This is a genomic window from Pseudomonas sp. NPDC087346, assembly GCF_044744235.1.
Classification (GTDB): Bacteria; Pseudomonadota; Gammaproteobacteria; order Pseudomonadales; family Pseudomonadaceae; genus Aquipseudomonas.
The window spans coordinates 1-56,495 of the sequence record NZ_JBIUXX010000032.1; the positions used below are offsets into that span (position 1 = coordinate 1).

Sequence of the window (56,495 nt, forward strand, 5' to 3'; positions counted from 1 at the left end):
CTCGCGAGGTTTGAAAAAAACCCCTCTCAAAGAGGGGTATTTTAGTAGCGACAAACCGCATGAAAAAACTATGTTTTCCCTTTGGGGGGAATAACTGCGGGCCCCTTATGCATCCAGCTCATCAGGCTGCCGTTACATGCGCTTCAACGAACAGCTTGGAGAGTCCAGCCCCCGTAACTGCTTTCGATACCAGGAGGGTGCCCTTGATCTGCTGGTCAGCGTAGTCAGAAGACAGGAGCTGACGCTGGGCTGCAGGTGATAGAGAGACTTTGTGGTAAACAACTTTCACCGGAGCGTCGTCAGCAGCAATGTTCTTCCCGTCGAAAGTGATGCGAACGTTCACGCCGCTGTTCGTGAAGCCTTCAATCCTTCGGACAGCAGCTTTCTCATAAACCACATCGACCACATCACCGTCCTGGATTGCCGACGTTTTTGGAAAGTAGAGCGAACCATTGGAGATAACGTAGTCCTGGCCCTCGATCAGAGGCTCAGCATCTCCCTTGATGGTTACGCTGGTCAGCAAGGAGATGATACCTGGGACGATAACATTGGACTCCTTGAACGCCGTGATTGAAGCGGTGGCACCCGGCACCGCAACATCCTTGTGGACATCGCCGTACAGAACGAGAGCTAGCACGTCTGGGTTGAACGACTTGAGGGTAATGTCCAGGTCAGCAGTGTTTTTGATAACTTTTGACTGAGCGACACCAAGCGTTCCATAAACCAAGTCCAGCATCTCTACTTTATCAGAGCTTAAAGCAAGACTCGCTGATGATGCCTGTCCAACAAATAATGCGCCACTGACCGGCTGGTCGCTGGAGTCAAGTCGCTCGATCATGACTCCGCCGTTACCGATCCAGCCAATCGTGTTGTCTGGAGAGTTAAATCCGTAAGACATATATGTACCTATTCTTATTATTATGGGTTTTTATTTTGAGCTCAAACGAGCACGATTCGTTGCGACCAGATAACTGACCAGGCGCTAAAGTCTGACTTGCCGTCAGTAACACCGTTGAATGCTTCTTTGATTAATTGTAACACGGGGATCTTTGTATTTGTTTTAGGGTCGCCACGGAAGTTCTCAATCATCTTGGCAATCTCTACAGCGGTGTCAGCAGCTATAGATGACATTCCGTGGGTTGTTGGATCTATCTTGCCGATGACCCAAGCTCCAAACATTGCGTCTAACTCTAGTTTCACTCTGGAGTTTCTGTCAGGGACGTTGCCGCCGCCGCAGGAGAGAAGGATGTACGGGCGTTTACCATCAAGTTTGAGATTCTTCAGGTCGTCTACTTCGAGTTCGCCAGAGAAGAATTTGATGGTTGGTTTTGACGGCAAAGCTTCGAGCTGGGTTTTAATTAGTTCTAGGTGGTCGGAGATGTTCATGCGAGTGCCTTTTCGACATTTCTTATTAGTATTTTCACGTACTCATTTTTCCACTTGTCCGGCAGTCCACGCTCCTTGCTTGGAAGGAACATGCGCTGCTTAACCCTAATGCCGTTCTGATGGGCATCTGCATATTCAAGGGGTGATCCGAGGACTATGCTGAGTCCACGAACCTCACTACTGATGCTGTTGCGGAGCATCCCCGTGTCGATCAGGGGCTGACCTTTGCGGTGGGTGATGTCTGGCCACTTGTCACCGTACGGGTTGATCGAGCGACGGAAATTGGCTTTGATCCGGTTTTCCCAAAGTGCCGCGACTTCCTGCAAACCTGCGCGGATGTGAGGGTTGTTCGGGCCAAGCTTCTTCACCTTCGCTGCCAGGGCTTGAAGCTGCTTCGTGTTCGCTACGAGCTCGACTGACCTGTCGCCGGATGACGATGCTGCCAGAGCTCTGGCTATGACCGGGATCATGATCAGGCTCGGAAAAGACGGATATTAGTGAGCTTTGAGCCCGTGGTGGTTTGGCCCTGCGAGACAAGGTGGATCTTGCCCGTGGCGATGCCCTCCAGGAAAGCGATGGCGTCTTCGTAGCGCTTTCGAAGATTTTCGCTGTCAGCGTCGGGCCAAGCATTGTAGCGGGCTATATCCAAGACGGGCCCACGGACGTCTGCGATAGCTACTGGGTCGACCAGGGGCACGGAGATGCCATTTGAGCGGATGTATGTGTCAGCCAGTCGTGATGCGCGGTCGATGGCCCTGACTACCCTTGTTTCAGGGTCATCGGGGAGATCATCGTCACCGAACTCATTTCTAAAGTCTTCGTAGCTTGCGTAAGTCATGAAGCGTTTCTCTTAGCCAAAGTTGCTGTGTTGTCTCCGCCCCTTGGCGGTTGTTGATCCACCCCATCTACCTGTCGCTTTCTTTTCTTTCTCTTAAATAAAGAGGTGGTAGTGGGGGTAGCTGTGAGCGGGTGGTACGAGTCATTCTTGATTAAGAAAAACTTCTTTTGATCTCAGTTGATCGAGGGGGATCACATGATGAGTATCGAGATCGACAAAGCTGTCCAAGGGCTGGCCGGACTTCCAAAGCCTGAACCTAGCCGGGCCCAGAATCGACTCCTGCTCTGCAGTGCTCTGCTTCCCAAGCCAGTCTTCGTATCCGTCTTTGAATGCCGGTTCATCATCACTGACGGCGATCATTACCGTCCTGCACCCTGGATGAAATGGAGGCACCTTGCGGCCCTTGTCCGAAGTCTTATAGATCTTGCCGTCGAGGGCACGGCACACCGGAGTCGTCCTGGAATCGAGCACTGCACTTAACTGATACGACCCGAACCCAACCCGCTCAAAAGTCTTGAGCGAAGCCTGGGACGTCACATGCGCTGAGGCTGTACGAACCATGATCTCGGCATTGCGCTTCGCACCGACAAAAGGGTTGCCTGGATCAGCGTATAAACCGGCAGTGATCTGAGATGTCGTCAGCCCATTCAGCACGCCAAGCCGGATCGTCTGCTTCACTTTGATCTGTGTCGCAAGCTTCTGCTCGTCGAGCCACTCCCCGAGAATTTTGCCGTCAAAAGGGTCACTACTCACGATGCTCTCGACAAGCTTTTCTGTGACCAGGCTGTTGCTGAAATCGAACCCCAGCAGCTTGCTTGTGAACTCGGACTCGTAAACAAACAGGTCGCCGAGCTCGCGCTTGAGCGTGTCTGACATCAATTCGTACTCGTCAACAATGAGCTTGTCGATTGTCACGAACGTCTTTCGCAGTCGCGCTACAGCAGTCCATTTACGCGCCGTCATTGCCTCATCCAACTCGGCCTTCACTGCCCCTTTGAGAGTCTGCAGATGCAGCGCAGCTTGCTTTGCGATGCGTGTGAACTGCCCCCTGAGAGCGATCTGATGCTTGATTGTCTTGTCTGCCAGGCTTGCCATCACTTCACCACCTGGACGACCTGACGGATGTATTCCTTTAGCCCAGCGAGCTGAGCCTCAGTAACGATTATTTGCTCTCTGAGACGTAGATAATCCTGTCCAGCAACGGCTGTAAGCGCTGGTTCTGCTCCATCATCCACGCTGGTGGTTCCGGCAACGGTTGGCAGCTGCTTTGGACAATTGGCGCGGACGAGCAGCCGCTTAGTGCCAGCAGAGAGCTGAGCGCGAAGGCCTTCATTTTCGTTTTTTGCATTGGTCATCTCTTCGTATTGTTTTTTGTCCAAGGCATCACGAGCTTGAAGTGCCAAGGCGGCAGACGTAGCATCGGATTCCAGCTGCGCCACGCGAGCGTTCGACGCCTCTAGGCTGCCAATAAGCCCATCACGCTCATGCTTCAGAACGAGGCAACTGACAAGCGCCGCCATGGCGAACAGAGCGATCAGCAGGTACTTGTTCATAGCCCGATCTCACACAGCGCACGTTCTTCAGCGCGCCTAGTAACAAGCCCTTTGAGCTTCACACCCCCGGCGTACACCCACTTCGACAGCTCAGCGCAGGCACCACGGACGTCGCCACCATTCAGCTTCTTCAGCAGAGTTGAGCTCCCAAACTTCGTACCACCCACGTTGTATACAAAAGAAACAAGCGCGGCACGACGTTCAACACTCATGTCAACTTTCACCCGGCTCTCAACATCCTGGATTGCGATTAGCAGATCTTTACTAAGCTGTTCTGTACATTCGGCTGGTGTTTTGCTGTCGCCTATCTTTGCCGTAGCTGTGTGTCCGTAACAGATAGTGGGAATTCCGATTGGATCTAGATAGGCTGTAGTTCGAAGTCCTTCAAAGCTGGCAACAACAGCAGTGGCAATACTAATAGTCGCCGCGAGGGTATATCCAGCAATACGCTTATTCGGCATCGCCGACTACCTTCTTTGCCTCGCTCTCTTTAGCTTCGCGCCTATTCTTCAGTACAGAGAATGTAATTTGGCAAACAAGATATAAAACCGTCAGGGCTTTAATCCAGTCGTCGACTGACATTCCGCTTATTGAAGCCGTAATTACTGCGACTGGCGGCGAAAGCTTGGTAGCCTCAACCGTGACATATTGGGAAATTGACATTAGACTTTCTTCTATTTATTATGTGAGTCTATTATTTATTGTATCACTTTAATCGGATAAGTGTTTATGAGCGTAAAGTCCGCAGTTGCACAAGCACTTGAAAACTTTGACCCTGCGAACCCATTCCACGTCGCGTTAAAGAAGCACGGTGAGTACAACTACGTTCGAGTGATTGAACGCGCTACTGAATATCAGCGTGAGGCGATTGATAACGGACAACCAATTACTGAGTTCGCTGATGCAGTTAAGAAAAAAGCCCTGGAGATATTCGCAGACGAGCGCCTCATGCGCGGTATGAAACTTGAAGAAGACTTAGGAATCTGAGCCCTCGACAACCTTTTTGACCCGCACTTTCCTGGCAGGCTTCTCAACAGGAGCCTCAGGTTGATCAGGCGCAACAGATCCAGGCTCGCAATACCACAGCCCTCGCCAATATCCCTCAGCAGCACTACCAGCATCCACCAGCACTCGATCCCCATCAAGCTCCAGCCACACACTATTTTTACTCATCGTTTGTCTCCAAAGTTGGCCAGTTGACGGCAAATGGGTCTTGCAGAGTTACGTCGCGCAATGCCTGCCTGTAGATAGCCAGTCGCTGCCTACCCAGCGTGTCGATAGTGCCCGCGATGTCTTCGCTGTCGAGCAGTCTCACGCGAAACAGATCAGAATCAGCCATCAACTCATCACGAGCCCTCAGGACTTCCTTCATCTTTTCTTCGCGTGAGACCTCGATCACCAGCTCACCATCGACGATGCGCAGGGACTTCCGGCCCGAGAACGCCTGGAGGGCCTCTTCAAAATTCTCGACTTCAACGAACTGGGTGCTCGGCAGGTCGCCGTACCCGTAAACGTATCCTGAGTTGTCGTAATGCAACTTATTTTTTGACATAGAACCTGTACCCCTCGGACGCCCCTGCCACGAGAGGCAGTTTGAAATAGTTATTATCGAGCAGAGTGAGCTGATGGATTTCCACGTTGCCGGTTGACCCGTCAGCAGAGCCCACGGTGCCGCTATCACCGAAATAGATGGCTTTGTGAGCAACAGGATCAATCAGCATTCCAGCCAGTTTCGTGTTGTACGCAGGCAGCTTGGTGAAAGTATTTCCGTAGTCGAATGACACGTACCCGAAGTTATTCGCTGTAGCCCGTAAACCGTTTACAAATAGGAAATTGTTGTGACAAGAGATGCTGTGAGTGACAGCAGTTGCGTTGACAAAATACGGCGAAGTGACTGAGGTAACTCGATCCGTCCGAGCATTGAGCTTGTATTGAATACCAGCGACGCCGAAATAGACGAAGTCACCCGCACATTTGATCGTGTCAGGCGCAGGGTAAATCGACTGAACAAGCTTGGCAGATGTGACGGTCGGAACCGCAGTATCCAGGAACATCTCATACAGGCCAGGGGCTGAAGCTCCATACGTACCAACGAAGAAAATGCGACCGCTTTCTGTCTTCACTATGGTGCTTCCCTGGTCGAGCCCGCCAATAGAGAAAACGCCAGAAAGGTTTCGCTTTGTGTTTGTTTTAGGGTTGTACAGGCGACGTAGGGAGATCCAGCAAAACAGGTCTTCATCGGCGGAAACACTGACAGCGCTGAATCCACCATTTGTAGATTGCGAAGATTCACCAGCATATGCAGCAGTGACTGTAGAACCGTTCACCTGGACGCAGTAAATGTTGTAGCTGCTATTTAGAAAGTAAAGAGCGCTGTCCGTAACCACCAGGCGTTTGTGACCTAATGCCGATGCGTTGGAATAAACCAGATTGAAACTCGAATCATAAGCCGTAATGAATGGAGTAACGCTATTAAGAGTAAACAGAAGCCCCTTGAAATAGACGGCATCCAATACTTCGCCGGTTGTCATCGATTTACGGGAAATACTACTCGACAGGATGCTTTGATACTTCGGTGCACCACCATTGATGATGCCAGCAAGCACTGAAGCTAGAGAACTCTCCTTGATGCTTCCATCACACTCAAAGTAATCAGTGTAGGAACCTTCAGGGAGCATTACAATTGTGCCAGTTTCAATGCCTGACACAGGTGTTTCTTCTCCCGGCTCAGGTGTAGGAATAGCAGCGACTACTGCATCCACAATCTGGCGAGCAGAAGCCTTTTGAGAGTTACCTGGTCGATGAATATGAATAACTGCATCGAGATTCCCGTCCCAGGCAGTTGCAATGTCACTTGGACGCTTTTTATTAGTTGTCATTCGAAATCCTGTTTGCTTTGAATGCAAATCTTATTATGTTGATATTATATCACTCTTCGATGAGTTGATATTCAAGCATGTCGAAGTCTCTAAAGTTTCTCGTAACCAACAAGGATGAGTCTTCGATGTCGAGCCATTTCAGACTTGAATCGCCCTCGACAGGGAATACTTTTGAGAATGTCTTACCGGCATCGTAGGTAACAGTTAGCGACACATCGCCGTTGACGAAGATCGCGAAATCTCCTCGTGAATAGCCTTGGGACAAAGCGCTACCCAGAGTCGCGGTCTGGACGCTGCCTGTCGACAAGTTGACTACTCGAAGGTCTGAACCGCTCATGATGTGCATGTTGGTGTCACCGGCAACGATCTTTCCACCGTTCTCGCTGACCAAGCTGTGAGTGGTTTCAGTGAATTCGAAGATGGCAGAGCTCTGATTGCTTGTGCGCTTGGCACTCGCGAATACACGCCCATTCGACGATGCCACCTCAGCACCCGAGCCCTCAATCTGCAGGGTTACGTCGCTGAAAACTGGGCCGGGCCTGACAGCGAGGGTCAATGGATTGATCAGGTAAGAGATGGTGAAGTCTGTATTTACCAGCCAGTCTTCGTCGCCAAGGCTAGACATCGCAGGGAGCTTCAGATCGCCGTAGGAGCCTGCGATATCGAGAGCAATTGGGGTGTCTGAGCCGTCAAGTCTAGTGAGCCTGTCGAGGCCATTGTCGCTGCGCAGGTAGTAAGCCGTGTGCTCCGTTTTGAACACGTCGCAAGCCCGGTCTGAGATGTAGTTCTTCTCGACAATCCTGGCGGTTCCCTGCGTCAGTTCGTTCTCACTGTCGAATATCACGTACTGCCCATCAAATGCAGCGATGTACGTCTCACCTGACTTCAGGATTCTTTTCGGCAAGCCATGAACACCGCCGAAGCTGATCGATCTATTAGCTGTAGTGTTGATTCCGGTGATTCGCTTGAGCTGCTCGACGAACTGCTCCCACGAGATATAGCTGCCATCATCAGCGACCTCAGTGAACTCCAGGCCAGCAATGTCAGCATAGATTGCGTCCGGCGCAGATACCGATCCAGCCATGGGATCTGGCTTGGCGTCCACAGTCACATCACCTGGCTTGGTTGCAGGATCTTGCGCACCTGGTGACACGACAGACCAGTCACCGCTTTCGTCTGCAGTTCCGGTGCCCGTAGTGCCGTCAGGGAAAGTGACAGTGACCTGGTCACCAGGATTCGCGCCACCACCACCGACGGTCACTGAGCCGTCCGGATTTGGCGTTATGTCATCCGCGACCGGCTCACCCGGCTTGGGATTCGTGATGACACCGACGTCGCCTGGATCGAGATCTGGATCATGCGGCACGTCCGGAAACTCAACCTCCCAGTCACCGCCAGGCCCAGCCTCACCAGAACCTGTCTCACCACCTGGCAGCGTGACTTCAACGTCATCACCCGGATTCGCACCACCGCCACCCACTACAGTACCGCCACCCCCACCAGGCTTAACTTCGCCAGGCTCTGGGGTAGTAGGTTTATCAGGTGTAGGAACCTGGTCAACAATCAGATCCGGTGCACCCGGCACAGGTTTCACAGCACCCGGAGACGTCACAGTCCATCCACCGCCGTTGCCAACAACACCAGTACCCACGCTGCCATCAGGAAACGTGATTACGATAGTTTGCCCAGGAGTGCCACCGCTACCACCGACCGCGACGGTGCCATCCGGATTCACGACGATGTCATCGATAACCGGCGAGCCGATCACCAGGCGCACGACCCGGCGTAGGTGATAAACCGTGAGGGATAGCAGGTTCCGACCCAGAATATTCATCAGCGAACCTCGTGAACCCAGACGGTTGCTGGATCTTCACCAGCCATTAGCCGCACGCTCACCTGCCGACCCCTGTTTGCATTCAAATACACGCCGCCGCGAGCATCGATAGGCGCGTCGGATTCAGTGACGGAGGTGCCTTCGGCGAGATGGATTAGGGATTTGCAGAAGACGTAGATGGCTTGGCCTTGGATCACTTGGGTAGTGAATGTAGCGCCTTGGGTAAGGCTTGATTTACCCCTGGAAATGCCGGGAGTAACGATTGGCAGGACTGCGCCATTGCGTTCGATTGTTGCTGTAACTTGACTCATGCTGAGCTCCTGAAAGATGAAAGCCCCCGCAGCTGGTGCGCAGCAAACGAGGGCTTTGATGTTGCGGTTAGGCTCTGGCGAGCCCGGTGTATCAGTGACTGCCGACGCGGATTGCACGTTCTGGAGCTACTGCCTTGCATCCGAACAGGATTTCCAGCTTCCAGTGGGTCGACTCCGTAGCGAAGTTGTACGAGCTGAGCAGACGCATGGTTACGCCAGTTGCGGGGTCTGTCATCGATCCCATGGTTACGCCAGGAGCGTTAGCAGGAGTTTCAAGCTGACGGAATGCGATGACAAACGCTGACTTCGAGAACGCGATGTTGAAGCCGTGGTCTTTCGCTACAGCGACAGCAGCACCTGCAGGAATATCCGTTTTAATAACTTCGTGGATCGTGACGATTGCTGAGCCAGTGCCATCTGCAGCAACGTCTTTAGCAACAGAGAAAGGACTATCGACACCAGCTACCTTGATGACGTCACCCCTAACGAAGGTCGCAGCAGGATCGAGGCCCTTGATCACAAGTACACTCGTACCAACGGAGGCGGCGGTCGAGATGGTGGCGGACTGGCTTTCAGAAGCTGTGCCTGCAAAGTGGAACGGTGCCTGGATATCGCTGTAGCAATTGAGGCCGAACCTACGCCCGATTACGCCTTCTTTCTCAGCCACTTGGTCGCTGCCAGTTGTGAACACACCCAGCAATTCAGCCTCACCGTCGGAGGTCAGGACGAATGTCTTCTCTCCCAGCACTTTGGCGTTGTGGAGTGTTTTGCGCGCATTGATCACGTCTTTTTTATCTAGTGGGTTGATCGACCCAAGAACGCCAGAGTGATACGGAACTTCTTTTACGAGATCGAAGATAGCTTCGTTGATGGTTCTGGCCAGGACGTCCACTGCGGCACCGAGAGCATCAGGAATAACACCAGGCTGCATGCCCGTGAATTCTCGGTCGGACATCTTGAATTCTTTATAGATATGTCGATCCAGCTTCAGGTCGACCTTCTCGACTTCGAGATCTGTAGCAACAGATCCACCAACCCCATGTTCGTCTGCTTCATCGAACTCAACAGGCTTGTTGATCCGAATCGACTCACCGACCTTTTTCGACTCGTCCGCCGTGTTTACGGTAATCAATCCGGGCATAGTCAACTGACCACGAAGGCGTGACATAGCGACAGGAAGGATAGTTTCATTGATTAGTGCTTCGAAATCGTTCCCATAAGCTGGAAGAACAACGAGTGCATTACTTTGCGTCATTTGCATACCTATTTATTATTGTTGTATTGGTATTTTTGAGGTATCTGTTGCTCACAGAGCAAAACAGTCGCTGGCCCGACCAGCTTGGGAACTGGAGCTCAGGGTGAGCCCCAGGTACTACCTTGGTGAATGCAGAAGAAGTTAAACCTCCTATACATCCGTATTCCTTAGCTCACTACGATTTCGCCCTTCGATCTTTTGGCGAACAGATCTGATTGTTCTTGGGCTGTGCCCAGCATCAATTTCTGCTGCCATTCCTGGCGAGTCATAGTTTGTGCATTACCACCAGACCCTTGCTTGGCACCACTACCTTTTAATTCAGGGAAGTAGTGAGGGTATTCTTCTTCAAGGCTAGAAATCCATTCCTTGGGGGTCAGTGCGCGTCCTGTTTTTCCGAGTATCACATTACCGTGCTGATCTCTTGCAACTAGCTCTCCGGAGTCTGCCAGATCCCAGATATCTGGAGCCAGCTTCAGTACATCTTTCACAGCGGTTGGTGCTAGAAACTGGTTCTGAAGTGCAGCATTCCCGACGAGTTGCTTAATTTGAAATTGCTTCAACTTGCCTTTCTCGACATCAATCGCTTTCCTAAGCTCATCCTTTTCGGACTGCTCAGCCTGAAGGCGTTCTTGCCAAGTTTGGTTATTGGCATGCATACGCTTATCCATCAGCGCCTGCCAGTCCATCTTGCCGGATTTTAGTGCTTCTTGATCCTCCAGCTCTTGCGCTTGAGCAACGAAGGCATCAGCTTGCGCCTTGAACTTATCTCGCTCGGACTTGAGCTCAGAATTCTTTGACTTCAAACCACCAGTTTCGGCAGCGAGTGCCTTGGCTAGTTCGGCTTTGAGAGTTTCCTGGAATTCTGGAGTGGAAGTGATTGGTACTGGTTGAGCCCCTGGCTCTTGTGTTCCGCCATCTTCTTCGCCATACGCCTTGAAAACAACGAAACTATTGTGCTGCTTCAACATTCTTAATCCCCCAAGGATCATTTATTGTTTTTATATGTTGTGAACACATAATATCATAAAAAATGGCTTGGGGGATTTAGCGCAAAATAATCCTTGACTATCTTAAACAGCTTTCAGAATCGCATATTTCGTATCTTGATCGAGACTCTGAACTCTTTCGACGAACTCGCTGAGAATGTCGAAGCTACCAGCTTTAGCATCTTTGAGAATGTCGGGAATCAATCCAAGGTCGAGAATCGTGAGAAACAGTTCATCTGAGCCACGACCACCATAAACCGAAGATTCCCAGAGCTCGTACAACTCCCTGGCATTGGGCTTAACGATTCCATTGGCGAGCAGGAAGAGTGTTGCGCTCAAGCCTTCAGTATTCCTTCCGGCCTTGAAGGCCTCATGCGCTTTCATGTACATGTCGAACTGTTCTACAAATTTGGTCATCGTCGTTCTCCTCTTATTATTATTCTTCGATGATCTGCGCCAAGACTTCCCAGACCAGGTATTCCAAACTCTTTGGCTCAGAAAAACTTTGTACGTTGAAAACATACCTGACACCATCAAACACGAGATCATCTGCCCGAACCAGCTCGCCGATAATAAAGTTCTCAATAGTCCTGAGAGAAAGTGCACACCCGACTTCAGCGTAGTCTGCAATCAACTCAAGCTGTCGTTTGTTCTCAAACCTGAGCATGTCGAGGGCTGGATAGTGATTTCTTTCGGAGTCGAAACCGCCGATAAGGCGAATTGCACAGATATCTTCGGTTTGCGGGGTCAGTGCTTTGATGCGGATTGTCTGCATTTTAATACCTGAGAGCTTGGGCTCTTCTTCTAATATTTGTATTGTATTGATGGAGCAGTGCAATAATCAAATTATTTTTATCGAGGCTATTGAACGTACTGATGCTCACTGCCAAACTACAAGCAGATCAACAAATAACAATAACAAGGACAGCCCCGTGATCGAAAAAACAGCGTTTGAGCACTATGATCCATCATTTTTCCCGAATCTCTTTTACGACTTTATAAAGAGCGACTCCACTGCCTGGACTGTGCGTGGAGAAGCAGACGGATCAATCGACAGAATTGAAATGTTCGATGTTATGGGTTGGAGGTCTATTTCGGAGGTTACCCTGAGTGTGCGGCTTGACACTCCGCGATTCGAGGCGAAATTGAAGAAGCATTACCGCGCAGTCCGCGACCAAAGAAAAACGGATCTCAACTAAATGAACCCTTTAGTTTTTTCCGGTCAAAAGTTATTTGAGCTAAAGGCCACTCATGGAATGCCTCTTGGGCCCGCAATTGACCGAATCATCAATATAGAAGGACTGGCAATTACCTGGGCTGATTTCCTGGCTTCCGCTAGGAGTAACGGTTGGTACGACTTTCAGACAATGGAGGCTGTAGAGGCAGGCCTGGGAGATGCTGGTGTCGATAGAGCGATGCGGGATGAGATAATCCAGCGATTCAAAGCCCTGATCATGCGGAACCCAAGTCAGCACTGACCTTCAAGCCATAGCTCAACCTTCTGAAGTCTGGCCATCTCCCGAAGCCGACCCTTGGCAGCGCCAATGAGGTCAAGGAACCGCTGTCGATCCTCGTCATCAGGAAACCAGTCCTCTATCTCAACGTTGCAGTGCTGAGAGTCGCTGAGAGCCCACCTGACAACCATATCTGCTGCAGCCCTGAAGTGATCCGCCATCCACGTCGTCCGTCCCGCAGACTCCCACCCACGGTCAGCCAGCACCTGGGTGGCATCCACTATCCCAGCGTCACCGAAGAAGCTCGTGGTGTCGGGGAAATGGACGCCGGCGAGCGACACTTTGCAGACCCCGGAATCCTGACTCCAGTAGGACATGAAGTGCCACCCACCCGTCGTAACACCAGGAAATGGGAAATTGATCGCGGCTTTACCGGTGATGTAGTGCTCACGAGTAACACGCGAAAGGTCGAGGTCGAACAGTGGCTGATCCATCCCGGCAACCTATCACCGAGCCCACGCCCAGGCAACGCGGTTTGACTCCAAACCGGGCCGCAGACAAGATGCCTTCAGGACAAGGAGCGAAGATGGACATCAAACGTGGCAATCACTACATCTGGGCGCATTACCTTCGTGGTTGGTCACATAACCAGAGGGATGTCTTTCATCGAACAAAGAAGGGCAACATCCAAGCCGTGAGCACCAAAGGGCTTGGTCGTGAATATGAGTTCTACAAGCTGACCCCGCTAGACAATATCGATGTCGAGTTTCTTGAATATTGGATAAGCCAATGTACTCCTGCAACACGGCCACTCCATTATGGTTTTCTAAAGAGGATGATCGTCTATTCATGCCTTCTTGGCGTGCTTGATCCAATCAAGGATAAAGCAAAGCGCGATGAGATCACCTTCAACACAATCGAAGAACTACACACGACGATTGAAAATGACGTTAGGCCGACGCTCGACGAATTACGAGCTGGTAATTTTTCAGCTTTGCATGAAGAAAACGCGTTGAACAACTTGATCAGCTATATGGGCCACCAGTTCTCGCGAACAAAAGTTTTCCGTAACATTGTTGACTCATCGGCTCGCTCAGATAATCAGGTGATCAACGACCTGATCAAAAAAAACAACTGGTTTATGGCTATCCTCGTAGGAGTCAACATGGGCTACAGCACCGCCATGTACTACGAGACAAAAAACGTGGTTTGGCTCATCAACAACACGGATACCCGGTTCATTACGAGTGACAACCCGGTGATCAACGTTCATCCCTCTGTGCTCAATCGTAAACCTAATGGCATACCACCCTTACATACCGACCTATATTTCCCCATTTCCCCAACCCTTGCCTACATGGTAAATGACTCAGACAACTGGGGTAATGGCAAAGTAGAAGCTACTAACGAGATAGTCGTGGCGCTCAACAGACAGATACTCATCAGGTGTGATGAAACCGTGTATGGGGACAGCATGGAAATCATAAAGCAGACAAAGCTTCCGAAAGCATGAGGCCCTCCAGGGCCTTTTTCTTTGCCCAAGGTTTGTTAGCAAACGAAGTGCGGAAATTATTTTAAGAGTATGCCGCTGATATACGCACTTGGGTTTTCAATGGCTTCAGAGTTATAAGTCGACAAATCTAATTACTGATTGAATATCCATATATACACCGCGCAATCTCATTTTGCATAATACAAGCATCAAGACTCATAGAGATGCTTCATGGATATCGTTGACAGTTATGCCAGTAGTTACATTGATCTTGTTCGGATAGGTTGGAATAGTGCCATCTCTATCTTTAAGGCTCTGGAACAATTCGACACTGAAGACCGCAAGGAAATTGCAAGCCGACTACACGAGATCATTGAGTTCAACTTTGAGCAACCGTCTGTGCAGGACTTAGTCAGAAAAAACCTCAAGTCGATTAGTCCAGACGCCGACCTGTCGTGGATTCCGGACTGGAGAAAGGATTATGAAACTCTTCACACGTCGACCGAAAACAAGAACTGAGATCGAAGAAGAGCAGTTCATCTTAGCCGCAAACGCCCTCAAAACCCTCCAAGTCCCGCTTGGAGGCTGCATGAGCATCGACCCGGAAGAACTTCGCGATCAGATCATTGAGAGCAGAGAGCGATACAAAGACCTGGTGCGCCGGGATGGGCATTGAGGGTTTGACAACAAGATATAGCGCCAGGTAGCTATCAAGAGCAGCCTGCTATCATCAAAACTTGCGCCCCTATTTTTGGTACAATTTCAATCCCTCAAAGTATTCGATAAAGTTGGGCCTGCAAAGATGGTTGACTTTGATTTTCTCCAGCTGAGAATCGATCCAATATCTCATTGTGTGAATATACTGCATTTTCTGCTCATGATTTTCTTTGGATGCAAGTCGCATGAACGTAGGAAGTTCGCCTCCATCAAATTCTTCGTACCGATTGGCCCAAAACAAACCTGCCATTGATGACGCCCTTGTCGAAAGATATGTAATTTGGTAGCCACCATCTTTTCGATCACTTATAAAGCCGTTTTTTACTAAAGTATCTAAAACCAGATTTGTTAAATAGCCCTGAACATATTCACCACGAACAATTGGATTAGGATGCTTGATTTCAGGTATTTCGAAGTTCTCTGGGTAGGATTGGAAGAAGCGGTGAAACATTATCTCCTGCGCACACATGAGAAGGTATATTCCAGGCACATGGAATAGCTTGTTCTTCACCATGTAAGAGATTGTCAAGTCAACCCCCTCTAGGTCTGCAAGAATTTCACGAGCCTGAGATTTCAGAAAGTAATTTTCATCTGTCGCTTTCGAGTGGAAGTCGACGGACTCTTGCATCTCGCTCACACAAACAATTTCATCTCCAGGCTTTATTATCTTTAGCAAAAAGTGTCGTTGCAGGAGATGACCTACTTCATGAAAATAAAGCCATACAACCATCAGTTCGAACATCATGAATCTCGAGCCAAGCATATCATCGGTCAGTTTTTCATGCCGCCGCTCATCGTAAGCAGGTTTCATTAAATCAAATAGCTTGGTTTGTTGATTCGCATTAATCGGAGGAACACCAGAGCCGAATGTTAAGCAAACACTTTGGAAAACTTCATTTAAATCTTTAATAGTAGAAGTTTTTTCACTGAAAATATCAGACATCAAGGGAAATACAAATGCATCCCGATATATTTCTCGTAGCATTCCGAGATTCATTTCAATTATAGGATGCGTTGGATCTAGAACATCGGTTGTCGCGGTAGCATTAACTCGCTCATCAAGTGGTATTTTATAGGTCAACTCACCATTTAATGGGTTGTAAAACTTTCTGTTCACCCAAGATGTGAGGTCATCAAGTATCGGCTTTGCAAGTTTCTCTATGTACTCAATGGACAGGTGCCGGTTTTCCTCGACAATCCTGTTCCACTTCTCCTTTGAATTCCTTTGCTGACTCATAATTTCCTCTCCCTTGGGATCAATAGCACTCGCTACCAATGTTGAAAGAGCCCTGCAGGGCCCGTTTGCACTCAAACCAATATCATACTGCCAGCACTGCGGGGTTGGCCAGCTGGGGTGGATTTATAATATCCTCAGCTAGCCAATAGATTCCTCCGCAAGGTCATCCGATGCCTGGTGATGCACTGGTATATAGTAATATTTGTTGGTCGTTGCGTACTGATTCTCCAAAATACTCCTCGGACTCTGAAGATCAAATCTCATACGATTCATTAGTCCATCTCCTAGGTATCCTTGAATTCCTTGGTCGCTCATAGACATTGCCATGGCTTTCCCGTCAACACGCATCGCTCCTATATCAGCGTTTTGGGGAGGTCGCGCCAAGGTAATCATGCTCGGATAAAGTCTTCGTGATAATTCAAAAAAGCCCCTTGTGTTGAGACATCCCATCACAATGATCTTCCCGTTTATTATCTCCTCAATAAATTCTGTCGGCATATTGAGGGATGGTAAAGGCCTAGCGAGCGCATCAAAGAAACTATCTGTCAGGTTGTATATTGGGTTGCTGCACTTCAACATGCTCATCCAGGAGCTAAACCCAACATATGCGAACTCCGGCTCTTTGTACATGCCAACGTAAAGACATGAATCAATGACGCTTATTGCATATGTGCCATTCTCTTCCAGTCTCTTTCGGCAATCCAAGAGTTCGTCATTGTAGTATTTTATATCGCACTTGGTTTCCGTAATCTTTACTTTTCTGCCAGTTAATTGATCGTACCCCTCATTCGTCTTCAGTGTTGATGACAGGTTCTTCGCTCGATCAGCCTGATTTTTAGTTCGCTTGTACTGCTGCTTTTCAGATCTACTAAAATCCTTGGTGAGGATTGTTTCTGCCAATTTGCAGCCAAGTTCTTCTGAGTGCTCCATGACATCAAGCAATACCTTGCTTTTGCTGCCGCTTTTAACCTCGACGAACGATGTTCCTTGACTATTTCTAAGTGCGATGTCTCCATGATGAACGAATGTAGTAAGATCCGCCATGATGGCTATGGTCATAGGGCATTCGTTATATTGGTCTATGACCTCTTGGATATCTTCAATATTTTTTATAGAGAGATTATCTCCATGCTTGTTCATGGGCAATCGCCTAATTGTTGATTGCTCATCAAAAAGCATATGCCAAACAATAGAGTCGACAAACCTGCGAAGCATATTGTTTTCAAGGCTTAGCTTTTTTATCTTCTCAATGGTTTTAGATTTCTCGACTGAGTTCTTTCTTATGTGGAAGTCACTTTTCTGCGCTTCGAGCGATGATATCTCGGACAGATTTTTACAGACTTCAATTACTATGAGCTTCTGTGCTAGCTTCCATCCATCATGCACTGCGGAGATGAATTCTTGATAGTTCTCACGGTTTTCGCGTGACGGAATCATTTTGTAGATCCCATTTCCGCGAATTAAGTGCAGAAGCCTAACCATCAGCGTCTTGGTGTCACTCTCTATTAGCATCCCTAGCCGGAGGAAACGGTCAAATCCAGGCGGGGCCTTTATTTTCTCACTATCTTCTGTTTCCTTCATGATCTGTCAGTCTCACTGAGTAAGGGATTTCAAATCGGCGGACATAGATTCAGGTGCTACATAGCAAAAAGGCCCCGCAGGGCCCTAATTGTTTGTACTCAAATCGTGGCGCCATTGCCACCAGGTGGTTCGTAACCAGAAACCTCCTCAAGCGTGGCAGCATAGAGATCGTCGATCCGGTCGACAGCTTCATTCATCAAGGCCAAATAGCTTTCCTTGGACTGATGGTCAGGTATCCAAGATAAATCTGTCGGATCGCGCTGAAAGTCTTCCACTAACCCTTTAACCTTCCGATAGACAGCCAATCGACTTAGGATTTTCCCAGGTGGGAATTGACTCCCGAGCTCCGCAGCGAGGCAATAGCCCATTAGGAACGTAGCTAGGTCGACCCCAGCCTGAGCCGCCTGATCCCTTAGATCGGCTAGTTCATACGCAGAATCGAAAAGCTCAGGTCGGCCTGCGAGCGCCCAAAGACCGGAGAATTGTTCAGCATCTTGTGCGTCGCTCATATGGACTCCATGTCAAAGGGCCCGTGGGCCCCTGTTTTTGTACTCAAACAGTCTTACTGAGTGCGCCAAGATTCAACTACATCAGCGCCGAACTCGTTTTTCCATTCTTTCAGCTGACGGTGGTTGCCACCCTTGGTCTCGATCAGCTCACCGGAATTCGGGTTCTTGTAGATCTTGACGTCACGTGCCTTGCGCACAGCCTTTGGAGCGGCTGCGGCAGGAGCGCGTGTGGATGCTTGGGGATCGAGGATAGCGATCACGTTGCGCAAGCTGTAACTGTACTCGGCAAGCAAGGCGCGGAGCTTGGTTTCGAACTCTACTTCTTTCTTCAGGCCCTCGTCGCCTTTCATGGCCTCAAGAGCTGCCAATTGTTCGGCGAGGTGTTTTTCGAGCTGGCGGAATTCTGCAAGGCGGGACATTTGGAGCTCCTGTTGGATGAAGGGGCATTATCCAGTTGTGGTCAGTGCCTAGTCTAGCAATCGGCGTACTAATAAAGGATGGATGCCAGAGCCCTCTAGAACAGGCTCCTTAGGGGGATGACTGCATCGAGAAATCACTATACGATGCCCGCCGCAAAGCTGTCCATTCGCCATCATCTAAGAAATATAGGGAAATTAGCTTGAAGAGTTTTAAAGTATTCGTTGCAGCCGCTCTATCGGTAGCACTGCTGACTGGCTGTGCCGGTGTGCATAAAGTCGCTGACAAACTGGACATGAAAACCGGCACCTATGTTGCTCCTGAAAAGATGGCGACCTTCGTCAAAGGCAAGACCCGCCAGGATGACGTAATCGCCTCCATCGGTTACCCGCCAGTTCGCAACGAAATCAGCGGCAAAGAGATCTGGACTTACCAGTACACCCTGATCACCGCGATTCCTTTCGTGGGAGAGAACAAATCGGAATCCACCGTGTTTGAGTGGAATAAATCCGGCGTGCTGCTCAATGCTTACAAAGCTAACGGCACCGCTGGTGGTAGCGGTAATCCGCTTTTGAACGCCGCAGGAATGTAACAGCAAATTTGATCGAAACTAAAGGCTGTCAGTGATGGCCTTTTTTCTATCTGGGTAATATCAGGCTAGCTCAACTGAGAGCCGATCCTCGTTGTCAGCCAAGTTGAATTCGTTGCCAAGGACGCTCCTGCGCTTCATTTCCTGTAGGTAGTCTTCCCGTGAGATGTCGCCCATTGTTCGCATCGTGGTGAGAGTCGAGAGCTCCTGAGCATCACTTGTAACGCCGTAGTCAGTATTGATATCGACATGAAATTCGGCGTCAGGGAGTCTGTTGAAATACGCGAGCCAACCGAAGCCCTGAGAGAGAGCACTGCTGAGATTGATGGTAGTCATTGCGACCCGGTTGTTCGTCTCGCCAGCCCTGAGTGTTCGCCCTTGAGCCGTCTCAGCTACACCAGTGTTCTCAAGCATATCCAGGCCGTAGGATTGCATCTGCATCTCAAGATCGCGTATCGAATCACGACCGGCACCAATCGCGGCACCTGAGTGTTCGACGTACTTTAGATCAGCCCCAATGTCGCCCTTAATCGCGTACTCGGCACCAATGGCAATAGAGGCGTCATCAGCTACGCCCGAGGCGAAAAGCACGGGAATCCTGGCAACCCGGAGAATATTTAGCTGATCAGATTTCTCTTGCCAGTGCTGCACGTTCCCGTAAGCAAGGTCGATCAGCGGAGGCGCTGCCATCAACTCGCCACTTGCGACGACGGGCGAAGAATGCACCGCGACGACAGGGATCTCTTTGAGAGCAAATGGCTGCTCAAGAGCGATAGGAGATCCATCTTCACCATCGTAGAGAGACCATGTCACGACTTCTCCGTCCCTCTTGAAAACGCGAACTCGGGTGACCTCTTTTTCGCCCCATTCGCCGTCAGCAACCACAGCAGACTCTTTGATTCTGATTTCCGTGAGTTTGTCGTCTTCGTCCATCCTAAACCCGAGCACACGGTCTCCAGGAAGATGATACAGGTAGGGTCTGCCGCCGTTTACAGCCTTGTCAGCACAGAGGAAGCTCGTACCCATCCTGATTGCATCTTCAAGAATGGTCGAGCCGAGCGCAGTAACCCCTGTTCCTTTGCCATCAACGTTGACGGAATATTCATCAGCGAACTCTTGGTGAGTTTCACTCTTAACCCCAACAGGACGGGTAAATGGTTTTGCAGCGAGATTCTTCACAATCCTATCGAAGAAATTAACCAGATATGACCGATCTAGTCTTCGCTTGTACGAAGGCGGAGATTCCCCTGGCTCCATTGGCAGGTATTTAGTTCTTAGGGCTCGCATTGCCTTAGTGCCACCGAGCAAGTCACGGATAATCTCGCGATCATCATGGTATTTCTGGCAGCGCAAAGTGCGTTGACTAACTGACATATATAGCGCCTATTCTTATTATTGTTTGGCTACAATTATTGTACTTTGTTTGACGGCAAACTTCTGAGACTAGCGAATCCCTTGTTGAATTGAAGTTACTGGACGCTTCCAGGTTAAGCGGTAAGCCAGGGCATCCCAAGCATGGTCATCACCACACTTACTAACGCTATCCAGTTGATCCTCATCCCTCTGAAGTTCCGGAATCGACGAATTCAGGAACCGGCAGTTAGTGAAGAAGTAGATGTGCGGTTTGCCCGGATCTTGCTCAATGGTTGCTTGCAAACGACCGAACATGAGCTGCGCACTGGTCACCCTAGAGCCCGGCGACTTGTCAGAGTTAACGAACGTCATGCCTTCTGCAGCCAGATCCTTAGCGACTGTAGGGGCGCTACCCTGATCAACCTTGCTGCCGTTATAAATTTGATTGTCAGCAGGGCCTGGAGTGACCTTGGCGTGGTTCTTCAGGATGGTTTCCTGAAGCTTGAGTTCACGCTTCTTGAGCCGCTTGCCGATGTTGCCAGCACTGAGGAACAGACCCAGGTCGCGCTTCTGTTGAGTGCCATCTGGGTTTAGCGGAGTGCCGTAATCTTCACCCACCACTATGATCGAGCCCTTCGGTGGACAGAATGGACGTCCGTTCACCATGACTGATTCGCCGTTCGCTTCGGCAGTCCAGATGCAACAGAAAGGTGTCGATTGGCCGTAGTCGAATGACCTCTCGACTTTCCAGTGAACCGGGATCGTGAATGGCTGCATGAGCAACACATCTTTCTTCCAGAGCGCAGCGAACATCGCAGTGTCATCGACAGCTTCCCAGTCCCCGAGCAACCATGACGCACGCTTCGCCGGGTCACTGATCGTCCGGAGCCAATGCTTGTACTCGTCATTCAAATGCGGGTTTTCGAACACCGTACCGAAGATTGCGCACTTGTCCCTCTGGCCGTTTTTGTACTCAATCTGACCGCTGATTTTGCCGTCAATAAATCGGGCTTTAACCCATCGCTTACCCACACCCCAGGGGTTCGTGGTCGACCTGACCTGCAGGGGTGGCATGAGCGGCTGGGCTTTCGCGGGCTGATAAGACGTTCGCAGCGTCGACATCATCGACTCATAGATCTCGTCAGTAGCCCAGGTGGTCAGCTCGTCCCACCCAATAAACGAATACTCCTGACCGTGGAATTTCGCTTCGTACTGCTCCTTTTTCTCGATGTAATCGAAGATCAGGACTTCACCAGTCGGGAACGTCCATTCGCGCATCGATTTGTTGTAAGTCGCGCCAGGGAACAGCTTCGGGAAAAGCCGGTGACTCTTGACGATCAAGTCCTTCAGGGACGAGAACTGACGACGCAGGATCACTCCGCGCCAGTAGCTGCCCCAACCTTGGCCAACATGTTGACCGAAAGCCATCAACAGACATTCCGACTTCCCGTTACCCCGAGACCCATGGAACAGAACCTCTTTGACCAGGTTCCGAGGTTGGCCGGTGATGAGGAGCATGCCTTGAGAGCTGAGCCCACCACCTGCGCCGGGGATGGGTTCCCATAGGACGCGCCTAGTCGCCTTAGCGATCTGCGTAAGGTTCCCGAAAGAGCTCATAAGCGCACCTTTCCGGCCTTAGTGTCCCGTATACGGATCACAAAGCACCTTCCCGTACCGCATGCAGTACAAAGGAAGAGCCTTGTTTGCGCACAAGCGCCTGGCGTTGTTTGATCACAAACCATCCGCGTCAATGCTGCACATCTAGAAGGAAAATTGCGTCTACTACATACACGTAGTCGCTGAAGACTGGATTTTCAGGCGCTCTAGTAGATGGATCGAACAGTTTCTGCCCATCGAAGTATATGAAGTGCAACATTCCAGACTTCGTTTTTACTTGATAGATAGCGCGCCGACCTTGGACACTCATGATGTTTTTATGAGCGGCATCGAATGTCAAAGTACAGGCATCATGTATGCCAGACTCTAAATTAAACCCAATAAGTGGCACATAGATCGGGATGGAGTTAAATTTGCCTAGGATTGCGGCGCACATCTCCTGCATGGTTAAACCAGTGTCACGACCATTCAAGCGTTTGAGGGTGTTTTCATATGTATCACACATGGCGTTGGCCAATACTGCAACACCGCAATCGCCCCAGCTTTTTTGCTTAATCATCCGAGTACCTTTCTTCTTATTGTTATGAGAGTTCGTTTGTTTTTGTTTTTGCGAGCAAATGAGCGTCGGATTGCTGTTGCTGGAGTAGCTGATCCAGGTCTTGGCCGGCACCAAGTGTAGTAACCAGGGCAATCCCAGTGCCTGTTTGCAGGCCTTCTTTGCGAATCACAACTTCGCGTCTGGCCGGTGGTGAAAATTGCTCAGGGAACATGCGCTGCAAAATATCAATTGCTACTCGTGGGTCATTCATCGCCCCCTTGATCGCCGCATCACTTATTTTTTGGCCTAATTTGGCTCTGGAAACCTCTATGGAGTCCAAAAACTCTAATAACAGTTCGTCACTAGGGCTGAGGTTGTCGCGATCTGGGTTACTGTCAGATATCTCCTGAGCAAGGGATTTCCAGTGGTAATAAGTCGATTTAGGAAGCCCGATTGCACCCACAGCCACCTCAACTACCGGTGTCTTTGTGAGTGCAGTAGAGAGACGCTTGATCAGGTCTTTATTGAGTGCTCTAGTGCCCATGCTTACTCCAGAAACCTGACGCCGTACTTCGCGATCATCAGGCTGTCGGAGATCCCGTCGCAGGTCTTTCTTTTGATCTCGCCCTTACGCTTATAGGGCTTTCCGTAAATCTGCGATTCCCCGAAAACCTCGTAAGCGATCTCGGCGATTTGCTCCTTGGATAGACCTGAGAGGCTCTGGTGACCTCGCCACTCCTGCGGTCGCGAATACCGAACCTCTGAGCACAGGCACTCAGCAACAGCCCTGACGGCACCAAAGGCATCGCCGAAATTGAACATGCTGACGACACCCTGACCTGGCCTAGCACCTACCAACTCCACAACCGCCAGTTCAGGTTTGTGGAGACTGATGAAGTCAAAAACCGGACGCGGATCAACCCGACGCTTATTGCCGTCAAGTGTGATGGTTGGCATTGGAATACAAGCAATTAAGTTGAATCGCTCGTCGATGATGGATAGTCCACCGGAGAGACCTGGATCGATCCCCAAGATCTTACGCATGTCGTGCTCTTATTATTATTCTTATGCAGATATTGTAACACTAATATAAAGGCTTTATTTGTGCGCAAAATTTAAGCAAAAAAAAGAGCCATCGTGGCCCTTGTGTTCTGTACGTCATGTTTGATATTTCAGGATTACTTTCCGAAGGTTGCTACGAGCTTCTTGTACTTGTCGGTTGCTCTAAACGACTCTTCTTCGCCTTGGTAACAGTATTCAAAACCCTCCTTTGAAATCCATTCCTCTTGGGTCATCCTGGTGCCATCTTTGCGGGGTCTTGACCAAGGGCAGATAATCCCTTTCTCTTGAAGGATGAAGATAATGTGCACGCCGTTCTGTTCCGCAACTGCTCTGTACTTCTTCGCATCTACCAATGTAGGAATGACACCTTTGATTTCGAACACGATCTTCGGGTTGTTCGGATCAACAGAGTCAGGTTGGTATGTGTGCTCAACAACGTACCTGAGCTTTTGTTCCTTCGGCTCGTATTCGCACTCCTGCAGACCGCCAAAAATCATAATGAATGCTTCGGGCCAACTCCGATAAGGCTTCGGGACTGGCGGGAGGTCAGGAAGGAAAATTACATCTTCGACTGTCACGACACGTCCATTGTAATGCTGGGCGTTGTAATCGTTCCAAGGCACCTTGTGGAGCGCATGCAGGCATGTCTGGGCGATGCTAAACAAAAGACCTCGGTCGAGCTCCCTAAACCCCCATGGTTTCAACAGGCAAGCCCTTACCTCGTCAACTTCCCCCATATCAATTTGATGTTGCGAGATATCAATAAAAGCGGTCATATAGCCTTTTCCTTTTTATTCTTGCTATACCTTCCATAATAAATATGAGCATTTGGCCGTTCAATAGCGTTTAGCAAGTTTGTCAAAATATTTATATTGGGTATATTGCAGCGCCTTCCTTGGCGCTTGATACATCAGATGTATCGTGTCATTTGAGCCAGTGATTTCGGGCTAATGATGTAGAAGAACCGCTTGTTCGTTGTCTCGTGCTTTTTGACGACAAGTCCGAACTGACTGAAGATCTTCGTGATATCCGCCTTCTTGGCTTGATCGCTTTTTGCAGAGCTCATCCTGATTCCGGCTTTGAGGACGTCAGTGCGGATGGCGTTCAGGCTGTCGAACAGCTCGACACTGTGATCACCAGTCCAGCCGTTGCCCGATGTCATTGCGGTCAGTGCTGGCTTCAGCAGGGCCATTACCTTTTTCGAGCTGCGCTCATCTGTTGCGTCAAGGGCTTCAGCGGTGCCGATCAGCTCGCGGAACTTTATGATCTTTGATTCACCGTCGCCAGAGCCCCAGACCATCGCGTCGTCCAAGTTGAAATCAGAGACTTTCATGACTGCGATTGCCCTAGCGCGTGATGCCTCCAAGTGCTCATGCTCGTTGACTGAGCCGTACTCCTTTACACGCTGGGTAGTTGCTTCATCGGCCTTAGCAGCGCTGTTGAGGCCTTTGGCGATCTGGCGCTTTACTGCCTTGCGAGCCTGGCTATCCGCTTTGAATCCGGAGAGAGAAAGGTCATCGTCATGCTCCAGGACTTCGACTTCAAAACCACGTGCGAGCAGGCTTGCTGGGAGTGCCGCCTGGATGTTGTCTCGCAGCCATGCCTCGCTTTTGCGATGCCCGTACTCCAGAAAGCGGAAGTTAATTGCCGCAACCTCAGCGCTAACCAATCTCTGAAGCTTGGCGCCTTGAGCAGCATCAAACATCTTCTTGGCATCAGCCTGGGCTTGATTGATCGCTACATCATTTTCTTCATCTGACTTATCAGGGTCGCGCATAAAAACTGGCGGGACGTATGCATCAGCTTTCAGGTGTGGGACGAGATCATCAAGAGCAATAGGACTGCACTTGTAGGTCGCTTCAACAGCTTCAGACTTGCTGTACGTCGGCTGCTTGATGCCGACTACGAAGCTCTTGGCAGTGCGATCACGACGAAGCATCTGAATCGCATCACTAGGCACCACTTGGCCTTGGAACACTCCGAAATGCGCCTTGAAGTGGCCTGACGTGATAGACAGCGCAGAGGTGATCACTGGGCTGTAGATAACCACCTGGTGTGTAGTGGAGTTCGGGTCAGCGATGAAAGCAGCTTGCTCTGGCCACAGAGCATTGTCAGCAGTGATTACGAGCGCGGCTGGCCCGCCTTGCTTCTCAATAGATTTAGCCAGTGCCAGAGCTTCTTTCACAGCATCGCAAGCGATCAAGGTGTTCATCTCGCACGCCGATTTGATGGCCAGTGCTCTGACGTGGTTGATGTCACCTGTATGTACAGTGATACCAGCATGAGCTGCAGGCTTCTTGAACAGCTTGTAGCCCGTGCCGATCATCTCAGCACAACGAGCATCAATGTCGGCATCGCTCATGATGACGCTTGCTGTGTGTTTGACGACAAAATCCAGGGTTTCCCACACAGCCTGGCGGTTCTTTACTTCGCCGCCGAGGACGTGGGAGAGCACCTGAGAGGCCTCATCAATGACCACAAGGTCGACCTCCTGGATGAAGCGTTTGAATTTCAGTGCAGTGAGCGAGTTGACGACAATCTTCAGGCCTTTTGCGTTTTGCAGGTCGCTGGGATCGTTGCACTCGTCGTAGCTGACGATGCCCGGCAGGTTTGCCAGGGTTTTGTTGATTGAGCGACGGTGGGAGATCACAAGTACCTTCCTGCCGGTATCCAAGTAGTGTTGGATGACAGGCTCGTTGATGATCGTTGATTTGCCCTCGCCGGTCGGCAGGCTGATAAGGTATTTGCCGCCGTCTGCCAGGATGATGTCGCGAATGGCTTCTGGAGTCTCGGTGGGGATGCCCGTGTCGGTCAGTGCGTTGGTTTTGGAGTTCATCCGGGCGGTCAGGAATTGAAGCTTGCCGTTGATGGCCGTGACGCAAGATTCTTGAGTGCGTCCAGTTGCTTCAGCGAGTGCCTGTGCTTTCTCTTGGGTTTTTCCAGAAACGAAGACATCACGAGCGATTTCAAATGCTGCTGTGTCGAATGCTTTGTCGCTGCTGTCAGCTTTCACGATCATCAGGGCGATAGCGATTTTCGACATGCTGTAGATCGACTTTGTGATTTGCCCGTCGTTTGCACTGTGCAGGCCAGAAGCTGTTTTATAAGCCACTGAGACAGCGTCCAGCACGTTTCCGTCGATAGACATGAGTCGAGTAGTGCTTGCGTATTCTCTGAGCTCAAGAGCAGTTGCAAGGGCCTCTTGGTTGTTTTCGATAACTACTATGTTTGATGCGTTGTTCATACAGCGTTCCTTTTCTTATTTGAGACTCTCTCGCCTCTATGTAGCTAGTATCGAAAATGAGCAAAAGGCGTTGCAATACCTCGACTGAAGATTAGGTAAAATAATTAAATCGGGTATACATGTATTTCTTCGACCGCATTTCAAAAAGTCTCTCTTAACCAAAGGTTTTACACAGCCCCAGCAACCCCATCTACCACCTCTTTATTTAAGAAAGAAAACAGAATAAGGGTGGTAGATGGGGTGATCGGGCGACGTCACATCTTTGGCTAAGAAAAACTTGACGGTCAATGCCTCGACGAAAATAAACACCAATGAACCAGCAATGAACACCTAAAGGCCCATCAAAGACCCAGTCAAAATATTTTATTGAGAAAAGGTATTGCGTGACCCATTGCTCCATTTGTTTAATGGATACAGATGAGCGAAAGACTCATAAAAAAGGAAAGGTCAAATGATTAACTACTCAACGCAATCATGGGCATCAACGAACACCCTAACATCATCTAAAGTCAGCAACCTGCATGAGCTTTTTGAGAAAAGCTTCGCAAGTCCGCTTGTACTTGCAGATAAGGAGCGCGCCCAAACTTTCGTACCAGCCAACTTTCGTGTTCCGGTACGCCACGCCGAAAACGTGATCAATTCCACGCTGGTGGTCTTCGATGTCGATCAGAAGCTCGGCGCAGGATATGACGACGACATGATCCAGCTCGAAGAAGTTGAAGATGCTCTTATCGACCTGTGCCTTGAGCACATCGTGTACACAAGCCACTCTCATACCCAGGAAGCCCCACGCTTTCGGATCGTCATCACTCCGTCCCGTCCAGTCTTCCCTGAGGAGCACGACACGATCTACGCCGCCATCTTGGAGCAGATCGATGACTTCCTTGGTGGTCGCATGCTGAGGGCCCTAGATCCATGCTGGAAGAGCCTGTCGCACTGCTTCTATGTGTACACAGCGCATCCCGAGCGCAAGCAGTTCGCTATCAGCTTCTATAACCCCGGCAATACTGCTGACGTCAACGAATACAAACTGCACATGTCCAGCTACGGCCTCGATGTCGAGTACAAGCCCGGTGCTGCACGCAAGGCTTCAGGTGGGACAGGCGCAAGAGGAAGGTCATATCAGCTCAACCGCATTGTTGGCGGCATGATCACATCTTCGACAGAAGAAGAGATCGCCCAGCGCCTGTTTGAGTACGACAACACCGAGCACGCTGGGAATGAATACTTCCGTGACCGCATATACAGTCGTAACCGACTTCTCCCAGGGGAAAGCCAAGACGCAGCAGCATGGCGATCTTGTAAGACTTTCGCGAAGTCACACATCAACTCTCTAAAGCGCAAATTCCGCAAACAAGACGACATCAAGATCGTCGATGCAAAGGCGCAATCCCGAGAGCCAATGCCAACCCATGACGCTATGATTAAGTTCAGGTCTGTCAAAAACCAACCAACAAAAAAAGGAGGACAATCAGCGCTAGTTGAAATGCAGGTAATGTCAGGTGAGCACGCCGGACGCCACTTTTGGCACCGCTTCTACGGCGACGGCAACCACCCGACAGCGATCAAAATCAGTAAGTCTATCCAAGATAAAATCGCCAAGGCCACCAAAACGGATATGCAACAGCTGATGGACTTAATCAAAGCAGAAGGCCATATAGTTCTCGCGAGAATTAAACAAAATCCCGGAACTAACGGATTCCCCGCACAGAACGAAATCGGTGATTTACATTTGACAACAAACCACACAAACTAAAAGAATGTGGTATCATTAGTCATGCCTTGAAGTTTAATTCCTTTTCCTTCTGGGTTTGCCTACTAGCCCCGTACGGTCTCTCTCCCGACGGGGCTTTTTTATGCTCGTAGGATTAACAATAAGACGATCAAAGTATACTTTCTACATACTCTGAGTTAACGGTATGCGCTGCGTAGACTGTTTAAAAGATGCTCTCTGCGCCTTGACGGAATCTGGAAAAACATATTCCATATATTGACAAACCCAAGGTACGACACCTGGATTTCAGAGAGAGATGGGGGCACTGACGGTCATGACGGCGGGTGCTTTCGAGATAGTGAAATGCAAAAAGGAATCGCGCAGGAAATGGGCTTTCTGACCGAAGATGACGTAGCCCACCTGTTTAACGTGAGCAAATCGACGCTCGAAAATTGGAGAAGGAATAGCACCGGCCCGGCATACGCATATGCGGGAAATAGCTTCTTTTACCCGGTGAGGGGTATTAGTGCCTTCCTGATGGCCAGGGTCAAAGGGTTTGGCTTTGGACAGGGAGAGTGCGCATGAACAATGAAATGAATGTAGATCATGCCGCCAAACGAAATACTCTGGCAAATGAGCTGGGCTTCATGACCGAAGATCAGGTTGCATTGCTTGCGATGGTGAAACCAGCAACGGTAGAAGATTGGCGGAAGCGAGGAAATGGCCCCAGCTACACTCGCTTCGGATCAGCATATTTCTACGACATCGACGACGTAAAGGAGCATCTGAAGTCGCTGACCAAGCAAAAGAGCAGAGAGGCCATCCTTAGGTCAATTTAAGCCGTTGCTAAGGTCTTGGCAGCCTGGGCCCCCAGAAGGTCATTGAAAGCCTTCTGCACATCCTTGGCTTTGATATGCGTATATCTCCGGAGCATTGCCCAGTCGCGATGACCGGAGATCAACGCCACTTGTTCTATCCGAAGCCCAATAGTAAACAGCTTCCCGATGGCCCCGTGTCGAAGATCGTGGAAATGAAGGTCTTCAATTCCGCACTTCTGGCAAATTCTGGTAAACGAAGAGCTCACCGACCTCTGATTGAATGGGAAAACGCGCCCTTTCTTTCTATCACCCACGTGCGTCATGGCAATATCCCAAGCCGCAGGAAGTAACGGCACCGTCTGGTCGTTCCCCAGTTTTTCTTGTGGATGCTTCCTATTCCTGATCACCACGGTTTTGTCTTCGTAGTTAATGTCTTCGATCAGAATCGAGCACACTTCTTCCTGTCGCATTGCTGATGCCAGCGCAAAAGCTATCAGGTGAGGCATAGGAATCTTTTGCCTAGAGCCTTTTGCTTCATATGCCGCAAATATCTTCTCAAGCTCAGCTTCAGTGGCCTCCCGCTCACGTCTTTTACTTCTTGTATTGATTCCCCTTCGCGCAAGGCTCCCCCGAATCTCGTTCGCAATTCCTGCATTAACATCGTAATGCTTAACGTCACGAGCCCAGTGCAAGATCGTGGAAATATACGAGAGATCAACAGCGATAGTGACGCCTGAAACAGTCGTACCGGCCTGGGTCTTTTTTCTCACTCGCCTATCGACGAACTCACGTAGGTGAAGAATTGAGAAATCCGACATGAGCACACCCTTGAACTCAGACTTTAACCTCTTGAGGGTTGCCTTCTTATTTTTACCATGTGGCTTTACTGGATCTGTCTCTTCGACATACTTGTCAACGAAGTCCGCGAACGTTGACCCCTTGGGGGTTTGAGCTGTTCCGATGGCTTTGATGCTCTCTAGCTTGCTCTCCATCTCAGCCGCCCAGCGCTTGGCATCAGCATGCTTCTTGAAGGTCTCTCCCTTGCGCACGCCATTTCTCATCACCTGAGCGCGCCAGCTGCCGCTTGGAAGCCTTACAATACTCGCCATCGTGTGCAATCCGTGTTCAGTCCTAGACACCTGAATAATACACTGCACACACACCTCATGCACACCGCGTGTGCAACGAAGCTACACACGAAGGCCTTTTAGTGAATTTACAAGACAAGAAAAACGTTATAAATCAAGGCATTACCAATAGAAGATTTAGCGTCGCCCCCATGATGGACTGGACAGACCGTCACTGCCGTTTCTTCCTGCGCCTCCTGTCGAAGAACGCCCTGCTCTACACCGAAATGGTCACCACCGGCGCGCTGCTCAACGGCGATCATGAACGCTTCCTCCGCCACAACGAAGCCGAGCACCCGCTGGCGTTGCAGCTCGGCGGTAGCGTTCCACTCGATCTGGCCGCCTGCGCGCGTATGGCTCAGGAGCACGGTTACGACGAGGTGAACCTCAACGTCGGCTGCCCGAGTGATCGGGTGCAGAACAATATGATCGGCGCGTGCCTGATGGGGCATCCGCAGTTGGTGGCGGATTGCGTGAAGGCGATGCGTGATGCGGTGTCGATTCCGGTGACGGTGAAGCATCGGATCGGGATTAACGGGCGGGACAGTTACGAGCAATTGTGTGATTTCGTCGGCACGGTGCGTGATGCCGGGTGCACGAGTTTTACCGTGCATGCGCGGATTGCGATTCTGGAGGGGTTGTCGCCGAAGGAGAACCGGGACATTCCGCCACTGCGTTATGACGTGGCGGCGCGGTTGAAGGTGGATTTTCCGGAGTTGGAGTTCGTGCTTAACGGCGGGATCAAGACGATGGAGGCCTGCCATGAGCATTTGCAGACTTTTGACGGTGTGATGCTGGGTCGTGAGGCGTATCACAATCCGTATTTGCTGGCGGAAGTGGATCAGCAGCTGTTCGGCAGTTCGGCGCCGGTGATCAGCCGTGCCGAGGCGCTGGCGCAATTGCGTCCTTATATCGCCGAGCATCTGCTCGCTGGCGGCTCGATGCACCACATCACGCGCCATGTGCTGGGCCTGGGCACCGGGTTCCCGGGGGCGCGTAAATTCCGCCAGTTGTTGTCGGTGGATATTCACAAGGCCAAAGATCCGCTGGCGTTGCTGGATCAGGCAGCGGAGTTGCTTGAAGGTCGTTGATTGAAGGTTTGAATGTGCGGGCAACGGCATGCTGCAAGCTGCGTATTTCACCTCAGCGTTGCAGCGCTACCGTCAGGACTCGCCGGACGCGGAACTCAGCGACCTCGCCGTCGCCGCGCTAATCAGCAGTCAGTAATCAGCTCGCCGCCGCAGCCGTCCAGTTCACCCAACCAAACATCCACGTAGCCAGGATCAGCAAGCCAAACGCGATCCGATACCAGGCGAACGCGGCGTAGCTATGGTTGGCAATGAACTTCAGCAGACCGCGCACGGCGATCATCGCGAAAATAAACGCGATCACGAAGCCCAGGGCGAAGACCGGCAGGTCGCTGCTCTGGAACAGGTCGTGATACTTGTAGCCGGAATACACGGCGGCACCGACCATGGTCGGCATGGCCAGAAAGAACGAGAACTCGGTGGCGGCCTTGCGTGACAGGCCAAATAGCAGGCCGCCAATGATGGTCGATCCGGAACGGGATGTGCCGGGAATCATTGCCAGACATTGTACGAAACCAATCTTCAACGCGTCAGACCAGCGCATGTCATCGACATGATCGACGCTCACGACATGGCGGCGTTGTTCGGCCCATAACATGACGATACCGCCGACAACCAATGCAACGGCTACGGTGATCGGGTTAAACAGGTATTGATGGATTTTGTCAGCGAACAACACACCCAGAACCACAGCCGGAAGAAATGCAATCAACAAATTGAGGGTGAAACGTTGAGCATTGCGCTCGGTCGGCAGGCCTTTGACTATCTCGAAGATCTTCGGTCGAAACTCCCAGACGACGGCAAGAATGGCACCCAGTTGAATAATGATGTTGAACGCCATGGCGCGTTCACCGCCGAAGCCCAACAAATCAGCAACGATAATCTGGTGGCCCGTACTGGAAATGGGCAAGAACTCGGTCAGACCTTCTACCGCACCTAAAATCAACACCTGGCAAAACGTCCAGAAATCCATTAATCCTCCGTCAGAGCGCTCTTGCGAGCGACCGGTTGATAACACTCAGGGGTTGAGTATCAGAAATAAAACAATCGGTGTGCATGAAGATCAAAAGATCGCAGCCTTCGGCAGCTCCTACAGTGGTTACACATTTAAAATGTAGGGGCTGCCGAAGGCTGCGATCTTTTGTTGTTTAAGAATATGACTTATCAAAAGACACACTCAAGGCATGTTAATAAACGTCCGCTTACGAACTGCTCTGTAAATATTTAGGCACTTGGTAGTAAAAAGTTCATCAACGCAATAAAGTGTGACCTGCTTCACACTATGGTAAATGGCCAAACAGTGGCAATAGGACATGAACAAACCAATGGCCATCGTTTCAAAATAGTGGCACAATTCCATATTGCCACTATCTAACGACTAGTTCACAACCCCGAGAAAATCAACTAAAAGCTTGAAAAGCTTAATTATTGTTAGAAAACTCGCGGGCCACGTCTAAAATCCGCCTAAATGTTACCAATTGTCAGTCACAGATGAGAACCGGTGCTTTAACATCCCGATGTCAGCACCTATTTGAGTCAATGCATGATGCTTACAGCGAACTTAGCGACTAGAAGCCCGCGCCCGACAAATGACGAACCCGGCGTTCTCACTCTGGGCCGTACCCGTGGCGTGGCTGAACATTTTAGAGCGCTACTCGCCAGGCACGTGCGGACCGATATGGCGCTTGAAGTCAATTCGTACACTAGTTCATATAACAGCAATGAACAAACCGGTACGTATCGCGCCATCTTCATCGTTATCGACAGCCCTCAAGCCCTCGAAGACAGTCTCGCGCTGGTTGAAAGCCTGCGCACCGATAATTTGAAGCCCATCATTTGTGCGGTGATCACCGGGCGTGGTACCTACAACAAGATAAAATACTATCTTGCCGGCGCCGACTTTTGTATCAAGCTCAATACGCTCACCGACGAAGGCTCCGAGTTGCTGGCGGAGTTCTTCAACAGTGAAGAATGGCAGCGCGATATCAGCCTGGTGCTCGACCCTACCCGTATCAGCCTGCTGGGCAACAGCAAGAAACTCGATATCTCATTTGCCGAAATGAAGATCCTCGAAGCGTTTGCGCAAACCAGCAATCACATCCTGAGCCATGATGAAATCGCCAATATCATGGGGCTCAACACCAATTTCTACGACCCTCGAGCGCTGGAAAAATCGATCAGCCGCTTGCGTGGAAAAATCAAGGACATGTATGGTACCAACGCGATTCAGAGTATCCGCGGCTATGGCTATCGCCTGATGCGGGGTCTGATATCGACTGCCTGACTCCGGGCAGCCAACCATTTTTGCACATACGAAGGAACGTCTGATGCAACTATCAAGCACTATCTGCACTGCAAGTACATTTATAAATAGAAACATGAATGAGCGCGGCAACACCGAACCATAATAATAAACTTAATAACATAGCAGCAGATTGAGTGGAACCTATCGAGGACCAACTTTGGGCCCAGACCCTGCCTTTCGATTACTTCCAAGGAAGTCATTACTCGACTGCCGATTATCTTTTAGCCAAATTTGGTGTGTACTTCAGGAGAGATACATGGAAACTAGTACAACCCTCCCAAAAAAATATTTTGTTGTCGTGACGAACAGCACAACGGCGCAACGTGAACTTGAAAGCATCTTGTCCAGTGAGCGTTTCAATTCGTTTGGCACGTCTCAGGCACAAATGTTTATTGAAGGTTCTGCTTCGCCCTCTTCCGCCCCCGTACTGATGGAGTTCACTTACCCACGCGGTACCCGAAAACACGTCGCGCACAGCATCGAACATGATACGCAGCGAATATTGGCCACCCTCGAATCCGAATGGCTGGCTGCTCAATCGGCAAAGCAGTTCAATAGCGTTCCGACATTGGCAGAGCAAGCCAGCGATATGTTCCGTGCCGCTGAGGGCGACGCTCCTTGTACTGCAACCTGGCATCTCGACGACGTCCATAACGCCTTGATCAAAGAAGGCATCGAAATCAGTCTGACCGGGCTGGAAACTGCACTGGTCAAGAAGATGCTGCACCATGAAGAGCGCGTTGTCAGTCGAGAAGAGCTGATCCTCAGCATCGGCAGAGAGCCAGAGCAATATCGCGGACTGGAAATGTGCCTGAGTCGCCTGCAGGACAAATTCAAAAGCGCCAGTCACGGTGAACGATTGTTCCGTGCCGTCAGAAATCGCGGTTATTGCCTGATCCAGGAAGTCGTCGCGTAAACACCTGCTTTGCGCGCCTGACAGCGCGTACAAAACAAACAGAAACAGTGCGATAACAAAAACAACAAGAGCACTCTGTTTGGCTTTATCCCTCCCTGGTTAAATTTCGCTTCCCTCCGCTACCTCCTACAATAGCAAAATCAATATTGATTATTCACCCTTCCCTGCTCGACCATTTCTAACGTCCTCTTATTTAATTATTAAAAAGTTGGCACATGGCCATCTTGTTAGAACTCGTCAGACAGCATCTCCGACAATAACTTAGTCTATTGATTGACGACAGTTCGGCACATCGGCGCTGTTACCTCAGAACATTCGCTATAACAAAAACAATAAGCCTACTTAACAGCTCGGACTTCAACTGTCGAAATCTGAATGGACGTCTTTTGGGGATATCGTATGGAACTTACTCTTAGTATCGATCGAAACACCGGCCTCAAGGGACTTACCTTTTGGGGCCAATGGGCACTGGCGCAAGCCTTTGTCGTTGCACTGCTGTTCATCCTTGCCGAGCGGCACACGGGAACGGTCGAGTTCTATTACCGCATGTGCGCGACACTGGCGGTTCTGGCCTCGGTTCCGGCTTATACCTTCAGCGGCGTTTATCGCAAGCGAGACAACTATCTGGCGGGTCTCGGACGGCTGTTCATGGGCTGGTCGATGACCATGGTTGCGCTGGCGTGCATCGCGTTTGTCTGCAAGGCCGATGAGGTGTTTTCGCGCGAGGTGACGCTGAGCTGGGCGGTCTACGGCTTCCTCGGTCAGGCATTGCTGTATGCGCCGCTGCATGCATTCTCGAAGTTCTATCAGCGGTCGCGTGAGCGTGAGCACAAAACCCTGATCGTCGGCACTGGTGAGCTGGCGTTGGGTTTGGCGAACAAGCTCAATCAAATGGAAAACCTGCCGCTGGTGGGCCTGGTCAGCAACGGTACCCTGCCCTCTCTGGATTCGAATGCTCCACGCATTGTCGGCGCCCAGGAAGATTTGCTGGAGCTGATCAAGGCGCATGACATTCGTCGCTTGTACATCACGCTGCCGTTGTCTGAAGCGGCGCAGATCGAAGCGATGTACGTCGATTTGCTCGGTGCCAACGTTGATGTGGTCTGGGTGCCGGACTTGAACAGTCTGACGCTGCTCAATCACTCGGTGAAGGTCGTGGACGGTATGCCGGCGATCTATCTGAACGAGAGCCCGCTGACCAGCCGCCCTACCGCGGCCCTGAGCAAAAGCCTGTTCGAGAAAGGCGTGGCGCTGCTGGCGGTGATTCTGCTGAGCCCGGTGTTGCTGGGCATTGCCCTGGCGGTGAAACTGACCTCGCAGGGCCCGGTGTTGTTCAAGCAGGACCGCCATGGCTGGAATGGCAAGGTGATTCAGGTCTGGAAATTCCGCTCGATGCGCGTCCACGATGACCATGAGGTTAAACAGGCCAGCCGCAACGACTCGCGTATCACCGCAGTCGGTCGCTTCATCCGTCGCACTTCGCTGGACGAACTGCCGCAATTGTTCAACGTGCTGCAAGGGCATATGGCACTGGTCGGCCCGCGTCCGCATGCTGTCGCACACAACAATTTCTACTCGGGGAAAATCCTCGCTTACATGGCTCGCCACCGGATTAAACCGGGGATCACCGGGCTGGCGCAAATCAGCGGCTGCCGGGGTGAGACGGACACCATCGACAAGATGCAGAAGCGTGTCGAGATCGACCTTCAGTACATCAACAACTGGTCGTTGTGGCTGGATTTGAAGATCCTGGTGAAGACGCCGTTTACGTTGCTGTCGAAGGATATTTATTGATGGGCTGGTGATCACCGCGCAGCACCGCAAGGGGACGAAAGTCCCCTTTTTTGTGGCTGGGATTTGGAGGTGGAGTGTCAGGCTGAGGCGATGCTGCCCATGCCGACGCCTTCGCTGGCAAGCCAGCTCCCACAGGGATTTGGGGTGTACTCAGGCTTTCGGCACAACCACAGAACCTGTGGGAGCGTGGCTTGCCCGCGAAAGCGGTGTGTCAGTCACCGAGGATGTTGGCTGGGCTGACGCCATCGCTGGCAAGCCAGCTCCCACAGGGATTTGGGGTGTACTCAGGCTTATGGGCACATCCCGCGAAACTTGTGGGAGTGAGCCTGCTCGCGAAAGCGGTGTATCAGTCACCAAGGATGTTGGCTGGGCTGACGCCATCGCTGGCAAGCCAGCTCCCACAGGGATTAGAGGTGTGTGCTGGATTTCGGCACAACCACAGAATCTGTAGGAGTGAGCCTGCTCGCGATAGCGGTGTGTCAGTCACCAGAGATGTTGGCTGGGCCGACGCCATCGCGAGCAGGCTCGCTCCTACAGGGATTTGGGGTGTGCTCAGGCTTTATGAACAGCCAACGAATCTGTAGGAGTGAGCCTGCTCGCGATGGCGCTGTGTCAGTCACCAGAGATGTTGGCTGGGCTGACGCCTTCGCGAGCAGGCTCGCTCCTACAGGGATTTGGGGTGTACTCAGGTTCTATGGACAGCCACAGAATCTGTAGGAGTGAGCCTGCTCGCGATGGCGCTGTGTCAGTCACCAGAGATGTTGGCTGGACTGACGCCATCGCGAGCAGGCTCGCTCCTACAGGGATTTGGGGTGTACTCAGGATTTCGGCACAGCCACAGAATCTGTAGGAGTGAGCCTGCTCGCGATGGCGGTGTGTCAGTCACCAAGGATGTTGGCTGGGCTGACGCCATCGCGAGCAGGCTCACTCCCGCAGGTTGCGACCTTTACTCGGTGATCTTGCCGAAGTTGCGGTAGAACATGTCGCTGTCACGGCTATCCGTCATCGAATGCAGTTGATACCCACGATTAAGCCTCGCACCACCATCACGCGTCAGCGGTGCCCACACCAGGTTGGCGCGGCGCATGGTCGACATGCTCATCAGTTCGTCGAACGGAATCGACAGGTAGATGCCTTTGTCGAAACTACCCTCGCCATACTCGGTACTGCCCGCCGTGGTGATCGTCGCCCACGCACCAAATCGCACACCGTTGGAAAACTCTCGCGAGATATCCAGCGTGCCACCCCAGTCCCCGGCCAGATACCGCCCGACACTGACCGCGGCCAGCGTTTCGTAGGGCAAATCCGTGTACCCGGTGATATGCCCGGTCACTACCGAATAATCCCTCAGGCCAAAACCCTGATCGAATTCACGCTGCCGCACATAGTTGAGATCCGCCCCCACCGACCAGCGCTCGCCGGTCGGACGGAACAGCACCTCGCCCCCGACCCCGGCGAACATCGACTCCAGATAACCACCGTAGACCATCCCGAACAGATCTTTGTCCAACTGCTCGGTGTGGCTGAGTTGGAACAACGGCATGGTGACTTCAGATGTGGTCAGGTACTGACGCAAATCCGTGCGCACACGCGGCAAACCACTGGGTGCGTCGTAGGTGAATTTGTCGAAGTTGTTCGCCAGGTTGGTGCTGAGCAAACCGCTCCACCAGGTGCTGCGGTTGAAGCGGTACTCGGCGTCCACATCAGCGCTGAACTGATAGAGCAAGCCATCCGGGCCGCCGACGTTCTGCTTGAAGCCCAAACCAACGCCATAACTGAAGTGCTGTGGCGCTTCGGTATAGAGGACTTTCTCGTTATGCGGCATCGCCGGGTTGATCTCGGTGGTGCGGTGCAGCGACTCCAGCGGCTCCTCGTTATTGATCACTTCGCGGAAGGTCTGGCGCGGCACGCTGGTCTCTTCGAGCGGCAGGTCGTAACGCTTGTTGACCACGGTAAACCAGTCGATATCGTCGTTGACGCTGTTGTCGAGAATCCGGCTCGCACGACCGACCGCTTTAGCCGAATGGAAGTAACGCCCCTGCTCGCCATACACGATCAACTCGGAATCACGCTGGCTGATGCGCTCGACCTTGTAGCCAGCGTTCTGCTGCAAGCGCTGCGACACCTCGGCCCAGTTGACCTGATCCGGCGCGGTAGTCGGCGCCTTTGCCGGCAACGGTTCGGCCGGTGGATCGAAGGTTTTGGCCGGAGCCTTGCGACTGGCGAAATTGGTGTGAAAAGTCAGGCCGAACATCGCCGTGTTGCCCCGCTCCCAGGCCGCGCTGACGTCGAGCGAATCAGTCACTTTGAACATCGCGCCAAAGTTGATCGGCGAGTCCTGCTTGATCACGTTGTCCTTGGGCTCGTGCTTGTAATCGTTGCCTTCGTATTCGAGTTTCAGGCTGAGCCGATCCCATGGCGTCTGATAGCTCACACCACCGAAAAATGAAGGCTTGCCACGAAAGTACGACCCGGCGTTGACGTCACCAGTGCCTTTTACAGCTGGTCGAGTCTTGAAGCGATCATCGAGATAGCCCAGCGGGTTGTCGATGTCACCCCGATTGCCGATGTAGCCCCAGGCAAGGCCGGCGCTGAAATCGAAGTTGTCATAACGCTTGTTGGCGACGAAAAACTCACTGGAGAACAGACCCGTACCACCAATGTCTCGAAAGCCCAAGGCCACGTCGGGCGCCCAATGGGTTTCCTCCCACAAGCGGACTTTGGCATCGACCGCCTTATCCTTATAGCTTTGGGAGCCACTCAGGGCCTCGGAGCCGTACGGACGGTTGGTGATGGCGGTGTAACGAAACGAACCTTCGAGCCAGTCCAGCGGCTGCAGCGAAACGCTGTAGCGGCTGTAAGGCTCGGTGCGGTTGGCGTTGATGCTCAACTCACCGGCCGGCGCCATGCGCGCCGTCGGCGTCTGCAACAAACCGGTACCGCCGAAATCACCTTGAGTAATGCGCGGCTCCGCATGAGCCAGACCACAGGGCAATAACAACACAGCTGCAAAACGTAAATTCAACGAACCACCTCGGCCAGCTGCGTGGCAATAAATTCGGCCAACTGCTGATTCAGTTCAGGGAGAGGCGGATCTAGATCATCATTTTTTACCGGGACCAGAATCTTGCTGCCGGCGACGGGAATGTGCCCGCTCTCGCGATTCCAATGCGCGATGCCGACTCGTCGCGAGACACCGTTGGGCTGGATCAGCCACAGATAATCGGCCTCGGCATCGACCAGCAGCGAGCAGCCTTGCAGGTATTCGCGAGCTTCCTGCAACGGCTGATATGGCAAATGGCACGGCTCGGCAATGGCGCCCAGCACTTCAACTTCATCGACCCGGGTCGGGTAGATCAGGCGGTCACCATCGTCCAGACGAATGTTGCGGGCGAAGCCGACTTCCAGCGCCACCGGGTCCAGATCTGCGACCTGACGCCCCGTGACCGGCATCTGTTGGACTTGCTCGGCCAGCCGCAGCGCCAGCGCGGCGCGACTCGGTCGATCAAAGAGCAACGCCATGCGCTGCAACACATCCAGATCAAACAACACGCCGGCCTTGAGCCGCTCCTGTTGTTCAAGCAAGGACTGACGCAGCAACACACCCGCCAGCCAATAACCTTCGGCATTCGGTTGCGCCACGCTGACGACATCCAGCAAACGCCCGCCCTTCGGCAGCTCGACCGGGCCCGGGTTGGCCACGTCGCCGCTGACGGTGACCGCTGCCTGACTGACGCCGCTGATCAACAGCAGGCATGCCGATAAAACCCTGAGCCGCTTCAAGGAACATGCCTGCGATCAGGGGTCAGTTGCACGATCCTGATGCGCAATTGTGCGGTCAGTTGCTGCTCACTCTGCACAATGAAACCGTCCACCGGATCGACCCAATAACGATTGGTCGCACTCAGGCCGATGGCCGGTGCGTCAATCTGCTCATCGACACGTAGCACGCTGTATTCCTTGTTGAGGATTTCCACGGTGGTCATGGATTTGCGCAAGAACCGACTGCTGACCATCACCCCGACTTCCTGACCTTTGTAGAGATCGATCCAGCGCTGGCTGGTGTAGCCATCGGCAACCTGATGCAGGCCTTTTTTGAAGGGCGCGGCGTCGGACAGACGCGTCCCGTCGAGATCGCCTTCCAGACCCAGGCCAATGCTGCGCACCGCCAGGCCATCACGCAGCAATAGAACCTGCTTGCCGGAAGCGACCCAGAACTGCAAATCATCGCGCTCACGCACCAGCGCCAGCACCCCGGAGCCGGACGGCGTGGTCAGCTTGATTTGCGGATAATTGACCTCGGCCACCTGCTCCGCCGATACGTCCAGGTCATCCGGGCCGACCATCGCCGACTTGAGGTTGCGCAAGGACGCGTTCATCAGCGGGTTACAGCCACACAACATCAGGGCCGCCATCAGGCAGACGCCAACTTTCAACGTTTTCACAGTCGGCGGGCCTTATTTGGCGTTGTTGTTACTGAATTCGCTCCAGTTCTTCGCTGCCGAAGCGCCGGTACCGACAATCGACGCCGACGGCACCAACTGACTGATAAAGCGGTTCCAGCGAGTCACGTTGGCCGGCCCGACATACACCACGTCCTGCGGGCGCACTTCGAAGTGCGAAGCGAGTGCCATGGCGGTCGGCGATTCGGCTTCCAGCTGGTAGATCTTCGCCGGCTCGACGTCGAGGTTTTCCACCCCGCGAATCACGTACACGGCGTTGCCGTTGGAAGTGGTCTGACTCAAGCCGCCGACCGAACCGAGAACATCGGACAGGTTCATCGTCGCGGTCTTGAAGCTCAGTGCACGCGGCTGGTTGACCTCGCCCATGACGTAGATGCGCTTGGCGTCGTTGTACGGCAGGTACAACTGATCACCGCCCTTGAGGAAGACGTTCTGCAACTGCGAGTCCTGCTTGTTCAGCGTGTCGAGATCGAGCGGATACTGACGCCCGTTGCGCGTCAGCAACAGGCCCGACAAGTCGGCATTGTTGGTATCGATGCCGGCAGACCCGAGGGCCTCGACCACGCTCAGCGGATTAGTGGAAATCGCTTGCGGCCCGGCCTTGGCAACCGCGCCGGTCACCACGACTTTCTGACTGGCAAAACGCAACACGGCGACGTCCACCTGCGGCTCGGCAATGAACGCCGATAGTCGCTGTTCGATGTCGCTGCGCAGTTGCTGGATAGTCCGGCCGGCGGCCTGGACTTCCTTGATGAACGGGTAATAGAGCGTGCCATCCGAACGCACCAGACGGCCGTTGGCATCGATCTGTTGCTGTGCGCCGGACGGTGCCGTCAGCTCCGGGTGATCCCAGACAGTGATGTACAGCACGTCGTTATTGCCGATGCGGTATTCGGCCGGGGTCGCCAGCAATTCCGCTGGCAACGGCGTGCGCTTGTACGTGGCACGGTTCATCGAGATCAGCTTGGGGGTGATCGGAATGAGCTCGACCCGGCTGCTTTCACTGGACCCTTGGCGGGTGATGGAACTGGTGCTCAGGTATTGGCCCGGGGAAAACATGCAACCTTGTAAAGCGAGACTTGCCAACATTAAGAGATAAACACTACGAGTCATATAATGGCACTACGCTATTCAAGGGCGAATCTAAAAACAAAGTCACCCGACTTTCGTCGGGCGACCTTGTACTGCACTAACAAGTATTTCTGTTAGTTATGCGTGCCGGTTGTACCGGTGGTACCCGTCGTACCGGTGGTACCGCCGTTGGCACTGCCACCGCTGTTGGACGCCGCTACAGCGCTGGCAACCATTGCAGTACTGGCTGCAGGCGCTTGGGAAGCCGCTACATTGCCACCTACATTGGTCACCGCTGTAAGCGGCGCTTCAGCTGCGGCAGCCCAGTTGCTCAACATCGACAACAGGGCAATCGCCATCACTTTTTTCATAACAACTCCTTTCTAACATTCGGCCTGTTAAAAACCGGCGTGTGTTAGAGGTGGTAGCGTTCAAGTCCGCAAAAAGCGCGAACAAGATCCGTCGTTCTCTCACAGTCTTACCCAACTGATAAAAGTCGAACGGCGGGTTTATATCTACGGACTTGCAAATGGCATTTCCAGTCTAATTTCCCGACGTTATCTAACAGTCTGACCGAAAATAACATTGCACTAAAACGCCACTATTGCAGATAACCCTTGGGGTGATTCGATTGCCAGCGCCAGGTGTCGGTTACCATTTGCTGCAAGTTGCGCGTGGCTTTCCAGCCCAGCTCTTTTTCAGCCTTCGACGGATCGGACCAACACTCGGCGATATCCCCGGAACGCCGTGGCATCACCCGGAAAGGTACTGGCTGCCCACACGCCTGTTCAAAGGCGCGCAACACTTGCATCACGCTGTAACCATCGCCTGTGCCGAGGTTCCAGGTGTGCGCGCCGGTGCGGTCGCTGATCGACTGCAAGGCCTTCAAGTGCCCGTCCGCCAGATCCACGACGTGGATGTAGTCGCGCACACCCGTTCCATCCGGTGTCGGGTAATCGTTGCCGAAAATCGCCAGCTCTTGCAGGCTGCCGACCGCGACCTGACTGATGTAAGGCAGCAGATTGTTCGGAATGCCGTTGGGGTCTTCGCCCATGTGGCCGCTGTCATGCGCGCCAATCGGGTTGAAGTAACGCAGCAAACCGATGCTCCAGCGCGGCTCGGCTTTGCACAGGTCACGCAGGACGTTCTCGACGATCAGCTTCGACTGGCCGTAAGGATTGGTCGGGATGCCGGTCGGAAAGTCCTCGCGGATCGGCATCTGTTCCGGCTCCCCGTACACCGTGGCGGAGGAACTGAACACCAGCCGGAACACCCCGGCCGCCGCCATTGCCTGACACAGCGTGATGCTGCCGCCGACGTTGGTTTCGTAATACTCAAGCGGCTTGCGCACGCTCTCGCCGACAGCCTTGAGCCCGGCAAAATGCAGCACCGCATCAATGGAATGCTGCTGGAAAATCCGGTCCAGCAACGCCCTGTCGCAGACATCGCCGCGAATCATCAGCGCACTTTTTCCGCAAATGGCTTCCACCGCATGCAGTGCCGCGTCGCTGCTGTTGCAAAGATTATCCAGAACAACAACTTCATAGCCTGCTTCAAGCAGGGCAAGTGTGGTGTGCGAGCCGATATAACCAGTGCCACCCGTTACCAGAATCTTCATAGCGCGGTCCGTAATTGGATAAATGCCAATAAGCGTGTCAAGCCCCATTGATTGATTCTGTGTGGCAATCCACACAAATAAGGCGACAACAACCAAAAACAATTTCAGTTCAATGACTGGCAATAAATATTTTTGCAGTCCACACTGTATTGCCTGGTACTTATTAGCACTCCGGCCGCACTCATCACTATCAACAGATACCGACTAAAAATAACTAATAACAACCAAGTCGACATCTCATAACATTGCTGCACTTCACACACATTGATAATTGCCTTTAACAACCTGACTCAGGTATTAAAGTAAGCCTTCAATATCTCTTGAAACTTGCAACCTTTCGTTATTGCTCGCACGTTGCTGTGCGCCATGAAATGTCCAGGATACTTTTATGATTCGTAAATGCTTGTTCCCCGCTGCCGGTTATGGCACGCGTTTCTTGCCGGCAACCAAAGCCATGCCCAAGGAAATGCTGCCAATCGTCAACAAACCGCTGATCGAGTACGCCGTTGAAGAAGCACGGGACGCCGGTCTGCAACACATGGCCATCGTCACCGGCCGGGGCAAGCGTGCGCTGGAAGATCACTTCGACATCAGTTACGAACTCGAACACCAGATTCGCGGCACCGAAAAAGAGAAGTTCCTTGCCGGCACCCGTGAGCTGATCGACACCTGCACCTTCTCCTACACCCGTCAGATCGAAATGAAGGGCCTGGGCCACGCGATTCTCAGCGGCCGTCCGTTGATCGGTGATGAACCGTTCGCCGTGGTGCTGGCCGATGACTTGTGCCTGAACCTGGAAGGTGATGGCGTACTCGCGCAGATGATTCAGCTCTACAAGAAATTCCGCTGCTCGATCGTGGCCATCCAGGAAGTCCCGGCGGATCAGACTCACAAATACGGGGTGATCTCCGGTGAGCTGATTTCCGACGGCATCTACCGCGTCAACAACATGGTGGAAAAACCGGCACCGAAGGACGCCCCGTCGAACCTGGCGATCATTGGCCGCTACATCCTCACGCCGGATATCTTCGACCTGATCGCCGACACCGAACCCGGCAAGGGCGGCGAGATCCAGATCACTGACGCGCTGATGAAACAGGCGCAGAACGGTTGTGTGCTTGCCTACAAGTTCAAGGGATTGCGCTTCGACTGCGGCGATGCCGAGGGTTACTTGCAAGCGACCAATTTCTGTTACGAAAACGTCTACCTCAAAGGCCGCTGAGACGGCTGCAACACCCACTCTTCACATCAGGCAGGCCACCATGAACATTGCACAACATTCCGTAGAGATTGAACGCGAGGTGGGCAACCTCGGGGTGATGAGCTGGCTGTCACGCCATCAGCCGCTGCCCAGCGCCAATGAACCGTGGCTGGGCAGCACACTGCTGGTAGAGCGCATCGGCATGTTTCCTTCGTCCGGCGACATTCGTTGGCCGCTGGCCGACCCCTATCCCCTGCTCGCGCATCTGAAAAAGCTTTATGGCGAACAGGCGCTGGAGATCGATGACCGTGATGGCTTGAAAGTGATCTTCAGCGACTGGCGCTTTCGCGTGCGCATTTGCTGTAACGATCCGGCGATCATCATCAACGTCGAAACCCGTTGCGCCGCACAATTGATGCCGCAAAAAACCGCCGAACTACTGACTCACCTGCAAATCTTCGAACAACACTGAAACCCCTGTAGGAGCTGCGGCACGCTGCGATCTTTTGATTCTGCTTTTAAAAACAAGATCAAAAGATCGCAGCGTGCCGCAGCTCCTACGGGTTATTGGTTGCAGGGGGTGTTTGTGGTCGGGTCAGAGGAAATCAGTCGGTAGAAGTAATCGGCAATCACCTTGCCGCCCGTGGCCGGCAGCGGATGAATCTTGTCCGGGCCGATCATCGCGGCGGCATAGCGTTTGACATCCGGACCGAACGCGCACTGCATATCGGCGTACCCCAGATGCTGCGCACGCGCCCAGGGTTGCAGGACCTGCGCATAAGCCGACATTGGGTAAGCACTGGATCGTGAGGTGTCCTGACGCAGGATCAGGTTGATGCTGGCCGTCGGCTGGATCTCGCGAATCATCCCCACCAGGCCCTGAATGTTCTGCAGATATTGCTCGGGTTTGACCCCAAAACTCTGATCGTTGCCGCCGAGCATGATCAGGTAAATGTCCGCAGGGATCTTCGACACCACCGCTTTCCACTGCGTCTGCCAGTGATCATCGCTGTGGTAGAAATCAGCGGATGCCGCGCCGGACGCTGCCAGTTTCGACACGCGCACGCCGCCCTGATCGTTGCTCATCCACAGGCCAAACAAGGTCGGTGCGCCCTTTACTACTTCGAGTTTGAAGCTCCAGTCCGCCGCTGACGACGTGCCCGGCAGTGGCACCTCTTGCACTCCGGTGCCGGAGAGGATCAAGGGTTGCCAGTTTTCCGAGGGCGACCAGCGATAGCGCAACTCGCTGGATTCGCCGTTGCCGAGATAGAGTAGTTTCGTTTGAGTGACGGAGGTGTTGATCGCTGCTGTCGGCGCAGCATCGATTTGCAGCCATGCGCCGGGATGCCCCGTCACAGTACGACTGTCGGGGCTGGCTTGCCCCAGGCCGGAGACCTTCCAGTCGCCGCCAAAATACTTTTCGCTGCTGCGGGTGTACTTGAAATGCGTGCCGCCGAGTGCCGCGCCGTGGTTGAAGCCGACATAACCTGGCCCGGCGAAACCCACCTCCCCGGCCACTCGCTGCACCAGTTTGTTCAGGTAGAAATCCTGCCCGGCGCTGTAGCTGTCGCCGATCACCGAGATACTCAGAACCTTGCCGGCCTTGCCTTCGCGCCACTGCGCAAACCGCTCGCGCGCATCGCCGACCTCGACCACCGACGCCGCAACTGGCTGGACGTCATCAACTGCAACCATGCATCAATTTCCTTTATCAGTGATCACCCACTGTAGGAGCTGCGGCACGCTGCGATCTTTTGATTCTGTTTTTTAAGATCAAGATCAAAAGATCGCAGCGTTCCGCAGCTCCTACAGGGGATTTGTAGCTGGGGCGATAGTGCTTGCAGGCTTTTTGGCAGCCGCCCGCTCGCCTAAAAACAGCACGGAGGTGAAGTTGAACCGACTGAAAATCATCGACAACACCACCGGTCCCAGCAAACCGAACGCCACACCGCCGAGCACCAAAAGGCTCTCATCCTTCACGCCCAAACGCCCGAGGACGAAGCGCGAAGTGGCCGCAAACAACACATGAAACAGGAAAATCGCATAGGAATAGCCGCCCAGCCAGGTCAGCCACTTCGAGCGCATATCACTCGACAGCAACGCGATGCACGACACACAACCGACAGTCAGACCGATCAAGCTACGGCGGTCAACAGTCAACTCACGATCAATCGCCGCCACGTACAGCAGCGTCAGCGAGATCAGCACAAACACCAACGGCCCAAGCACCTTGAACCGTTGCTTCAGCGCTTCAACATTTTCCTGCCCGATCATCCCCGCCACAAAAAACGGCAGCAGGTAAATCGCCCCGTTGATGCCAAACGCGTCGACCTTGAACGGCGGCAACAAAAACACCGCAGCGGCAAACGCAAACAGCAGATACAAACGCGTCGCTGTGCGCAGCAAACCGCGCCATTCCAGCAGGCCGACGAACATGAAAATGATGAACACCGCCTGCAAGAACCAGAAGTGGTTGATCGGCACCCAGAACGACAACAACGCGTCGATCACGCCGACATCCTTGTTCACCCCCGGGCCAACCGCTTGCAACACCGAGAACGGCACACCGACGCAAAACAGCGGCACGATCAGCCGCCGAACCTTGCCGCTGAAGAACGCCGAAAAGTCATTGCCGCGAATTTTGTAGATGGAATAGATGTAGCCCGAAATGAAGGTGAACAGCGGCATGCGCACGTACACCATAGAGTCGGCGATCACCCGGAACGGCGAGCCCAGGTCTATTTTCAAACCTCCGCCCAGCGGACCGATAACGTGATAAAGCACCAGCAGTAGGCACGCCAGTCCGCGCAGGGTTTCGATTTCCAGCGACTTTTTCTTGCTCGACATACAGCTCCCGCCTCAATTCAGAACTCTTGATTCAACCTGCACCGGTTTGTTCGCCCGCAGCATCAATCCCAGGCCGACAAACAGCACCGGCACCACCATCGAGAAGTGCCGGGCAAACGAACCGAAGTCCGGTTCGAACAAGCCTTGCACCAGCAGAAACGCCATCGGAATCGCGATCAGTTCCTTGGGTTTGGTCTGGATCGGTGCGCCCTTGTAATCGGTCGAGGTGATGACTTTGAACAGCAGCAGCGCGGTCATCATCATCAACGCCACAAAGATCACCTGACCCGGCCCGGACAGCAGAATCAGCTCCACGGGAAACGACAACCGAAAGAAGATGATCATCGAGTCCAGCGCCTGCGAAACGAAATCGCTGCCGCTGAGCCAGGACACGATCAACGACTTCGAGCCCTCTTCGCCCGCCGTACGCAGCTCGTTGTTACTGGCGCGAATCGATGACACCGGGAACCCCAGCGCAAGCTGGATCGCCATGGCCACTGCCAGATAAAACATGAACAGCATCAGAAAAAAGGTCACCCGCGACACGTACTTTTTCATCACGCAGACGCCGACCCAGGACAGCGAAAACAGAATCCAGTAAGGCCGGATCAGCACGCCGTAGATCACTGCCGACAAGAAAAATCCGCCGCGATATTTGCGTGTCAGCGAGCTGAGCAAAATGCTCAATACCGCCACCGAAACAATGATTTCCTTGGTCAGGTTTTCCAGGAAAAACGAACGCACGATGCCCCACAAACACAGGGTGCCGAAAATCGCCAGCGGCATGCGTCGGAACACCACCACCGGAATCGCCGTAAGGAAGAAATTGCAAAACATCCCGTAGGCCCAGGCGTTGGTCAGGTTGATCCCGGTGGGCCGCAGCAGGAACGCCGAGCACTCGTAGGACGAGCGGTCCGGCGAGAACGGGTTCCAGAAATTGCAGTTGTCGGCCCGCGCATAGGACGACCACAACGTCATGGCATCCGGGCCCGGATCGCGCGGAATCAGCAGCGGCATCGCCACCGACAGAAACAGCCCAGTGAACAGAATCAGGAACGAAAGTGAGGAGTCGAGTGTTCTGCCCCGAAATTCGATACGCGGCAGCTTCAGGCCCATGACAGAGCAGCCTTTTTCGGCCGCGTGACGCGAGTCAAAATGGCGATCACGCCGAGCTGCACGATGACTGCGAAGACGTTGCCCCAAGCGGCGCCATAGATCGAATAGTGCTTGATCAGCATGTAGCTGACCGGCACTGAAACCAGCAGGCAGATCGCTGCGCTGGCGAGCGATACGCGGCTGTTTTTCGAAGCAATCAAACCGCCCCAGACGATGTCGCCAATCGCGCGCAAGGCAAAGGAGAAAATCAGCACGCCGAGGATTGCGTTGTCCGGACGCGGAACGCTGGTGGCGACGTAATCCAGCACGAAATTGAAGAACAGATAAATCGCCACCGCCACCGCAGCAGACACTGCGAGCGAACGTGCAACCCACTTGTTGACGAACAACTGCCGGACCGTAAACGGCTGTTGATCAGCCTGAAAACGCTTGGCGAGCACCGGAATCCCCACCACCGCCACCACCGCATAGGACAGCGCTTGCAAGGTGTTGGCCGCCGACCACGCGTACACATATTTACCGAGGCTCGCATAAGGTTCGAGGTCTATGATCAGGAAGCGCTCGGCGTACTGACTCAAGGCGATCAAACCAGTGCCGAGGTAAAACGGCAGCCCGGCTTTCCACACGGTAGACGTGGCCAAAGTCCCGGCCACGCGCCCTTCGTGCACGTTCACCACAATCAAGTAACCAGCGACGATCACCAGCACGTTGGCGATCACCCACAACCACAGCACGCTGGCGATCCCGGAGACCCAGCCAAGCATCATCCCGCCCGTAGCCAACAACGCCCACAGGCCGGTCTTGATGAAAAACAGCAGCGCGCCCGCCGTGGCTTTCTGCGCCGAAAACACGAAGGAGTTGATCTCGAAGGACAGGTGCTCGGTCAACAGCACCAGGGTCACACAGACGATCAACGCAGTCGCCGCCTCGACCTGCTGGAACAGTGAATAAACCAGCACGGTCACTACCGATAGCAGCAGACCCACCGCCAGATACAACAGCAGAACCTTGTCGACGACACGTCGCGAACTGCCACCGACGCTGATCAACCGATTGATCTCGGAACTGAAACCGACGCTGTAGAACTTCGACGCAATCAACGATGCTGCCACCACCACGCCGTAAAAACCCAGCGCCTCATAACCGAGGAAATGGGTGATCGCCAGCACCAGCAAAAACTTCGCGCCTAATGCACCGCCGCGAAGCAGCAGGCGAAATATCATCGAACGATACCTTTGATGATCTCGTCCATCGCCACGGTTTTCGCTTCGATCTCACGGCAGGTATCGGTCAGGCGTTTACCGAAATTCGACAAGGCGTTCGGTGCGTAAACCGTGTCGATGATCGTATCGACATTGATGTCACCGCCATTGATCACCCAGTCCTCCACGCCCATGTCCTGATAGGCGCCAAAACCTTTGCGCTCATAGCTGATGTGGTACGCCGGAACCCCGGACAGCAACGATTCGATGGCGCCGTGCAGGCGCACGGAAATCACCAGATCCGGCTGATATTTGGCCAGCGTGGCTTTCAATGGCAGCAAGTCTTCGGTGATGCCCAGCTCGCGATAGAACGCACCGTCATCGTTGCCACGCACGGCACTTTGTACGGCGCAGACCACTTTGCTTTTGTTCTTCAAACGCTGCAGCAGCAACTTCAGGTTGGCGACGTAAGCGACCTTCTTCTCCTTGCTCCACTCCGGCGGCTTGCGCAGCACCACGCAGACCGTTGCCGGCGAAGACGCGCAGCGGGTGAACTTCGGTTGCATGAGGATTTTGCTGGCCAACGACTGAACCGCCAGATCCGGCGCGCGATAGACATTTTCGCAGGCATCGAAAATCGCCGACGAGCGATTGTCGCGCACGAACACCGCATCGGCGCTGGCGTAATGCTCGACGATCTTGCTGCTCTCGCCATGGAACGGACCGATGCTTTGCGGCAGGTACACCGACGGCACTTTGCTGAGGATCGCCGTTTCCAGTTGCTTGGCGTGGCCCAGTTTCAACTTGACGTGTTCGAAGGCACTTTTCGAACGCATGTAGCCGCCACCGACGCCAACGATCAGGTCGGTCTTCTTCAGCAGATCGGCGAGACCGGCGTAAGACTGGTTGAGGAATACCGCTTGCTTGACCCGACCCAAGCCTTTTGCTGCCATCACTGGCGCGTCGAAACGCGAGTGCGGCAGGTAGCTGAAGGAATCGGGATCGGAGGCCACGACGCTGATCGCCGTGTCATCGCCAAAGTTGCGCTGCACCAGGGCAATCGCCAGATCGACGAGTAGACCGTCACCGGAGTTGGACGCGCTGTAGCCATGCAAAATCGTTACGTTCATAAGCTGAGTTCTACTTAATAAGTGGGTGCGCAATACAGGTCGTAGGTCTGGCGGATCATCAACGCGGCACTGAAGCGCTCGCGGACGATGTTGCGACCTTGATTGCCGAGATCGAGCAACCTCGGCTTCTGGATCTTCGCTAACACGTCGGCCAATGCCTGGTGATCACCGGTCGGAAACACGTAGCCGGAGACTTCGTTGGTCACCAGTTCGGGCAGCGACGTGCAATTGCTGGCGATCACCGGCAAGCCCATGGCCATGCCTTCCAGCGGCACCATGGCAAAACCTTCCCAGCGACTCGGAACGATCAGCGCATCGGCTTTTTGATACAGCGCATGCACTTCGGCGGGCGTCACCCATGGCAGGTATTCAACCGAGTCCATTGGAGGGCACTCGACCTTGTCCTCGTTGACCGCACTGCCAACCACCGTCAGTTTCAAATCGCTGCGCTCTACTTTGGCGTACGCCTTGAGCAACACATCGAAGCCTTTCTGGTAGTCGAGACGACCGACGAACAACAGATGAATCGGCTCAGGGCTGTCCGCTTTAGGCGCCTCATCGCGTTGATGGATGCCGTTGTAGATCAGCGTCATGCGCTTGCGATCGATACCAAATTTCGCGGCTTTGTCGAGCTCGTACTGGCTGACACAGATGATCACGTCGGTGACCTTCTGCAACACCCGCTCGATCCACGCATAGACTTTCTGCTTGGCCGGCGAGCTTTCCATCAGGAACGAAAAGGCGTGCGGGCAATAGACGATTTTCGGTTTGCGCCATGGCCGTAACAGCACGCACACGCAACGGCCAATTACCCCGGAAAAGGTGCTGTGCAGATGCACCACATCGGGTTTTTCCTTGAGCATCACTTGGGACAATCGCCAGGCGAAGCGCAGCAACGAGGAGATGTTGCGCCCGGTCCTGGCGAACGTGCGGATCTGCTGCTGCGGGATGCCGTGCAGTTCTTTTTCCTGATCCTGCGGGACCAGATAGACCAGCTCGTAGTTCGTCGCATCACCTTCGGGCGACGCCGAAATAGTGCGAATCACCGTCGCGACGCCACCTTTTATCGTTTCAGCCACATGCAGTATTTTCTTCACAACTCACCCACTTCAAACATGTAAGGACAACCGCTGAAACTCAGGACTTGTCGGACGCGTATTCGTAGTTGTAATAGCCGTAGCTACCATTGCCGTAATAGCTGGCGGCGCGTTTCTCGACACCGTTGAACACCGCGCCTTTCAACTCGATTCCGTTCTGCGCAAAGCGGCGGATGGTCATTTCGATCTCTTTCGCCGGGTTCACCCCGAAGCGCGTGACAATCAGGCTGATCGCCGCTTCTCGCCCGACAATCGCCGCGTCGGTCACTGCCAGCAGCGGCGGCGTATCGATGATCACCACGTCATACATCTCGCTGAGTTGCGCCAGCAGTTCGCGGAAGTTGGCGTGCATCAACAGTTCCGACGGATTCGGTGGAACCTGCCCACGGCTGATGAAATGCAGGTTGTCGATTTCGACTTTATTGATCGCCTGCTCGATGCTGCAGCGCTTGACCAACAAGTCCGACAAGCCATTGGTGATCGGAGTGTTGAGCGTCTTGTGCAGATGTCCTTTACGCATATCGGCATCGACCAGCACCACGCGCTGACCGCTTTGCGCCATGACCGCCGCGAGGTTGGACGAGACAAAGGTCTTGCCGACCTGTGGGCTCGGGCCGGAAATCATGATGCGGTTGTTGGTCGAGTCCAGCCCGGCGAAGTGCAGGCAGGTGCGCAAGCTGCGGATCGACTCGATCGACAGATCCGTCGGGTTGCGCAGCGCCAGCAGATACGCCGGATTGTCAGCTGCGTTTTTGGTGCGGACTTTTTTAGTGTCTTCTTCCTGTTGCAGCGCGCTGTAGGGGATCGACGCGTAGACCGGCAGCCCGAGCTGCTCGATAGCTTCCGGCCCTTCCAGACCTCGACTGAGGGATTTGCGCAGCAGCACCAGCGCCACGCCGACGAAGGCGCCGAGGAACGTCGCGATCAGCACGATCAGGGCTTTTTTCGGTTTGACCGGGCTGCTCAGGTCGACATCCGCCGTGTCGATCAAGCGCACGTTGCCCACCGCGCCAGCGCGGACAATGTCCAGCTCCTGGGATTTGTTCAGCAGTTGCGTGTAGATCTGCGACGCCACTTCGACATCGCGGGTCAGATTGAGCAATTCCTGTTGGGTCGCGGGCAAGTCGCCGACTTTGCCTTCCAGTGACTTCTGCTGCTGGGTCAACTCACCGATCTGGCTCATCAGTGCACGATAGGCCGGATGCTGTTTGGTGAACTTACGATCCATCTCCGCCTGCTGCATTCTCAGCTCGGAAATCCGCGTTTCGAGCGCCACGGACTGGCCGAGCACCGATTGGGTTTCCAAGGAGATATTCACGGTCTTGCCGCGCGTCTGATAGGCGTTGAGTGCATCGCTGGCCTTGGCCAGATCACGTTTGACCTGCGGCAACTGACTTTGCAGGAACGCCAGGCTCTGCGCCGCTTCAGCGGAAGTGCGCTGCACGTTCTGCTGCACATACAGCGCCGCGATCTTGTTGAGGATCTTCACTGCCTCGGCGGCGTCCGAGCTGGCCAGCGCCAGACGAATAATCCCCGACTCTTTACCTTGCTCGGAAATATCCAGCGCGTCCTGATAACTTTGCACGGTGACGATTCGTGGATTGCGCACCACTTCGAAACGCGTACCCGGGTTGGCCGACAACTGAGCGATCAGGCCCTCTACCCCGTCTTCTTCGAAGGCAGTGCCGGCAACGCCTTCCACCAGCAGGTTGCCGTTGTCATCCAGCAACTGGAAGTGCTGTTGTTCGCCGGCAATCAATGTGAGCTTCTTGCCCAGCAGTTCTTTCGGCAGATTAAGCCGGGCGATTTCCAGGCGCTCACCGCCCCACGCGTAACTGTTCAGACCGAAGCGTGGGGGTGCCACGCTGAACTCACTTTCACCGCGATAACGGCGAGCGAGAAAACCACCGATGATCGGGAACGTGTTGGGCGTGACATCGATGTCCAGACGCAGGTCATCGACGGTTTTGCCGATCACTGCGCGGGATTTGATGATGCCGATCTCGGTCACCGACGGCGATTGGCCGCCGAGCATGCTGTTGAGATCGGAAAAGCCGAGCATGTCGTTCTTTTTCGGTTCGACCTGAACCAGCGCGTTCGCCAGATACACCGGTGTGGCCAAAACCGCATAGGCAACGCCGGTGGCCATGAAGGCGCCGGTAAGTGCGCCGATCAACCACTTCTGGTCAATCAGACTGCCGAATATGCCGAGAAGATCAATACTGTCTTGATCGTTGTCACGGGTGCCGATTACGGACGGTAACTGCATAAGTCTGTTCTTACCATTCACTGATCTGAAGAATATTCATCAACGCCCGAGGCGTTGTGCCCATGAGCTGACAGCATCTTCAATCAATGCATGGGCATGAATAAAAGCGGCCTTGCCTTGACGATACGGGTCGTGGATTTCTCGCTCGTTCTGCCACTTGCCGAGCAGAAACACTTTGCCCCGCGCATGCGAGGCAATCTTCAATACTTGATTTACATGTTGTTTTTCCATGACCAGAATCAGGTCTGATTCATTAACGATGTCCGCGGTAATCTGCTGTGCCTTGAAGCCCTCGGCACTCCGTCCGTGGTCTTCAAGCACCTGGCGCGCGTTGGCTTCCATGGACTCGCCAACCCGTGCGGACAGGCCTGCGGAGTTCACCGTGATCGTTGAGGAGGCCAGCGCGTTACGCAGCAGAAGTTCTGCTGTCGGACTTCGGCAAATATTGCCCACGCAGACGACAAGGATCTTATTGAACAAGGTTTACTTTCCCGTGTAATGTCAATCGGCCAACATGTCGAGCAGGTTTAATCAACCCGCAAGACTTTCCTGCACTCAGAAATAGATTCGCCCTGTTAGTACAGTGCATTAAGTACCACAGCCCTTTTAAGCGCCCCAACCGGAATTACCGGACTAAAAATAACTGTGATTTTGGGCTGATAGTTTTCCGACAAAAAATAACATTCGTGCACTTAGTGCCATCATCTCTATCGAAATACAGGTAACGAGATAATTATTCGTAGTTGTCACTTCTCTTCGGGAGAGCAGACATGAAATCCCCCCATCTCAAACGCCTGGGCGCCCTCGCGCTGACGGTGCTGGGTGCAACGACTCAAGTGCACGCCAGTGACCTATTCCCTAACCTTCCTACCCGAACCATCGGGGTTCAGGTCAAGATCCAGAACTTTTCCGCCGCGGATGCTGCGCAGATCAAATCGGCAGGTTTCAGTTTTGTGCGCTTCGGTGTGTGGAGTGACAGCCTGACTGCCAAGGCTTATCAACAGCAGGTAAACGATGCCTTTGCCGCCGCCAAATCTGCTGGACTGCCGGTTCTGCTGACGGTGCGCGCCATCAAACCACTGCCCGCCACGTCAGCTAACGAGCTGACGACAGCGGGTGAAACCTTCGCCAACGCGGTGACGGGGCTGCAACAGTCGTACGCCGCGCAACTGGTCGCGATCGAGCTATGGAACGAGCCGGATCTGGACACCTACTGGCCGACCGGCAACTTCGACACGACGTTTGTGCCGTTCATGAGCGGCGTTTGCAAAAACCTGCAGGGCAAACCGCAAGCATCGCCAGTGATCGGCTACGGCTTTGCCCGGCCACCCAGCGCTGGCTCCGCATCGACGGTAGCGCTGAACCGCATCGTCAGCGAATACCCGAAATGCCTGAATGCCATCTCGTATCACCCTTACGGCATGACGGCCACGCAGATCAGCAACGCGCAGACGTTCATTCAGCAGAACTTCCATTTGCCGGGGGTGATCAGCGAATGGGGGATCTCGGCGCTCGCCTCCAACGGCGGCCCTGAAGGGCAAGCCAGCAAGATCACTGCGTTTATTGCCGACGTGAAAAAGCTCAATATCCCGCTGACGTCGATCTACGAATGGAAAAACAGCGATACGGGCAGTAATGATCGAGAGAAGAACTTCGGTTTGCTGACTTCCGACGGACAACCAAAACCGGCGGAAGCAGCGGTCACCACCGAGTTGAATGCACAGTAGGTACTGCGCAACTGACCTGTACGCAGGTCAGTTGATTTGAACCTGTGAGCTGTTTTGGCATCGTATTTATCGATATCCGGCCGCGCCTTTCAAACAATCGTTTTCAGGTTGTTGCCGCAGCGGCCATCGATACACGTACG

At 52.9% G+C, this 56,495-nt stretch carries 60 protein-coding genes; 16 read left to right on the forward strand and 44 right to left on the reverse strand.

All coding sequences use genetic code 11. The features are described 5' to 3' along the window. Window positions 1-121: 121 nt before the first annotated feature. From ACIOZM_RS18880 to ACIOZM_RS18915, 8 genes are all read right to left on the reverse strand, one after another. Window positions 122-898, reverse strand: coding sequence for a hypothetical protein (locus ACIOZM_RS18880; RefSeq protein ID WP_401216313.1), 777 nt, complete (start codon window positions 896-898; stop codon window positions 122-124). A 41-nt stretch (window positions 899-939) separates the two neighbouring features. Further along, window positions 940-1,386, reverse strand: a complete 447-nt coding sequence (locus tag ACIOZM_RS18885; protein ID WP_153350363.1) for a hypothetical protein — start codon at window positions 1,384-1,386, stop codon at window positions 940-942. Beyond that, window positions 1,383-1,856, reverse strand: a complete 474-nt coding sequence (locus ACIOZM_RS18890; protein WP_401216314.1) for a phage virion morphogenesis protein — start codon at window positions 1,854-1,856, stop codon at window positions 1,383-1,385. The genes ACIOZM_RS18885 and ACIOZM_RS18890 overlap by 4 nt, the downstream gene beginning before the upstream one ends. A gap of 2 nt (window positions 1,857-1,858) precedes the next feature. Further along, on the reverse strand, window positions 1,859-2,224 hold the full coding sequence (locus tag ACIOZM_RS18895; protein ID WP_401216315.1) for a phage protein Gp36 family protein: 366 nt from the start codon (window positions 2,222-2,224) through the stop codon (window positions 1,859-1,861). A 141-nt stretch (window positions 2,225-2,365) separates the two neighbouring features. After that, window positions 2,366-3,319, reverse strand: coding sequence for a minor capsid protein (locus tag ACIOZM_RS18900; protein ID WP_401216316.1), 954 nt, complete (start codon window positions 3,317-3,319; stop codon window positions 2,366-2,368). Then, on the reverse strand, window positions 3,319-3,777 hold the full coding sequence (locus ACIOZM_RS18905) for a lysis protein (protein ID WP_401216317.1): 459 nt from the start codon (window positions 3,775-3,777) through the stop codon (window positions 3,319-3,321). Before ACIOZM_RS18905 ends, ACIOZM_RS18900 begins: the two co-directional genes overlap by 1 nt. Next, on the reverse strand, window positions 3,774-4,238 hold the full coding sequence (locus ACIOZM_RS18910) for a lysozyme (RefSeq protein ID WP_401216318.1): 465 nt from the start codon (window positions 4,236-4,238) through the stop codon (window positions 3,774-3,776). Before ACIOZM_RS18910 ends, ACIOZM_RS18905 begins: the two co-directional genes overlap by 4 nt. Then, the gene (locus ACIOZM_RS18915) at window positions 4,228-4,440 is read right to left on the reverse strand and encodes a hypothetical protein (RefSeq protein WP_339101294.1); all 213 of its coding nucleotides are present in this window, start codon (window positions 4,438-4,440) and stop codon (window positions 4,228-4,230) included. The genes ACIOZM_RS18910 and ACIOZM_RS18915 overlap by 11 nt, the downstream gene beginning before the upstream one ends. 66 nt (window positions 4,441-4,506) lie before the next feature. Here ACIOZM_RS18915 and ACIOZM_RS18920 point away from each other — a divergent pair, with 66 nt between their 5' ends. After that, window positions 4,507-4,764: a hypothetical protein gene (locus ACIOZM_RS18920; protein ID WP_401216319.1), complete on the forward strand. Its 258-nt coding sequence runs from the start codon at window positions 4,507-4,509 to the stop codon at window positions 4,762-4,764. Between the two features lie 178 nt (window positions 4,765-4,942). On the opposite strand, the gene ACIOZM_RS18925 is transcribed toward ACIOZM_RS18920, so the two are convergent. The 8 genes from ACIOZM_RS18925 to ACIOZM_RS18960 all read right to left on the reverse strand — a co-directional run bounded on the left by ACIOZM_RS18925 (window position 4,943) and on the right by ACIOZM_RS18960 (window position 11,817). Beyond that, complete coding sequence (locus ACIOZM_RS18925; protein ID WP_401216320.1) at window positions 4,943-5,329, reverse strand: phage tail assembly chaperone; 387 nt, start codon at window positions 5,327-5,329, stop codon at window positions 4,943-4,945. Continuing rightward, window positions 5,316-6,656, reverse strand: coding sequence for a hypothetical protein (locus ACIOZM_RS18930; protein WP_401216321.1), 1,341 nt, complete (start codon window positions 6,654-6,656; stop codon window positions 5,316-5,318). Before ACIOZM_RS18930 ends, ACIOZM_RS18925 begins: the two co-directional genes overlap by 14 nt. A gap of 49 nt (window positions 6,657-6,705) precedes the next feature. Continuing rightward, a complete protein-coding gene (locus tag ACIOZM_RS18935) occupies window positions 6,706-8,490 on the reverse strand; it encodes a hypothetical protein (RefSeq protein WP_401216322.1) in 1,785 nt (594 codons plus the stop codon). Continuing rightward, on the reverse strand, window positions 8,490-8,801 hold the full coding sequence (locus ACIOZM_RS18940) for a hypothetical protein (RefSeq protein ID WP_401216323.1): 312 nt from the start codon (window positions 8,799-8,801) through the stop codon (window positions 8,490-8,492). Before ACIOZM_RS18940 ends, ACIOZM_RS18935 begins: the two co-directional genes overlap by 1 nt. Window positions 8,802-8,892: 91 nt before the next feature. After that, window positions 8,893-10,056, reverse strand: a complete 1,164-nt coding sequence (locus ACIOZM_RS18945; RefSeq protein ID WP_401216324.1) for a P22 phage major capsid protein family protein — start codon at window positions 10,054-10,056, stop codon at window positions 8,893-8,895. Window positions 10,057-10,223: 167 nt separating this feature from the next. Then, window positions 10,224-11,024 carry a hypothetical protein gene (locus tag ACIOZM_RS18950; RefSeq protein ID WP_401216325.1) on the reverse strand — a complete coding sequence of 267 codons (801 nt, stop codon included), beginning with the start codon at window positions 11,022-11,024 and terminating at the stop codon, window positions 10,224-10,226. A gap of 102 nt (window positions 11,025-11,126) precedes the next feature. Further along, on the reverse strand, window positions 11,127-11,459 hold the full coding sequence (locus ACIOZM_RS18955; RefSeq protein WP_198721880.1) for a hypothetical protein: 333 nt from the start codon (window positions 11,457-11,459) through the stop codon (window positions 11,127-11,129). A gap of 19 nt (window positions 11,460-11,478) precedes the next feature. Next, entirely contained in the window at window positions 11,479-11,817 is a 339-nt protein-coding gene (locus ACIOZM_RS18960) for a hypothetical protein (RefSeq protein WP_401216326.1), read from the reverse strand. A 157-nt stretch (window positions 11,818-11,974) separates the two neighbouring features. Here ACIOZM_RS18960 and ACIOZM_RS18965 point away from each other — a divergent pair, with 157 nt between their 5' ends. Beyond that, window positions 11,975-12,241 carry a hypothetical protein gene (locus ACIOZM_RS18965; protein WP_401216327.1) on the forward strand — a complete coding sequence of 89 codons (267 nt, stop codon included), beginning with the start codon at window positions 11,975-11,977 and terminating at the stop codon, window positions 12,239-12,241. Between the two features lie 269 nt (window positions 12,242-12,510). Here ACIOZM_RS18965 and ACIOZM_RS18970 read toward each other — a convergent pair whose 3' ends face one another. Beyond that, a complete protein-coding gene (locus tag ACIOZM_RS18970; RefSeq protein ID WP_401216328.1) occupies window positions 12,511-12,990 on the reverse strand; it encodes a hypothetical protein in 480 nt (159 codons plus the stop codon). Window positions 12,991-13,082: 92 nt separating this feature from the next. Between ACIOZM_RS18970 and ACIOZM_RS18975 the strand changes: the two genes are divergently transcribed. Next, window positions 13,083-14,009 (forward strand): DUF4238 domain-containing protein, encoded by a 927-nt coding sequence (locus ACIOZM_RS18975; RefSeq protein ID WP_401216329.1) that lies wholly within the window; start codon window positions 13,083-13,085, stop codon window positions 14,007-14,009. A gap of 460 nt (window positions 14,010-14,469) precedes the next feature. Next, window positions 14,470-14,664, forward strand: a complete 195-nt coding sequence (locus ACIOZM_RS18980) for a hypothetical protein (protein ID WP_401216330.1) — start codon at window positions 14,470-14,472, stop codon at window positions 14,662-14,664. A 69-nt stretch (window positions 14,665-14,733) separates the two neighbouring features. Here ACIOZM_RS18980 and ACIOZM_RS18985 read toward each other — a convergent pair whose 3' ends face one another. The 4 genes from ACIOZM_RS18985 to ACIOZM_RS19000 all read right to left on the reverse strand — a co-directional run bounded on the left by ACIOZM_RS18985 (window position 14,734) and on the right by ACIOZM_RS19000 (window position 18,451). Further along, entirely contained in the window at window positions 14,734-15,942 is a 1,209-nt protein-coding gene (locus ACIOZM_RS18985) for a hypothetical protein (protein WP_401216331.1), read from the reverse strand. Between the two features lie 138 nt (window positions 15,943-16,080). Then, window positions 16,081-17,523 (reverse strand): hypothetical protein, encoded by a 1,443-nt coding sequence (locus ACIOZM_RS18990; RefSeq protein ID WP_401216332.1) that lies wholly within the window; start codon window positions 17,521-17,523, stop codon window positions 16,081-16,083. 98 nt (window positions 17,524-17,621) lie between these two features. Next, on the reverse strand, window positions 17,622-18,032 hold the full coding sequence (locus tag ACIOZM_RS18995; protein ID WP_401216333.1) for a hypothetical protein: 411 nt from the start codon (window positions 18,030-18,032) through the stop codon (window positions 17,622-17,624). A 53-nt stretch (window positions 18,033-18,085) separates the two neighbouring features. After that, window positions 18,086-18,451: a histone-like nucleoid-structuring protein, MvaT/MvaU family gene (locus ACIOZM_RS19000; protein WP_401216334.1), complete on the reverse strand. Its 366-nt coding sequence runs from the start codon at window positions 18,449-18,451 to the stop codon at window positions 18,086-18,088. A gap of 200 nt (window positions 18,452-18,651) precedes the next feature. On the opposite strand from ACIOZM_RS19000, the gene ACIOZM_RS19005 reads away from it, so the two are divergent. Continuing rightward, on the forward strand, window positions 18,652-19,041 hold the full coding sequence (locus ACIOZM_RS19005) for a hypothetical protein (RefSeq protein WP_401216335.1): 390 nt from the start codon (window positions 18,652-18,654) through the stop codon (window positions 19,039-19,041). 60 nt (window positions 19,042-19,101) lie between these two features. Here the strand turns inward: ACIOZM_RS19005 and ACIOZM_RS19010 are convergent, their stop codons facing one another. From ACIOZM_RS19010 to ACIOZM_RS19040, 7 genes are all read right to left on the reverse strand, one after another. Continuing rightward, a complete protein-coding gene (locus ACIOZM_RS19010) occupies window positions 19,102-20,217 on the reverse strand; it encodes a DUF4055 domain-containing protein (protein ID WP_401216336.1) in 1,116 nt (371 codons plus the stop codon). Between the two features lie 264 nt (window positions 20,218-20,481). Further along, window positions 20,482-22,008, reverse strand: a complete 1,527-nt coding sequence (locus ACIOZM_RS19015) for a terminase large subunit domain-containing protein (RefSeq protein WP_401216337.1) — start codon at window positions 22,006-22,008, stop codon at window positions 20,482-20,484. 130 nt (window positions 22,009-22,138) lie between these two features. Beyond that, window positions 22,139-22,567, reverse strand: a complete 429-nt coding sequence (locus ACIOZM_RS19020) for a hypothetical protein (protein ID WP_401216338.1) — start codon at window positions 22,565-22,567, stop codon at window positions 22,139-22,141. Window positions 22,568-22,589: 22 nt separating this feature from the next. Continuing rightward, complete coding sequence (locus ACIOZM_RS19025) at window positions 22,590-23,090, reverse strand: hypothetical protein (RefSeq protein ID WP_401216339.1); 501 nt, start codon at window positions 23,088-23,090, stop codon at window positions 22,590-22,592. A 2-nt stretch (window positions 23,091-23,092) separates the two neighbouring features. After that, the gene (locus ACIOZM_RS19030) at window positions 23,093-23,590 is read right to left on the reverse strand and encodes a hypothetical protein (RefSeq protein ID WP_401216340.1); all 498 of its coding nucleotides are present in this window, start codon (window positions 23,588-23,590) and stop codon (window positions 23,093-23,095) included. A gap of 134 nt (window positions 23,591-23,724) precedes the next feature. Then, complete coding sequence (locus tag ACIOZM_RS19035; RefSeq protein ID WP_401216341.1) at window positions 23,725-24,384, reverse strand: hypothetical protein; 660 nt, start codon at window positions 24,382-24,384, stop codon at window positions 23,725-23,727. A gap of 134 nt (window positions 24,385-24,518) precedes the next feature. Then, window positions 24,519-26,852 (reverse strand): DEAD/DEAH box helicase, encoded by a 2,334-nt coding sequence (locus tag ACIOZM_RS19040; protein WP_401216342.1) that lies wholly within the window; start codon window positions 26,850-26,852, stop codon window positions 24,519-24,521. 451 nt (window positions 26,853-27,303) lie between these two features. Between ACIOZM_RS19040 and ACIOZM_RS19045 the strand changes: the two genes are divergently transcribed. From ACIOZM_RS19045 to ACIOZM_RS19055, 3 genes are all read left to right on the forward strand, one after another. Then, window positions 27,304-28,608, forward strand: coding sequence for a hypothetical protein (locus tag ACIOZM_RS19045; RefSeq protein WP_401216343.1), 1,305 nt, complete (start codon window positions 27,304-27,306; stop codon window positions 28,606-28,608). A 321-nt stretch (window positions 28,609-28,929) separates the two neighbouring features. Then, the gene (locus ACIOZM_RS19050; RefSeq protein ID WP_401216344.1) at window positions 28,930-29,151 is read left to right on the forward strand and encodes a helix-turn-helix transcriptional regulator; all 222 of its coding nucleotides are present in this window, start codon (window positions 28,930-28,932) and stop codon (window positions 29,149-29,151) included. Continuing rightward, the gene (locus tag ACIOZM_RS19055; protein WP_401216345.1) at window positions 29,148-29,405 is read left to right on the forward strand and encodes a hypothetical protein; all 258 of its coding nucleotides are present in this window, start codon (window positions 29,148-29,150) and stop codon (window positions 29,403-29,405) included. The genes ACIOZM_RS19050 and ACIOZM_RS19055 overlap by 4 nt, the downstream gene beginning before the upstream one ends. Here ACIOZM_RS19055 and ACIOZM_RS19060 read toward each other — a convergent pair. Further along, entirely contained in the window at window positions 29,402-30,493 is a 1,092-nt protein-coding gene (locus ACIOZM_RS19060) for a tyrosine-type recombinase/integrase (RefSeq protein ID WP_401216346.1), read from the reverse strand. The two genes, ACIOZM_RS19055 and ACIOZM_RS19060, sit on opposite strands and share 4 nt — an antisense overlap. Before the next feature lie 128 nt (window positions 30,494-30,621). Here ACIOZM_RS19060 and dusA point away from each other — a divergent pair, with 128 nt between their 5' ends. Further along, a complete protein-coding gene (dusA, locus tag ACIOZM_RS19065; protein WP_401216380.1) occupies window positions 30,622-31,602 on the forward strand; it encodes a tRNA dihydrouridine(20/20a) synthase DusA in 981 nt (326 codons plus the stop codon). Between the two features lie 28 nt (window positions 31,603-31,630). Continuing rightward, window positions 31,631-31,738, forward strand: a complete 108-nt coding sequence (locus ACIOZM_RS19070) for a hypothetical protein (RefSeq protein ID WP_401216347.1) — start codon at window positions 31,631-31,633, stop codon at window positions 31,736-31,738. On the opposite strand, the gene ACIOZM_RS19075 is transcribed toward ACIOZM_RS19070, so the two are convergent. Beyond that, complete coding sequence (locus ACIOZM_RS19075; protein WP_401216348.1) at window positions 31,739-32,572, reverse strand: undecaprenyl-diphosphate phosphatase; 834 nt, start codon at window positions 32,570-32,572, stop codon at window positions 31,739-31,741. Window positions 32,573-33,142: 570 nt separating this feature from the next. Here ACIOZM_RS19075 and ACIOZM_RS19080 point away from each other — a divergent pair. From ACIOZM_RS19080 to ACIOZM_RS19090, 3 genes are all read left to right on the forward strand, one after another. Then, window positions 33,143-33,883 (forward strand): winged helix-turn-helix domain-containing protein, encoded by a 741-nt coding sequence (locus tag ACIOZM_RS19080; RefSeq protein ID WP_401216349.1) that lies wholly within the window; start codon window positions 33,143-33,145, stop codon window positions 33,881-33,883. Between the two features lie 277 nt (window positions 33,884-34,160). Further along, window positions 34,161-34,820, forward strand: coding sequence for a helix-turn-helix domain-containing protein (locus tag ACIOZM_RS19085; protein WP_401216350.1), 660 nt, complete (start codon window positions 34,161-34,163; stop codon window positions 34,818-34,820). A gap of 399 nt (window positions 34,821-35,219) precedes the next feature. After that, window positions 35,220-36,614, forward strand: a complete 1,395-nt coding sequence (locus tag ACIOZM_RS19090; RefSeq protein WP_401216351.1) for an undecaprenyl-phosphate glucose phosphotransferase — start codon at window positions 35,220-35,222, stop codon at window positions 36,612-36,614. Window positions 36,615-37,560: 946 nt separating this feature from the next. Here the strand turns inward: ACIOZM_RS19090 and ACIOZM_RS19095 are convergent. The 6 genes from ACIOZM_RS19095 to galE all read right to left on the reverse strand — a co-directional run bounded on the left by ACIOZM_RS19095 (window position 37,561) and on the right by galE (window position 43,766). Further along, window positions 37,561-39,639, reverse strand: coding sequence for a YjbH domain-containing protein (locus ACIOZM_RS19095; protein ID WP_401216352.1), 2,079 nt, complete (start codon window positions 39,637-39,639; stop codon window positions 37,561-37,563). After that, the gene (locus ACIOZM_RS19100) at window positions 39,636-40,397 is read right to left on the reverse strand and encodes a capsule biosynthesis GfcC family protein (protein WP_401216353.1); all 762 of its coding nucleotides are present in this window, start codon (window positions 40,395-40,397) and stop codon (window positions 39,636-39,638) included. Before ACIOZM_RS19100 ends, ACIOZM_RS19095 begins: the two co-directional genes overlap by 4 nt. Continuing rightward, window positions 40,394-41,059: a YjbF family lipoprotein gene (locus tag ACIOZM_RS19105; RefSeq protein WP_401216354.1), complete on the reverse strand. Its 666-nt coding sequence runs from the start codon at window positions 41,057-41,059 to the stop codon at window positions 40,394-40,396. The genes ACIOZM_RS19100 and ACIOZM_RS19105 overlap by 4 nt, the downstream gene beginning before the upstream one ends. Window positions 41,060-41,071: 12 nt before the next feature. Beyond that, window positions 41,072-42,190 carry a polysaccharide biosynthesis/export family protein gene (locus ACIOZM_RS19110; protein WP_401216355.1) on the reverse strand — a complete coding sequence of 373 codons (1,119 nt, stop codon included), beginning with the start codon at window positions 42,188-42,190 and terminating at the stop codon, window positions 41,072-41,074. Window positions 42,191-42,282: 92 nt separating this feature from the next. Then, window positions 42,283-42,519: a hypothetical protein gene (locus ACIOZM_RS19115; protein ID WP_201204907.1), complete on the reverse strand. Its 237-nt coding sequence runs from the start codon at window positions 42,517-42,519 to the stop codon at window positions 42,283-42,285. Window positions 42,520-42,749: 230 nt separating this feature from the next. Beyond that, the gene (gene galE, locus ACIOZM_RS19120; RefSeq protein ID WP_401216356.1) at window positions 42,750-43,766 is read right to left on the reverse strand and encodes a UDP-glucose 4-epimerase GalE; all 1,017 of its coding nucleotides are present in this window, start codon (window positions 43,764-43,766) and stop codon (window positions 42,750-42,752) included. A 388-nt stretch (window positions 43,767-44,154) separates the two neighbouring features. Here galE and galU point away from each other — a divergent pair, with 388 nt between their 5' ends. Further along, on the forward strand, window positions 44,155-44,988 hold the full coding sequence (galU, locus tag ACIOZM_RS19125; protein WP_401216357.1) for a UTP--glucose-1-phosphate uridylyltransferase GalU: 834 nt from the start codon (window positions 44,155-44,157) through the stop codon (window positions 44,986-44,988). A 40-nt stretch (window positions 44,989-45,028) separates the two neighbouring features. After that, entirely contained in the window at window positions 45,029-45,439 is a 411-nt protein-coding gene (locus ACIOZM_RS19130; RefSeq protein ID WP_401216358.1) for a mannose-1-phosphate guanylyltransferase, read from the forward strand. Window positions 45,440-45,531: 92 nt separating this feature from the next. Here the strand turns inward: ACIOZM_RS19130 and ACIOZM_RS19135 are convergent, their stop codons facing one another. The 8 genes from ACIOZM_RS19135 to ACIOZM_RS19170 form a co-directional block, all read right to left on the reverse strand. Beyond that, a complete protein-coding gene (locus ACIOZM_RS19135; protein ID WP_401216359.1) occupies window positions 45,532-46,662 on the reverse strand; it encodes a GDSL-type esterase/lipase family protein in 1,131 nt (376 codons plus the stop codon). 111 nt (window positions 46,663-46,773) lie between these two features. Beyond that, the gene (locus tag ACIOZM_RS19140) at window positions 46,774-47,814 is read right to left on the reverse strand and encodes an acyltransferase family protein (RefSeq protein WP_401216360.1); all 1,041 of its coding nucleotides are present in this window, start codon (window positions 47,812-47,814) and stop codon (window positions 46,774-46,776) included. Between the two features lie 12 nt (window positions 47,815-47,826). Then, the gene (locus ACIOZM_RS19145; protein WP_401216361.1) at window positions 47,827-48,930 is read right to left on the reverse strand and encodes a hypothetical protein; all 1,104 of its coding nucleotides are present in this window, start codon (window positions 48,928-48,930) and stop codon (window positions 47,827-47,829) included. Continuing rightward, window positions 48,921-50,153 carry a polysaccharide biosynthesis C-terminal domain-containing protein gene (locus ACIOZM_RS19150; protein WP_401216362.1) on the reverse strand — a complete coding sequence of 411 codons (1,233 nt, stop codon included), beginning with the start codon at window positions 50,151-50,153 and terminating at the stop codon, window positions 48,921-48,923. Before ACIOZM_RS19150 ends, ACIOZM_RS19145 begins: the two co-directional genes overlap by 10 nt. Then, complete coding sequence (locus tag ACIOZM_RS19155; RefSeq protein ID WP_401216363.1) at window positions 50,150-51,262, reverse strand: polysaccharide pyruvyl transferase family protein; 1,113 nt, start codon at window positions 51,260-51,262, stop codon at window positions 50,150-50,152. The genes ACIOZM_RS19150 and ACIOZM_RS19155 overlap by 4 nt, the downstream gene beginning before the upstream one ends. A 14-nt stretch (window positions 51,263-51,276) precedes the next feature. Next, entirely contained in the window at window positions 51,277-52,359 is a 1,083-nt protein-coding gene (locus ACIOZM_RS19160) for a glycosyltransferase (RefSeq protein ID WP_401216364.1), read from the reverse strand. Window positions 52,360-52,399: 40 nt separating this feature from the next. Beyond that, window positions 52,400-54,628 (reverse strand): polysaccharide biosynthesis tyrosine autokinase, encoded by a 2,229-nt coding sequence (locus ACIOZM_RS19165; RefSeq protein ID WP_401216365.1) that lies wholly within the window; start codon window positions 54,626-54,628, stop codon window positions 52,400-52,402. A 39-nt stretch (window positions 54,629-54,667) separates the two neighbouring features. Beyond that, the gene (locus tag ACIOZM_RS19170) at window positions 54,668-55,108 is read right to left on the reverse strand and encodes a low molecular weight protein-tyrosine-phosphatase (RefSeq protein ID WP_401216366.1); all 441 of its coding nucleotides are present in this window, start codon (window positions 55,106-55,108) and stop codon (window positions 54,668-54,670) included. A 290-nt stretch (window positions 55,109-55,398) separates the two neighbouring features. Here ACIOZM_RS19170 and ACIOZM_RS19175 point away from each other — a divergent pair, with 290 nt between their 5' ends. Further along, a complete protein-coding gene (locus ACIOZM_RS19175; protein ID WP_401216367.1) occupies window positions 55,399-56,355 on the forward strand; it encodes a glycosyl hydrolase family 5 in 957 nt (318 codons plus the stop codon). Window positions 56,356-56,495: the final 140 nt, after the last annotated feature.

Coding starts and splice junctions, on each gene's coding strand:
- ACIOZM_RS18880 (WP_401216313.1), bottom strand. CDS start 898: ATGTCTTACGGATTTAACTCTCCAGACAACACGATTGGCTGGATCGGT.
- ACIOZM_RS18885 (WP_153350363.1), bottom strand. CDS start 1,386: ATGAACATCTCCGACCACCTAGAACTAATTAAAACCCAGCTCGAAGCT.
- ACIOZM_RS18890 (WP_401216314.1), bottom strand. CDS start 1,856: ATGATCCCGGTCATAGCCAGAGCTCTGGCAGCATCGTCATCCGGCGAC.
- ACIOZM_RS18895 (WP_401216315.1), bottom strand. CDS start 2,224: ATGACTTACGCAAGCTACGAAGACTTTAGAAATGAGTTCGGTGACGAT.
- ACIOZM_RS18900 (WP_401216316.1), bottom strand. CDS start 3,319: ATGGCAAGCCTGGCAGACAAGACAATCAAGCATCAGATCGCTCTCAGG.
- ACIOZM_RS18905 (WP_401216317.1), bottom strand. CDS start 3,777: ATGAACAAGTACCTGCTGATCGCTCTGTTCGCCATGGCGGCGCTTGTC.
- ACIOZM_RS18910 (WP_401216318.1), bottom strand. CDS start 4,238: ATGCCGAATAAGCGTATTGCTGGATATACCCTCGCGGCGACTATTAGT.
- ACIOZM_RS18915 (WP_339101294.1), bottom strand. CDS start 4,440: ATGTCAATTTCCCAATATGTCACGGTTGAGGCTACCAAGCTTTCGCCG.
- ACIOZM_RS18920 (WP_401216319.1), top strand. CDS start 4,507: ATGAGCGTAAAGTCCGCAGTTGCACAAGCACTTGAAAACTTTGACCCT.
- ACIOZM_RS18925 (WP_401216320.1), bottom strand. CDS start 5,329: ATGTCAAAAAATAAGTTGCATTACGACAACTCAGGATACGTTTACGGG.
- ACIOZM_RS18930 (WP_401216321.1), bottom strand. CDS start 6,656: ATGACAACTAATAAAAAGCGTCCAAGTGACATTGCAACTGCCTGGGAC.
- ACIOZM_RS18935 (WP_401216322.1), bottom strand. CDS start 8,490: ATGAATATTCTGGGTCGGAACCTGCTATCCCTCACGGTTTATCACCTA.
- ACIOZM_RS18940 (WP_401216323.1), bottom strand. CDS start 8,801: ATGAGTCAAGTTACAGCAACAATCGAACGCAATGGCGCAGTCCTGCCA.
- ACIOZM_RS18945 (WP_401216324.1), bottom strand. CDS start 10,056: ATGACGCAAAGTAATGCACTCGTTGTTCTTCCAGCTTATGGGAACGAT.
- ACIOZM_RS18950 (WP_401216325.1), bottom strand. CDS start 11,024: ATGTTGAAGCAGCACAATAGTTTCGTTGTTTTCAAGGCGTATGGCGAA.
- ACIOZM_RS18955 (WP_198721880.1), bottom strand. CDS start 11,459: ATGACCAAATTTGTAGAACAGTTCGACATGTACATGAAAGCGCATGAG.
- ACIOZM_RS18960 (WP_401216326.1), bottom strand. CDS start 11,817: ATGCAGACAATCCGCATCAAAGCACTGACCCCGCAAACCGAAGATATC.
- ACIOZM_RS18970 (WP_401216328.1), bottom strand. CDS start 12,990: ATGGATCAGCCACTGTTCGACCTCGACCTTTCGCGTGTTACTCGTGAG.
- ACIOZM_RS18975 (WP_401216329.1), top strand. CDS start 13,083: ATGGACATCAAACGTGGCAATCACTACATCTGGGCGCATTACCTTCGT.
- ACIOZM_RS18980 (WP_401216330.1), top strand. CDS start 14,470: ATGAAACTCTTCACACGTCGACCGAAAACAAGAACTGAGATCGAAGAA.
- ACIOZM_RS18985 (WP_401216331.1), bottom strand. CDS start 15,942: ATGAGTCAGCAAAGGAATTCAAAGGAGAAGTGGAACAGGATTGTCGAG.
- ACIOZM_RS18990 (WP_401216332.1), bottom strand. CDS start 17,523: ATGAAGGAAACAGAAGATAGTGAGAAAATAAAGGCCCCGCCTGGATTT.
- ACIOZM_RS18995 (WP_401216333.1), bottom strand. CDS start 18,032: ATGAGCGACGCACAAGATGCTGAACAATTCTCCGGTCTTTGGGCGCTC.
- ACIOZM_RS19000 (WP_401216334.1), bottom strand. CDS start 18,451: ATGTCCCGCCTTGCAGAATTCCGCCAGCTCGAAAAACACCTCGCCGAA.
- ACIOZM_RS19015 (WP_401216337.1), bottom strand. CDS start 22,008: ATGAGCTCTTTCGGGAACCTTACGCAGATCGCTAAGGCGACTAGGCGC.
- ACIOZM_RS19020 (WP_401216338.1), bottom strand. CDS start 22,567: ATGATTAAGCAAAAAAGCTGGGGCGATTGCGGTGTTGCAGTATTGGCC.
- ACIOZM_RS19025 (WP_401216339.1), bottom strand. CDS start 23,090: ATGGGCACTAGAGCACTCAATAAAGACCTGATCAAGCGTCTCTCTACT.
- ACIOZM_RS19030 (WP_401216340.1), bottom strand. CDS start 23,590: ATGCGTAAGATCTTGGGGATCGATCCAGGTCTCTCCGGTGGACTATCC.
- ACIOZM_RS19035 (WP_401216341.1), bottom strand. CDS start 24,384: ATGACCGCTTTTATTGATATCTCGCAACATCAAATTGATATGGGGGAA.
- ACIOZM_RS19040 (WP_401216342.1), bottom strand. CDS start 26,852: ATGAACAACGCATCAAACATAGTAGTTATCGAAAACAACCAAGAGGCC.
- ACIOZM_RS19045 (WP_401216343.1), top strand. CDS start 27,304: ATGATTAACTACTCAACGCAATCATGGGCATCAACGAACACCCTAACA.
- ACIOZM_RS19050 (WP_401216344.1), top strand. CDS start 28,930: ATGCAAAAAGGAATCGCGCAGGAAATGGGCTTTCTGACCGAAGATGAC.
- ACIOZM_RS19055 (WP_401216345.1), top strand. CDS start 29,148: ATGAACAATGAAATGAATGTAGATCATGCCGCCAAACGAAATACTCTG.
- ACIOZM_RS19060 (WP_401216346.1), bottom strand. CDS start 30,493: ATGGCGAGTATTGTAAGGCTTCCAAGCGGCAGCTGGCGCGCTCAGGTG.
- ACIOZM_RS19070 (WP_401216347.1), top strand. CDS start 31,631: ATGCTGCAAGCTGCGTATTTCACCTCAGCGTTGCAGCGCTACCGTCAG.
- ACIOZM_RS19075 (WP_401216348.1), bottom strand. CDS start 32,572: ATGGATTTCTGGACGTTTTGCCAGGTGTTGATTTTAGGTGCGGTAGAA.
- ACIOZM_RS19080 (WP_401216349.1), top strand. CDS start 33,143: ATGATGCTTACAGCGAACTTAGCGACTAGAAGCCCGCGCCCGACAAAT.
- ACIOZM_RS19085 (WP_401216350.1), top strand. CDS start 34,161: ATGGAAACTAGTACAACCCTCCCAAAAAAATATTTTGTTGTCGTGACG.
- ACIOZM_RS19090 (WP_401216351.1), top strand. CDS start 35,220: ATGGAACTTACTCTTAGTATCGATCGAAACACCGGCCTCAAGGGACTT.
- ACIOZM_RS19110 (WP_401216355.1), bottom strand. CDS start 42,190: ATGACTCGTAGTGTTTATCTCTTAATGTTGGCAAGTCTCGCTTTACAA.
- ACIOZM_RS19115 (WP_201204907.1), bottom strand. CDS start 42,519: ATGAAAAAAGTGATGGCGATTGCCCTGTTGTCGATGTTGAGCAACTGG.
- galE (WP_401216356.1), bottom strand. CDS start 43,766: ATGAAGATTCTGGTAACGGGTGGCACTGGTTATATCGGCTCGCACACC.
- galU (WP_401216357.1), top strand. CDS start 44,155: ATGATTCGTAAATGCTTGTTCCCCGCTGCCGGTTATGGCACGCGTTTC.
- ACIOZM_RS19130 (WP_401216358.1), top strand. CDS start 45,029: ATGAACATTGCACAACATTCCGTAGAGATTGAACGCGAGGTGGGCAAC.
- ACIOZM_RS19135 (WP_401216359.1), bottom strand. CDS start 46,662: ATGGTTGCAGTTGATGACGTCCAGCCAGTTGCGGCGTCGGTGGTCGAG.
- ACIOZM_RS19140 (WP_401216360.1), bottom strand. CDS start 47,814: ATGTCGAGCAAGAAAAAGTCGCTGGAAATCGAAACCCTGCGCGGACTG.
- ACIOZM_RS19145 (WP_401216361.1), bottom strand. CDS start 48,930: ATGGGCCTGAAGCTGCCGCGTATCGAATTTCGGGGCAGAACACTCGAC.
- ACIOZM_RS19150 (WP_401216362.1), bottom strand. CDS start 50,153: ATGATATTTCGCCTGCTGCTTCGCGGCGGTGCATTAGGCGCGAAGTTT.
- ACIOZM_RS19155 (WP_401216363.1), bottom strand. CDS start 51,262: ATGAACGTAACGATTTTGCATGGCTACAGCGCGTCCAACTCCGGTGAC.
- ACIOZM_RS19165 (WP_401216365.1), bottom strand. CDS start 54,628: ATGCAGTTACCGTCCGTAATCGGCACCCGTGACAACGATCAAGACAGT.
- ACIOZM_RS19175 (WP_401216367.1), top strand. CDS start 55,399: ATGAAATCCCCCCATCTCAAACGCCTGGGCGCCCTCGCGCTGACGGTG.